Annotated in this window: 38 protein-coding genes (2 of these 38 only partly in view); 14 read left to right on the plus strand and 24 right to left on the minus strand. The window is 52.8% G+C overall.

Going from position 1 to position 57671, the window contains the following annotated elements; genetic code table 11:
• The 4 genes from HYT76_06605 to HYT76_06620 form a co-directional block, all read right to left on the minus strand.
• On the minus strand, positions 1 to 2406 hold the 5' portion of the coding sequence (locus HYT76_06605; GenBank protein MBI2083224.1) for a hypothetical protein. The gene continues 243 nt to the left of window position 1, outside the view; the window shows 2406 of its 2649 coding nt (coding positions 1-2406); its start codon is at positions 2404 to 2406; its stop codon lies off the left edge, out of view.
• A 156-nt stretch (positions 2407 to 2562) separates the two neighbouring features.
• Positions 2563 to 3243 carry a 16S rRNA (cytidine(1402)-2'-O)-methyltransferase gene (rsmI, locus tag HYT76_06610; protein ID MBI2083225.1) on the minus strand — a complete coding sequence of 227 codons (681 nt, stop codon included), beginning with the start codon at positions 3241 to 3243 and terminating at the stop codon, positions 2563 to 2565.
• The gene (locus HYT76_06615) at positions 3240 to 3611 is read right to left on the minus strand and encodes a type II toxin-antitoxin system VapC family toxin (GenBank protein MBI2083226.1); all 372 of its coding nucleotides are present in this window, start codon (positions 3609 to 3611) and stop codon (positions 3240 to 3242) included. The genes rsmI and HYT76_06615 overlap by 4 nt, the downstream gene beginning before the upstream one ends.
• 5 nt (positions 3612 to 3616) lie before the next feature.
• Entirely contained in the window at positions 3617 to 3853 is a 237-nt protein-coding gene (locus HYT76_06620) for a hypothetical protein (GenBank protein MBI2083227.1), read from the minus strand.
• Positions 3854 to 4538: 685 nt separating this feature from the next.
• On the opposite strand from HYT76_06620, the gene HYT76_06625 reads away from it, so the two are divergent.
• Complete coding sequence (locus tag HYT76_06625; protein MBI2083228.1) at positions 4539 to 6284, plus strand: thrombospondin type 3 repeat-containing protein; 1746 nt, start codon at positions 4539 to 4541, stop codon at positions 6282 to 6284.
• Positions 6285 to 6399: 115 nt separating this feature from the next.
• On the opposite strand, the gene HYT76_06630 is transcribed toward HYT76_06625, so the two are convergent.
• From HYT76_06630 to HYT76_06670, 9 genes are all read right to left on the minus strand, one after another.
• A complete protein-coding gene (locus HYT76_06630) occupies positions 6400 to 6693 on the minus strand; it encodes a nucleotidyltransferase domain-containing protein (GenBank protein ID MBI2083229.1) in 294 nt (97 codons plus the stop codon).
• Positions 6690 to 7103, minus strand: a complete 414-nt coding sequence (locus tag HYT76_06635) for a nucleotidyltransferase substrate binding protein (GenBank protein ID MBI2083230.1) — start codon at positions 7101 to 7103, stop codon at positions 6690 to 6692. The genes HYT76_06630 and HYT76_06635 overlap by 4 nt, the downstream gene beginning before the upstream one ends.
• A gap of 79 nt (positions 7104 to 7182) precedes the next feature.
• Positions 7183 to 8829: an NAD+ synthase gene (locus tag HYT76_06640; GenBank protein MBI2083231.1), complete on the minus strand. Its 1647-nt coding sequence runs from the start codon at positions 8827 to 8829 to the stop codon at positions 7183 to 7185.
• Positions 8826 to 9839 (minus strand): CoA transferase, encoded by a 1014-nt coding sequence (locus tag HYT76_06645; GenBank protein ID MBI2083232.1) that lies wholly within the window; start codon positions 9837 to 9839, stop codon positions 8826 to 8828. Before HYT76_06645 ends, HYT76_06640 begins: the two co-directional genes overlap by 4 nt.
• A gap of 1 nt (position 9840) precedes the next feature.
• Positions 9841 to 10161: an SCP2 sterol-binding domain-containing protein gene (locus tag HYT76_06650; protein MBI2083233.1), complete on the minus strand. Its 321-nt coding sequence runs from the start codon at positions 10159 to 10161 to the stop codon at positions 9841 to 9843.
• An 8-nt stretch (positions 10162 to 10169) separates the two neighbouring features.
• A complete protein-coding gene (locus HYT76_06655) occupies positions 10170 to 10391 on the minus strand; it encodes a DUF2752 domain-containing protein (protein MBI2083234.1) in 222 nt (73 codons plus the stop codon).
• A 122-nt stretch (positions 10392 to 10513) separates the two neighbouring features.
• Positions 10514 to 10888, minus strand: coding sequence for a DUF4870 domain-containing protein (locus HYT76_06660; protein MBI2083235.1), 375 nt, complete (start codon positions 10886 to 10888; stop codon positions 10514 to 10516).
• A gap of 10 nt (positions 10889 to 10898) precedes the next feature.
• A complete protein-coding gene (locus tag HYT76_06665; protein MBI2083236.1) occupies positions 10899 to 12668 on the minus strand; it encodes a long-chain fatty acid--CoA ligase in 1770 nt (589 codons plus the stop codon).
• A 21-nt stretch (positions 12669 to 12689) separates the two neighbouring features.
• The gene (locus tag HYT76_06670; GenBank protein ID MBI2083237.1) at positions 12690 to 13070 is read right to left on the minus strand and encodes a YraN family protein; all 381 of its coding nucleotides are present in this window, start codon (positions 13068 to 13070) and stop codon (positions 12690 to 12692) included.
• Positions 13071 to 13104: 34 nt separating this feature from the next.
• On the opposite strand from HYT76_06670, the gene HYT76_06675 reads away from it, so the two are divergent.
• Positions 13105 to 13296 (plus strand): 50S ribosomal protein L28, encoded by a 192-nt coding sequence (locus tag HYT76_06675; protein ID MBI2083238.1) that lies wholly within the window; start codon positions 13105 to 13107, stop codon positions 13294 to 13296.
• On the opposite strand, the gene HYT76_06680 is transcribed toward HYT76_06675, so the two are convergent.
• The 5 genes from HYT76_06680 to HYT76_06700 are packed head-to-tail and all read right to left on the minus strand — an operon-like array spanning position 13297 to position 18096.
• The gene (locus tag HYT76_06680) at positions 13297 to 15450 is read right to left on the minus strand and encodes a bifunctional (p)ppGpp synthetase/guanosine-3',5'-bis(diphosphate) 3'-pyrophosphohydrolase (GenBank protein MBI2083239.1); all 2154 of its coding nucleotides are present in this window, start codon (positions 15448 to 15450) and stop codon (positions 13297 to 13299) included.
• Positions 15447 to 16025: a guanylate kinase gene (gene gmk / locus HYT76_06685; protein MBI2083240.1), complete on the minus strand. Its 579-nt coding sequence runs from the start codon at positions 16023 to 16025 to the stop codon at positions 15447 to 15449. The genes HYT76_06680 and gmk overlap by 4 nt, the downstream gene beginning before the upstream one ends.
• Positions 16026 to 16032: 7 nt before the next feature.
• Positions 16033 to 16881, minus strand: a complete 849-nt coding sequence (locus HYT76_06690; GenBank protein MBI2083241.1) for a YicC family protein — start codon at positions 16879 to 16881, stop codon at positions 16033 to 16035.
• A 12-nt stretch (positions 16882 to 16893) separates the two neighbouring features.
• Complete coding sequence (locus HYT76_06695; protein MBI2083242.1) at positions 16894 to 17556, minus strand: FHA domain-containing protein; 663 nt, start codon at positions 17554 to 17556, stop codon at positions 16894 to 16896.
• Entirely contained in the window at positions 17557 to 18096 is a 540-nt protein-coding gene (locus tag HYT76_06700; GenBank protein MBI2083243.1) for an OmpH family outer membrane protein, read from the minus strand.
• A 115-nt stretch (positions 18097 to 18211) separates the two neighbouring features.
• Here HYT76_06700 and ychF point away from each other — a divergent pair, with 115 nt between their 5' ends.
• The gene (gene ychF, locus HYT76_06705) at positions 18212 to 19279 is read left to right on the plus strand and encodes a redox-regulated ATPase YchF (protein MBI2083244.1); all 1068 of its coding nucleotides are present in this window, start codon (positions 18212 to 18214) and stop codon (positions 19277 to 19279) included.
• A gap of 1 nt (position 19280) precedes the next feature.
• On the opposite strand, the gene HYT76_06710 is transcribed toward ychF, so the two are convergent.
• Positions 19281 to 21383 carry a hypothetical protein gene (locus HYT76_06710; GenBank protein ID MBI2083245.1) on the minus strand — a complete coding sequence of 701 codons (2103 nt, stop codon included), beginning with the start codon at positions 21381 to 21383 and terminating at the stop codon, positions 19281 to 19283.
• A gap of 194 nt (positions 21384 to 21577) precedes the next feature.
• Between HYT76_06710 and HYT76_06715 the strand changes: the two genes are divergently transcribed.
• From HYT76_06715 to HYT76_06725, 3 genes are read left to right on the plus strand one after another with little or no spacing between them, the layout of a single operon-like run.
• Complete coding sequence (locus HYT76_06715; protein MBI2083246.1) at positions 21578 to 22702, plus strand: aminopeptidase P family protein; 1125 nt, start codon at positions 21578 to 21580, stop codon at positions 22700 to 22702.
• A 60-nt stretch (positions 22703 to 22762) separates the two neighbouring features.
• Positions 22763 to 23023, plus strand: coding sequence for a hypothetical protein (locus HYT76_06720; protein MBI2083247.1), 261 nt, complete (start codon positions 22763 to 22765; stop codon positions 23021 to 23023).
• Positions 23008 to 23391: a PIN domain-containing protein gene (locus tag HYT76_06725; GenBank protein ID MBI2083248.1), complete on the plus strand. Its 384-nt coding sequence runs from the start codon at positions 23008 to 23010 to the stop codon at positions 23389 to 23391. Before HYT76_06720 ends, HYT76_06725 begins: the two co-directional genes overlap by 16 nt.
• Positions 23392 to 23399: 8 nt before the next feature.
• Here HYT76_06725 and HYT76_06730 read toward each other — a convergent pair whose 3' ends face one another.
• Positions 23400 to 24164 (minus strand): hypothetical protein, encoded by a 765-nt coding sequence (locus tag HYT76_06730; protein ID MBI2083249.1) that lies wholly within the window; start codon positions 24162 to 24164, stop codon positions 23400 to 23402.
• 114 nt (positions 24165 to 24278) lie between these two features.
• On the opposite strand from HYT76_06730, the gene HYT76_06735 reads away from it, so the two are divergent.
• The 4 genes from HYT76_06735 to HYT76_06750 are packed head-to-tail and all read left to right on the plus strand — an operon-like array spanning position 24279 to position 27147.
• A complete protein-coding gene (locus HYT76_06735; GenBank protein MBI2083250.1) occupies positions 24279 to 24899 on the plus strand; it encodes a hypothetical protein in 621 nt (206 codons plus the stop codon).
• Positions 24900 to 24941: 42 nt separating this feature from the next.
• Positions 24942 to 25484 (plus strand): 16S rRNA (guanine(966)-N(2))-methyltransferase RsmD, encoded by a 543-nt coding sequence (gene rsmD, locus HYT76_06740; GenBank protein MBI2083251.1) that lies wholly within the window; start codon positions 24942 to 24944, stop codon positions 25482 to 25484.
• A gap of 8 nt (positions 25485 to 25492) precedes the next feature.
• Complete coding sequence (gene coaD / locus HYT76_06745) at positions 25493 to 25984, plus strand: pantetheine-phosphate adenylyltransferase (GenBank protein MBI2083252.1); 492 nt, start codon at positions 25493 to 25495, stop codon at positions 25982 to 25984.
• Complete coding sequence (locus HYT76_06750; protein ID MBI2083253.1) at positions 25981 to 27147, plus strand: pyridoxal phosphate-dependent aminotransferase; 1167 nt, start codon at positions 25981 to 25983, stop codon at positions 27145 to 27147. The genes coaD and HYT76_06750 overlap by 4 nt, the downstream gene beginning before the upstream one ends.
• On the opposite strand, the gene HYT76_06755 is transcribed toward HYT76_06750, so the two are convergent.
• Positions 27140 to 27547, minus strand: a complete 408-nt coding sequence (locus tag HYT76_06755; GenBank protein ID MBI2083254.1) for a HEPN domain-containing protein — start codon at positions 27545 to 27547, stop codon at positions 27140 to 27142. The two genes, HYT76_06750 and HYT76_06755, sit on opposite strands and share 8 nt — an antisense overlap.
• Entirely contained in the window at positions 27522 to 28109 is a 588-nt protein-coding gene (locus HYT76_06760; GenBank protein ID MBI2083255.1) for a toxin-antitoxin system HicB family antitoxin, read from the minus strand. Before HYT76_06760 ends, HYT76_06755 begins: the two co-directional genes overlap by 26 nt.
• Before the next feature lie 112 nt (positions 28110 to 28221).
• On the opposite strand from HYT76_06760, the gene HYT76_06765 reads away from it, so the two are divergent.
• Positions 28222 to 29574: a hypothetical protein gene (locus tag HYT76_06765; GenBank protein MBI2083256.1), complete on the plus strand. Its 1353-nt coding sequence runs from the start codon at positions 28222 to 28224 to the stop codon at positions 29572 to 29574.
• Between the two features lie 51 nt (positions 29575 to 29625).
• Positions 29626 to 30645: a tagatose 1,6-diphosphate aldolase gene (locus tag HYT76_06770; protein MBI2083257.1), complete on the plus strand. Its 1020-nt coding sequence runs from the start codon at positions 29626 to 29628 to the stop codon at positions 30643 to 30645.
• Here HYT76_06770 and HYT76_06775 read toward each other — a convergent pair.
• Positions 30590 to 31237, minus strand: a complete 648-nt coding sequence (locus tag HYT76_06775) for a phosphatase PAP2 family protein (GenBank protein MBI2083258.1) — start codon at positions 31235 to 31237, stop codon at positions 30590 to 30592. The two genes, HYT76_06770 and HYT76_06775, sit on opposite strands and share 56 nt — an antisense overlap.
• Positions 31234 to 31791: an AmmeMemoRadiSam system protein A gene (gene amrA, locus HYT76_06780; GenBank protein ID MBI2083259.1), complete on the minus strand. Its 558-nt coding sequence runs from the start codon at positions 31789 to 31791 to the stop codon at positions 31234 to 31236. Before amrA ends, HYT76_06775 begins: the two co-directional genes overlap by 4 nt.
• Before the next feature lie 32 nt (positions 31792 to 31823).
• Here amrA and coaBC point away from each other — a divergent pair, with 32 nt between their 5' ends.
• Positions 31824 to 32390 (plus strand): bifunctional phosphopantothenoylcysteine decarboxylase/phosphopantothenate--cysteine ligase CoaBC, encoded by a 567-nt coding sequence (coaBC, locus tag HYT76_06785; GenBank protein MBI2083260.1) that lies wholly within the window; start codon positions 31824 to 31826, stop codon positions 32388 to 32390.
• Between the two features lie 148 nt (positions 32391 to 32538).
• Positions 32539 to 57671: the 5' portion of a hypothetical protein gene (locus HYT76_06790; protein ID MBI2083261.1), read on the plus strand. It continues 3685 nt past the right edge of the window; the window shows 25133 of its 28818 coding nt (coding positions 1-25133); the start codon lies at positions 32539 to 32541; the stop codon falls past the right edge of the window.

Raw genomic sequence — 57671 nt, forward strand, 5'->3', positions numbered from 1 at the left:
ACCCGAACTCCCACAGTACTCTCCCGTTGCACCTGAACCAGCCCCCGCACAGGTCCCTGGAGAGGTTGAGAGGGATCGGAGCCCACAATAACCAGAGGCGCAGGTGGCATCTGAGGTACACCTGGTTCCGGCAGAGCAATTGCTTGTGCAACTTGTCGCACAGGCGGTAGAGGTCGAACAGAGCGCCGCTGAACAACAAGCACTTCCACATTCGGTATTGGTGACACAACCATCTCCTAATCCCTTCAAACTACTCCCACTTCCGCTACAAGAGGCGGATGTTGAGCATATCCCTCCTGAACAACAGGCACTTCCACACGCGGTGTTCTCCGTACAAGCCTCTCCTAAACCTTTAAGTCCACCTCCTCCACAAGAAGCGGATGTCGCGCAGAGCCCTCCTGAACAGCAGTTACTCCCACACTGGGTATTACTCGCACAGACCTCGGCGAGTGCTTTTAAACCACCACCCCCAGCATCTGAACCCTGACAGGTTCCGTTCGTACAGGTTAATCCCGTACCGCAGGTCGCACTTGAGGAACAGGAGAAACCAGGTCCACTCAGGATTGTCACGGTTGTAGAAACACAAACACCCGCCTGACAAGACGACCCTGCTTCGCAAGCACCACTGGAACAAGAACCTCCCGCTGAACCGCTTGAAGCAACTGTTGGTGCCGCTCCCCCACCACCAAAGGACTGATGCTCACCACCAGTAGCTATAGAACCCATCCCTGTGGTCGCTCCGGCAGTCAACATGCAAATCTTGGCCAAATTGCAAAAGGTAATACCCACATCGCAATCACTATTGGTGCTACAGGCACGTCCTAGCTTTTCAGAAAGGGCAGCGCAAGTCCTTGACCCGCTTGATTGGGTCGTACACTGAGTCCCTGTCGTACAACTCCCTGAGGTACAATCAGCCCCCGGCGGTTTTGGGATCGTCACGAGGTCAGTCCCAAGAATCGTCCCGGGAGCATAATTAATGATACCTGATATGAGATTCGCACACCCCGCTGTTCCGGTCAGGGCACAGGTTTGAACGACATTGCTATCCCTCATCTGAGGGGCACAGCTCTTGGCCAGATCAGCCACTCCATAGGTCGCATACTGCGAGGGATCTATTTTGTTTTTCAGATCCAGACCGATCACATGCGATGCCTGGGCAACAGTCGTCGGCACAAAGCTTGAAAAATCATAGGTCCCATCCGCCGCCGGAGCCGGGATCGCTCCTCCCAAGGCCCCCATCACAAACTTCGCCTCATCGGGATCGTCACAGGCACCAATCTTGATCTGCTCAACGATCGCCTCACGTGCCTTGCTATTATCTCCAAAGGCCTTCGCAACAGATGAATCCATCGCTGTAATATACTTCGCACATTGCCTGAGATCGGTCGGTTTGATCAGCTGATTTGCAAGATCCTCTGGCTTGACCTCAACAATAGGACCAATATAGGCCTTCAGACCAACCGTCCCGAGGGAACCTTTTATTGTCTCCCAGTCGGCAACAACAGCGGCATCACTTTTTTTTGCATAGGCTTCATAAATCGTATCGGTCACCCGGAGGGTAGTGCCAAAAACGTTCGTATCAACCGGAATTCCTCCGCCAACTGTTAGTACCTCGGCAGAGATTGCAGAGATAGCAGAACTCTCACCCTGAATCGCATCCTTCAGAACCTCCACAGGGGGTGTCGGTGGCTCTGCTGTTATCGACGGGGTCCCCCCTTCTGCAATATACTGCTGATGCGCCTGATAGGCTGCCTCAATTCCAACATTGGCTGTATCAATCGTCGTATTCGACGTAATCGTCGTGTCCCCAATAACTGCCTCAACCGATTGTTTAATCGCATCGGGCACGACGACTTCAAGCGCCCCCGTTAGATCCCCCCCCACCTCATAACTTTTGCCTGTCTCGTTTTCCGCAACCGCGAGGAGGACTGCGGTCGAAAAATCGGTTTCGGTATTACAGTTAATTGTTGCCGATGTTGCGGTACTCGGGATGACGTCATAGGAATGGATTTCGGGTTCCGACTTCTTCTGGTCATTTTCGTACACGAGAACGAGCGTCTCACCTTGTACTTGAGAGGCGGGAAGCGAGGTTGTGTAAGTTCCATCACTCTGGACGGTCACGATATCGAGAGTTTTTCCTTCTGAATTCATGAGGGTCACCGTCCCTCCGGTTGCCGGCTTTTCGACAAACTTTGATTGTCGATTAAGGACCATCCCCTGAACGCTCAGGCCTGCGTCTTCAGAGGTAGCGCCCCCGAGTCCCAACGTAGAAACGGTCCCAGAGAGGGTTACTGATGTTGCCCCACGAGTCGCCCCACTACCGCCGAGGCAGCCTATAGCGCCACTTAGCCCGAGTAGGCTGAAGAGACAGAGTATGCTTCGAATCAGTTTTTTATGGGTCATCATAGGCTCCCCCTTCCCATGAATCGGTTAATCCTTGAATTTTACGACCTCAACAAGACTGCAAAGCCAGCGCCAGAAATCGTTACTACCAGCCGCTTGAAAAGACAATGATTTTTTGGAAAAGAAAAGCAAAAGAGGGTTAGAAAGAACCCATTCTTGTCATTCTTCTGACAGCCCATGGAGAAGAACTACCCATTCTCCTTTTGCTGGAATTAATTTTATTTGATCCTCCAGGGAAGAAAGCCCTCCCCGAAATACCTTCTCATGAATCTTGGTCAGCTCATGGACAAGGACAGCAAACCGATCCCCAAAAATCTGATAGAGAAGCCTCACCGTCTTTGTGATACGAAAAGGGGACTCATAAAAAACAACGGTCGCCGACTCCTCGCGAAGAGATTCAAGCAATTTTTTCTTCTTCCCTTCCTTTTGGGGAAGAAAACCGACAAAGTGAAATTGATCGGTCGGCAATCCCGCTACCGATAAGGCAGTCATCACCGCCGACGACCCCGGAATCGGAACAACCGAAATCCCCTTTTCTATTGCCGCCACCACAAGATTGTAACCTGGATCAGAAATCCCCGGTGTTCCAGCATCAGAAATAAGGGCAATATTTTTCCCATCTAAAAGCTGATGAATGAGCATCTCCCCCTTCACTAATTTATTATGTTCAAAATAACTCGTAAGAGGTTTCGAGATCCCATAGTGATTGAGAAGTTTCTGGCTGTGCCGCGTGTCTTCGCAGGCGATGAGGTCGACCTCCTTGAGAGTTCGAATTGCCCGGAGGGTGATGTCTTCCAAATTCCCGATCGGGGTGGCGACTATAAAAAGAGTTCCTGTCATGAAAAGAACTGGATTCCCTCAAACGGGTAGTCTTTTCGATTCCCTGTCAGGAGGGTACAATTTTCCTCTAACGCCGTCGCGGCAATCAGACAATCGGGCAGAAGAACCCGTGAATGCCTTCGCCGTAATGCGCCGGCACGGCGGGCAATCGATTCACTGACAGTGATCAAGGTGAACCCTGAAATGAGATCCTCCGTAACCGCTGCCTCCGAGAGTTTCATCCCCGCAAGAAGTTCCGCCACGGTTACTACCGAGAGATAAAGGTCACCCGTTTGAAGTGCATTCTCCAGCAAACGCTTTGCAGTCTCCTTTTTTCTTAAGAAGTCAATCAAGATATCGGTGTCAATAAGGGTCTTTTGAAGATGCATGGCGCTTAGAAGGAACGTTCCCGACGAAGTTTACGAACGAAAGATCGTGCCGATCGTAAATTCTTATGCCCCCCCCAGGCTCCAAAGCTTGCTTTCAGTGTCGCCTTGAGCTTACGGCGTTTAAGCTCGAGCTTAAGGGCATTGGTCACTACCTGACTCTGTTCACCACGAGGAACGAGCCGCCGGAGGTCGTCAAGCACCTCTTGGGGAATAAGAAAATTAGCCTGCCGCACTGATTCCATAGATATCTTCCTAGGATAAATCATAGGATATTGACTAGACTGATGTCAATGTTCAAAATGAAACCGTCGCACCTTCCTCGCGATCGGATAGCGCCGGCCAATGCCGAAAGCATTTGAGCCAGCTCCCTCTCAAAATGATAATATCAAAATGATAATTTTATCAATTTGAGAATCGTTCGATTGGAATGCTTTTTTCATGACATCAATGATTCCATCAAGTTAACCCACTGGTGACTGGCATGCTAATTGCCCTCACCGTGGCACCATCTATGCAGTAGCTACCCGCATGAAACAAACTATTCTCCTTTTGCTTGTTCTCTTAATATCAGGCCCTGATCTAGTGGCTCAGGAGTCGAGTTTTGAAATGACCCTGGATCCCGTCGCGGGAATCCTCTGTCACAGAGAAACTTCAGGAGAAAATACCTGCACTCAATGTACTGCTGATGGTCTTTGTAAAGGAGCTTTTGGAGTTACTTCATTCAGTTATCAGTTTTTGGCCGGAAACTTTTCGGAATTCACTGTTATCAATAATATGGGCGTCGTTTATCGATTTGATATCTCTTTCGATGCCACTGACAACTTTTATGTCTTTGTCATCAACGGTCTCAACTTTGCGTATTTTCTCTTTGATTCCAGTCTGGGACTCTACGTCATCGATCCTGCCCGAATTTGTCGGGAATGTCTTATCAGCATATCTGTTTGCGGCAATGGAATCGTCGAGGGGGAGGAGCAATGCGATGACGGCAACTCAGTCTCTGGAGACGGCTGCGAATATGGCTGTACCCTCGCTCCACGATGTACCGACCCTGATCTTTTAGAACCCGACGGCGGGGTTTTAGTACAGACCACGGTGGTCGGATTTGACGAGCAGGAGAGATGGAGCCACCTGAACGACACTTGCACCAGTGCGGAAATTCTTTCTGAGGCGCACTGCGAGGGGGGAGACAACTCGTTTGTCACGTCATCTGATATTTCTTGCAGCTACTTCAATACGGCAACCACAATCTACAAATGTTCTGCCGGTGCGTGTGTGCCGGACGGTGATGATGCTGATAACGACGGGATCCTGGATAGTTCGGATAACTGTCGTCTGTTGGCCAACCCGGATCAAATGGATGCCGACGGTAACGGGATTGGCGATGCCTGCTGGGTAACTTTCTTGGCCCAAGAGGAAATTGATAGTGGCCCACCGGATACGCATGGGGCGGTCGGCCCTCGTCACATCGTCTCTCTCTCCAATTCGTTTGGTGATGTTGAGGGATTCTTCCTAGTCCAAGATAAGGAGGGGAATATTATCACACCGGTGATCACCCAGACCAGATTTTGGAACGAGGGGCTCGGCCTGAGTCGAGAAGGTTATGTAGATTCCAGGATCTTTTTTGATGAACTGAGTCAACGCTGGATCGCCCTGGGGATGCCGGATGTTCATGGCATTGCCCTTGCGGTGAGTGAGACGGATGACCCGACAGGAAACTGGTACTTCAGGTATTACACGGATGTAGGGGGCACTGATTTTCCCCGCCTTGGGTTTAACAGGAATTGGATCGTTGTCGTCATTGGAGGTCCAACCCTCCTCGTCTTTAACAAGGGTGAGGTACTCAACAACATCTGGCCAGACTCACCCCTCACCCTGTCGGGTCTTGATTGCGGTAGTCATACACATCCAGTCATGACCTATGACCCTGAGGAACCGGATCTCTATTTAGTGGCTAGTTGTAACAGTTATTATGGGCCAACACCCCGACTTCGCGTTCAAAAGCTATCCGGTCCCGTTGACAGTCCGACCGTAAGCCCCTTGGAGACCCCATCGGGGGGCGAAGGATTTTTTGAAATCGGGGCAAGGTTGAGTTTTGATCGCACTGAAACGGGGGCGACTCAACGTGATTCAGCGACACGGATTAGTACCATCGAATCTAATATTGCGACATCCCCCGTCCTGCGCAACGGGCGTATCTGGGCCACCCTGCGAAGTGTCATGCCGCTCAGCGGGCCGATCGAGCGGACCACCGTCTCCTGGTTCGAGATCGATCCCAACTCAAGCCCGGCGGTCCTCGTCCAGGAGGGACTCATCGAAACACCGGGGATGTACTACTACTTCCCCTCGATCGCCGTCGATGCGGATAACAATGTGGCGATCGGCTTCAGTGGTTCCGGTGTCGATAACTATCCAGGGGCCTATTATGCCATCCATAGGAATACCGATCCCGCCGGTATCGTAAGCACACTCTCCGTCTATAAAGAGGGAGAAATGCCTTACCGAGATTTGTCTGTGGGAAACGCCCCTTGGGGGGACTATAGTGCGACGGTCCCGGACCCTGTTGAACCGAATGTCTTTTGGACTATCCAGGAATACAGCGCCGCAGTGCCAATATGGGACGGAACAATGAGAGGCCGGTGGCACACGCAGTGGCTTAAATTTATGAGCCCGTGATGAACCTTATTCAATCTTCCTCGCGATCGCGTATAATCTGGGAACCTGATGCAATTACGAATCGACCGACTGCTGCAGCACCGACACGTCGTAACCATTTGGGGTTATTTTCTTCTCAGGAAATGATTTCATAATTTTTCTCGATCACCTTGCGAAATTCATCGCTGACCCTGTTCCATTCTACCAGATCGACCCGAATCGGCAGGTCCGATTTCTCAAACGCCTCACGGAGACGACTCAATGTTTTGAGGTCAAGGGGGTGATCGGCAACGACGGCGAGATCAAGGTCGGAGTGGGGTTTTGCGGTGCCGGTGACTCGCGAACCAAAGACCCGAACCTCATATCCAGGAATCACATCGGCAAGGATCCGACGGACTGCTTTGAGGTCATGGGGGGACAGATCAATCATGCAGTCTTTGATTTTAGTCTTTGCAGCAGATCCTGGGCATCCCGCAAGAATCCCTTCGCCCCTTCGTAAACGCGTTCGGCCACGGCACCATCGTAGGTGTGAACCGTCAGATTCCGCTTCTCAAGATAACCAAACCACGCATTAGGATCACGAATCAGGCCCTGTTCAAATCCGACGCGAAAGAGCTGCTTCGTCGTGAACCCATCAACTTTTTCAAGGCTGTAGTTTTCGAGATAACGCTTCAGCAGTTTCCAGGATAATTCAAAACTAAACTCAAAAGCCTGGATCACCGCAGCCCGGAATTGCTCACGCAACTCGTTGTCTTTTTGACTTTCGATGGAGGCAAGATACTGAAGGCCTCTCTCAAGCTGATTCAACGCCTTTTCAAGCGGGGTAAGGATTAATTTCATGGCCCGGTTTTACGAAAAAGATTGGCCCATGTCGAGCTTTTCCGCGAAGACCCACGCCCAGGCAAGCCATCCTCCAAAGTCAAACCTTCCTCGCGATCGGATAGCGCCGACCGATACCGAACGCCTTTGAAGTGACCCGAATTCCAAGGGCTGCTTGACGGCGTTTGTATTCATTGCGGTCGACATTTCGAAGGACCCACCGGACGGTCTTGCGCGGAAATCCCGACGCCACGATCTCGTCCTCCATCCTGTGTTCCTCGATGTAGGCCTTCAAGATCTTGTCGAGGATTTCATAGGGAGGGAGTGTGTCTTGATCGGTCTGATTCGGTCGGAGTTCCGCCGTCGGGGCCTTTGTAAAAACGCGCTCAGGGATAATCTCTCTCTTTCGATTGATCCAACGAGACAGATCATAAACCATCTGTTTCGGGAGATCCGAAATCACCGCAAGTCCGCCGCTCATGTCTCCATAAAGCGTGCAGTAACCGACAGCGAGCTCGGATTTATTCCCCGTGGTGAGAGTCAGGTATCCATCACGATTTGAAAGCGCCATCAGGAGATTGCCACGAATCCTCGCCTGCAGATTTTCATCGGCAACGTCCGGCTGTTTTTTAAGACGACTGAATTGCCGTCGATAGCTGTTATAAATCGAAGTGATTGAGATTGTCTTCATGGAGATTTTGAGTGTGGCGGCCAATCGACGTGCATCCTCCACGCTCTCTCGGCTCGAATACGGGGACGGCATGATAACCCCCAGAAGATTTCGTCTCCCCAACGCCTCAGCAGCGAGCACAGCGGTCAATGAAGAATCGATTCCGCCGGATAAGCCGAGTACTACTTTTTTGAAACCGCACTTTCGGACATAGTCACGAATCCCAAGAACCAGAGCATGGTAGACAGATTCCAGATCATCTTTTTCCTCGAATCCCCCCACCCCCCCTTTGACAAAGGGGGGCAAGGGGGGATTTTTCATATCAACAACAACCAAATCTTCAGCAAACGCCCTTCCTTGCCCGATCACTTTGCCCTCGGCATCCACAGCCAAACTTCGACCATCAAAAACGAGTTCGTCATTCCCTCCGACCAGATTGACGTAAAAGAAAGGGCGGCGGTTCCGAACCGCATGAGCCCGGATCATCTCACGACGGAGTTTCTCTCGACCGATTGAGTAGGGAGAACAGGAAAGATTGAGGCAGAAATCAGCACCGGCTTTCACCTGTTCCGCGATTGGATCCCGCTCATAGAGTGGTCTCTGCCAGAATGATTGGGCATTCCAGGCATCCTCACAAATAGAGATGCCGATTTTGGCACCATGCCATTCCCAAAGCCCAACTTTCTGGCCCGGGGCAAAATAGCGCCCCTCATCAAAGACATCGTAGGTGGGGAGAAGCATTTTGACATAGCGCCCTTTCAACTCGCCGTTCTCAAAAAGGGCACAGAAATTGAGGAGCCCTTTGCCCCCCTCTTTTTTGTTCCGATCGAGATAGCCGACAATCACACCGATCCCCTGCGAAAGACGGGCAATCGACTGAAGCGCCTTCAAGTTCGCATCAATAAAACCGGGGTTCTCAACCAGATCGCGTGGAGGATAACCGGTCGTCGTCATCTCGGGAAAGGCGATGAGCTCGGCTCCCAAGTCCTTTGCCTTTTGAATCTGGCGGGCAACCTTGCGAACGGTTCCCTCAAAATCACCGACTGTCGTATTGATTTGGGCTAGCGCAATTTTCACAGTACCCCCGCCTTCTTTAGCTCTCTCATTCTCTTCTTGCTGTAACCCAACCTTCTCAAGACTTGTCGGTTATCACGCCCCATAGGGGGCAGATGCTCCCCACTCTTCCTCAAACCACAAGCCTCAGTCACGCTCAGAACCGGCGAGAGACAGAAGTCATGACTTTGCGACAAACGCCCCCATTCCCTCGCATTTTTTTGACGAAAGATTCTCTGTAAATCCTCCTGATCCCATCCTTGCGTTATCCCAATCTTCTTTCCCAACAGCCTGGAGAAGTTTCGAATGAACTTCGGCTCTAGCGCCGCAAAGGCGATATGTTTTTTATCCCTCGTTTTATAGACACCGTAATTAGGGAGTCCACGCAGAGGGGCGGATCCCCCTTCCGATTGGTAGAGACTGGCAAGTTCCTCTCCTGCCTCCATCATCGATGTCTGAATCCATCGGCCCCGTTTCCTGAACTCTCTCTCATAAAGCGCGCTAAGAATCAGAAAAGCGGCGCGATAGCCAGCGGCCAAATCCACAACTTGAAAATCCGGAATAACCGGCTCCCCTCGTTGGTCCGTAATCAAAGAAAGAAGACCCGAGAGTGCGAGATAATTCAGGTCATGCCCGGCAAGACGATTTTTTTGCCCGGCCCCGGTGATCGAGCACAAAATGATCTTTCGATTCCATTTTTGAAGAACGGGGAAACCAATCCCCAATCTTTTCAAAGTCCCCGGTCTAAAATTTTCCAGAACGACATCGGCCTTTTGAACAAGTCTCCGAAAGATATTTTTCCCATCCTGCTTGGAAAGATCGAGCGCCATGAACTCCTTGCCTCGATGAAGTTCCGCAAAATGTCCAAGTTCTACAAACTCATGTCCGCCGGTCAAGGCACGATAGTAGTCGCCAACTCCCGGTTGTTCGATTTTGATGACACGCGCCCCCTGTTTGGCCAAGAGGAGTGAAGTAAAGCCTCCGGGAAGGAGGCGGGAGATATCGAGAATGACAATGCCGCGGAGAGGTTTCACCCTACAATATCTTCTGAAGCTTGAGTGCAAGACCCATATTCCCTTGGACCTTTAATTTACCGGTCATAAAGGCCAGTTGGGGATTGAGTTTTCCTTCAAGCAATTTTACAAAATTTTCATCGGACATCTTGACGGTGCAGTTTGCCTTGCCAGAGGCCCCTTTCTTGACCTTGCCACCTGGCACCGTCAGATCGAGTGTCCAGACGCCACCACTATCGCCAGTAATCTCAAATTCATAGACCGCATTAATCCCGGACAATGTTTCCTTTCTCTTCTCCAGATTTTGAGGAACCGTTTTTTCAAAATACTCTTTTGGGGTCATGGAGCCTCCTAACCGAACAACCTGCCAATCCACTGGATAAAAATCAAGGAGAGAAAAAACTTTCCGGCCAGTGGTGAGCGTCTCAAGAAAAGAAAAAAGAAGACGACAAGGGGCCAGATCGGGAATGAAGCGAATGACTCACTCCACTTCATCTGAAGGGCATACCATAAAGCATGCAGGAACCCGCATCCAGGACACGGCAGTTCTAAAAAGAATCTAACGAGACACATATACAAAAAGGACTTTGAGAAAGGTCTCAGCTACAAGGCGGGCTGAGGAGGCCGACTGAGGCGTACTTGAGTGGTACGCCGCAAGGAGTGGCGACGAAGCCAACGAAGTAGATGAGCCTTTATCAAAGTCCAGCTTTTTTTTCAGCAAAATCACCAAGGTACGGAATCTTCCACCGTTCTCCTTGATACGCCTTCACCAGACAAATAAGCCAGAGGATAAAGGCGGCAAGTCCGACGAGGGGAGAAAACCAGTGAACGACCATCCCCAAAAACCCGATCAGCTTCCCCATGATGATGGCGAGGATATTGAGAGCGATGGAAACAACGATGTATCCCACAGAGAGGACAGTCGCCTGCCAGGCATGAAACTGAACATCGCGATTCTCCTTCTCCACCAGCATCATCACAATGCTCGTGATCGGGGCGCAAAGATAACAAATGGCGCTGGCAATATTGGGAGCAAGCCCCGTTCCTTTTGTCGATCCTGACTCTGGCATAGAACCTCCTCTATTCTTGATACAATTTTGCGAGAACCTCTTTATACTTTTCACTGACAAATTTTCTTTTGACCTTCAGGGTTGGGGTTAATTCCCCTGTCTCCTGGGTAAAATCGCTCTCCAATATGACGAACTTTTTGATCGTCTCATAAGAGGCGAGATTTTTGTTTTTGTCTTCAATCGCCTGTTGAATCAGATGATAAATTTTTGGGTGAATCGTAAGCTCTCTGAACTGTTTGAATTGAATCCCCGTATTTCGCGCATATGTCTCGACCACCTCCTGATTCAGCGTAATCAGCGCAGAGAGGTACTTGCGCCGATCTCCATGAACCATCGCCTGACTCACATACGGAATCGTCTTCAGAATATTCTCCAGATTCTGCGGGGCGATATTTTTTCCACCCGCCGTAACAATAATATCTTTCTTCCGATCGGTGATTGTCAAAAAGCCATCCTCGTCAATCACCCCAATATCGCCACTATGAAACCACCCATCTGGCGTGAGAACCTCACGACTTGCCTCGGGGTTCTTGTAATAACCCTGAAAAACCTGATCCCCACGAATCAGGATCTCTCCATCCGGCGCAATTTTTTCTTCCAAGGCATAAACGGGTCGTCCGACCGTCCCGAATTTATAAGAGTCAGGGGTGTTGCAGTTATTGGCGGCGGTCGTCTCTGTCAGACCATACCCTTCAAGCACGAGGATCCCGGCAGCGTGGAGAAATTCCGCAATCTCCTTCGAAAGCGGGGCCCCTCCCGAAATGGCGTAACGAAGCCGCCCCCCCAATCGTTTCTTCATCTTCTGAAAAACAAGCAGCGTCGCCAGCTCACGCTTCAAGAAAAGCGATGGGCCGATCCTCTTTTTTGCCTGAAGTCTTCGGCTGGCTTGCTGACCAACCGCTACAGCCCAGGCAAAGATCGCCTTTTTCAGAGGTGAACCTGCCTGAACCTGGGCTTGCACCCTCTCATAAACCTTTTCGAAGATCCTGGGAACACTGACAAAGAAATGCGGCCGTGTCTCTCCCAGATTATCAATCAACTTGTCGACGCTCTCGGCATAGGCATGAACAAAACCCTGGTAAATCTGATAGAACTGGATCACACGCCCGAGGATGTGCGCCAACGGAAGAAAGAGCAGCCCGACATCATCGGTCCCCATCGAGACGAGTCGACAACAGGCCTCACTGGAAGCGACAAAATTCCGATGGGCCAGCATCGCCCCTTTTGGCGGACCTGTCGTCCCGGAGGTATAGACAAGACTGCAGAGATCTTTTGAACGAATCGTATTGATTCCCTTTTCCCAATCATCCCGGGTAAGACTCCCCTTCTTCTCGATCTCGGTCAAGGTTGTGATTTTTTCTCCCCGTTTTTGGCCAGTTATCAAGATCACCTTCTGAATCTTCGAGAGGCCGGAGAGCCTCTGTTCTATCTTCTCAAGTTGATTCAGATCTTCCACAATCACGATGACCGCATCGGAATCTCCGAGGATATAGGCGGCCTGTTCCCCGGTATTCGATTGGTAGATCGGAACAGTCACCGCTCCGACGGAAAGAATCGCGAGATCACAGAGGGTCCACTCAGCCCTCGTCTTGGAAAAAATAGCGATCTTGTCTCCTTTCTTGACCCCAAGGGATAAGAGTCCACGAGCGACGGCAAAAACCCTCTCTCCCGCTTGTTGCCAAGAAATATCCTTCCAGATCCCTTCTTCCTTATATCGAAAGCAAGGTTTCTTCCCAAGGCGTTCTGCATTTTTTAGGAAGGCTTGGAGAATATTTTCCATGAACAAAATGACGCTATAAAATTAATAACCCCAATTCAATTCAAAAATGTCGTTAATCAACTCGCACCTCACAGGACCAGAGCTGGCATCGATCACGACCAAGGCGAAGCGTCCCGTCTGACTCCAAATCTTTTTCTTAGAAACATAGTGCTGCGCGACACGCGAGATGTGGCGCTGTTTTGAATAGGAAATGAGCTCTTCGGGGGCTACCTCCTGAAAGGAATGACGGCTCTTCACCTCGATGAAGAAAAATTCGTTGTCACGAGAGGCGATCAGATCGATCTCGCCTAGCCGACAGCGGTAGTTACGTTCAAGGATTGTAAATCCTTGTTCTTTCAGGAACTTCGCAGCAGTCTCCTCCCCCTCTCGCCCAAACTTTTTCTTGTAGAAATCGACTTGCATTGAGACCCAGTTCTTGTTACCCCATGGACCCATTATGGCAAGAGCTTGCTTTTATTGTTCAAAGGGGAGGATGGTTGGCCACAACGTCAGCCATGCCAATAACAAAACCCCGAAGATCTCGCTGCCCAACGTCCATCGGGTTCATGCAATCATCAAGGGGACCGTCCGCCATGTGCTTGCCTGTACCCGCTGCATCCGCTCCGGCGCCGTTCAAAAGGCTGCCTGATCACTCCCTGACACGATCAACAGAGATCACCCCACGAACTTTTTGAAGGGATTTCATCAGTTGGTGAAGGTGATTCAAGTCCTTGATCCCCACCTCAAAAGTATTGATCGCCTTTTGATCCTCAATGCTGTGGCAAGAGGCACGCGAAATATTCACGCCAACAGCGGAAATCGATTGGCTGATATCAGCCAGGATCCCAGGTTTGTCGACACAGACCACACGGATCCGTGTCGTAATCGGCGTCTTCTCCTTGAGGTTCCAGGAAACGGTAATCCGCCGCGCCGGATCCGAGGCCAAGACCCGACTGCAGGTCGCCGAATGAACCTTGACCCCCTGACCACGCGTAATGAATCCGACAATGCTGTCTCCGGGGATAGGATTACAGCACTTTCCTAAAGAGACGAGGATGTCATCGTACCCATCGACATTCACAAGGGCCCGTGGCTTTTCAAAGGCCCTCTTGAAGAATTTTCCAATCCCAAACCCCTTCTCGGCCTTTTCTTTTTCTTCCAATTTTTCCGGAGGGAGCAGCGCCGACAAGACCTGATGAGCGGTGATTCGACCGTAGCCGATCATTGTTAACAGGTGATCAAGATTTTTTAATCCTTTCTCCTCCATGAATTTTTTGATCTCACTCCCCTTCGAGACAGTCGGGTAATCAAGACTGAATCGTTCAAGCTCCCTCATCAGGATTTCATGCCCGAGCGACGTGGCCCGCTCCCGCTGCTCCTCACGAATGAACTGACGGATCTTCGCCTTCGCACGAGAGGTTCGAACAAACTTGAGCCAATCCTTGGACGGCTTGTGTCCCTGGCTCGTCCGAACGTCGACAGAGTCACCACTCTTTAATTGATAACGGAGCGGAACCATCCGCCCATTCACACGCGCCCCGACGCATTGATGCCCAACATCGGTATGAACCGCATAGGCAAAATCGACAGGGGTCGAACCCCGCGGGAGCTCCTTCAGATCCCCTTTGGGGGTGAAGACATAAACGTCCGACGCAAAGAGATCGAGCTTGACGGTATCCAGATATTCTGCCGGATCCGACAACTCCTTCTGCCACTCCATAAAACGACGGATCCAACGAAACTTGACCTCATCTTTGATGTCGATTTCGCCCCCTTCTTTATAATTCCAGTGAGAGGCGATCCCCATTTCGGCAATCTCATCCATTTCTTTGGTGCGGATCTGAAACTCCACCCGCTGCCCTTGGGGTCCAACGACTGTTGTGTGAAGAGACTGATAATTATTCGTTTTGGGCATCCCGATATAATCCTTGAAACGACCTGGAACCGGACGCCACAGGGAATGGATAATACCGAGCGCCTCATAGCACTGAGAAATTGTGGGAACGACAAGCCGGAAGGCGATAAGATCGTAGACCTGGTCGAATTCGATCTGCTGTTCCTGCATCTTCTGATAAATACTGTAGGGTTGTTTGAGCCGTGTCCTGATTTCCAGTTTCAGATTGTATTCTGCCATTTTTTCTAAAACGATTTTCTCGATCTGTTCGATAAAAGAGCCGCTCTTTTCCTTGAGTTCTTGGACCTTGCTGTTCAAGTCTTTCCAGACATCCGGTTTGAGATGCTTCAGACAAAGATTGTCGAGCTCACCCTTGATCCCCTCCATCCCCAAGCGACCGGCAATCGGCGCGTAGATCTCAAGAGTCTCTTCCGCAATCCGGATCTGTTTTTCCTCCGGAAGATGCTCCAGGGTCCTCATATTATGGAGGCGATCGGCCAGCTTCACGAGAATCACACGAATATCCTCTGCCATCGCCATAAACATTTTTCTGAAATTTTCTGCCTGACGCTGTTCTTTGGAGACAAAGTTAATTTTGGAAAGCTTCGTGACGCCATCAACAAGTCTTGCGATCGCAGGACCGAAAAGATCACGGACCTCTTCGATCGTTGCCAGAGTATCCTCTACGGTATCGTGCAAGAGCCCTGTCGCGATCGAAGGGGCATCCAGATGCATCTTGGAGAGAATATCAGCGACCTCCAGCGGGTGAACGAGATAAGGCTCCCCTGAACGACGAAGCTGTCCATGATGAACCTTCGCCGAGTAGACATACGCCTTTCGAATCAGATCGAGGTCGGCTTGGGGATTGTAGCGGTGAATATCATCGAGAATATTTTCAAGGCGAATCATTGAGTGCTCTCCGCCCGCCGCTCCTGAATAATCCGCTTCACCTCGGCTACGGCGTGGTCAAGATCATCATTTATGATAACATAATCAAATTGGTCTTGCTGCTTTAGTTCTTCCTCGGCCGCCGTGAGCCTTCGACGCAAGGATTCGTCTTTTTCTGATTTTCGCCCTTTAAGTCGCTGTTCGAGAATATCATGGGAAGGAGGCCTTAGAAAGATGAGACAACTCTCAGGAAAATCACGCTTGATCGTCAGGGCTCCACGCGTATCAATGTCAAAAAGGAGATCCTTGCCGGCACGGATCGCCTCTTCAAGGAGCCGTCTCTGGGTTCCATAAAAAAAACCATGGAGCTCCTGCCATTCATACAGCTCACCCTGTTCACGCATTTTAAGAAATGTTTCCTGATCAACAAAATGATAATCGATTCCTTCCCTCTCTCCCGCTCTTTTTGGCCGAGTTGTTACGGAAATAGATCCGACGATCCCTACAAGTTCGGAGAGAATCCTCTTACAGATGGTGGTCTTACCCGTCCCCGAAGGGGCCGAGATCGCAAAGAAAATCCCTTTTTTGGAAACCATGCCTCATTCACTCAACGTTTTGAATCTGTTCGCGTATCTTTTCGACTTCCGCCTTGAATTCAATCACCCGATGAACTGCTGTCGCCCCCTGGATCTTGGACCCGATGGTGTTAATCTCCCGAAAGATCTCCTGAGCCAGAAAATCCAGCTTTCTCCCGATCGGTTCTGTCGTCCGAAGCGTCTCATGAAACTGGTGGAGATGGCTTCGGAGCCTCACAATCTCCTCGGTGACATCCGACCTCTGGGCAATAGAAGCAGCCTCCCCCACCACTCTTTCGCTTGGGACAGTCCCCATCTGCTTCATCCGGACCGCCAAACGTTTTTCCTGCTCACCCTGGGAACGACGGGCATCGCGCTCGAGTTGATTCACCAAAAAATTTAACCGGCTCAGACGATGACGAAACCACTGGATCAGATTTTTCCCCTCTCGAGCCCGCATCTTCTCAAGTCCTTCCAGGGCCTGCTGAACAACCTGCAAAAGTTTTTTCCGTGCCTCTCCATGATCCTCTTGAGCAAGGGGCTGCTGGGCGTAGAGGCTACGAAAGGCTAGGACCTCGGAGAGTCCGATCTTCCCTGAAAGACCGAGCTCCTTTTGGATCTGACTCAGCAGTTGATAACAACGTTTGGCCAGCTCCTTCTCCAGGCGATCACGATCGACAGACTCTTCCTTGATAAAAACATCAAACTTCCCACGCGAGCATCGACGGCGAATGGCGGTCGCCACATCCTGCTCAAGCAACGCAAAACGCCCCGGCAATCGGATATTCGTCTCCAGATAACGATGATTGACGGAGCGGATCTCGGCCTTGATATGGGAAAGACCAACCCGCCCTTTCGCCGAACCATGTCCAGTCATTGATAACATAATTTATTCCTCGAGACGTAATTTGGTCGAACCAAGTGCGACGATATCCCCTTTTTTCAGAAGCTTCGATTCAATCTCCACCCCGGCAACGAAGGTCCCATTCTTGCTCACAAGATCGAGGATACCGACTCCCGATTCTCCGTAAAAAATCATCGCGTGCAAACGTGAAATCGCATCGTCCTTGAGATAGATATCTTTTTTCCTCCGAAAAGTCCCGAGGGTCTCTCCCTGTGCCTCCCTCGTTTTCCCCTCTGTCGAAGCTCCTTTTTTGTATTGACGGGCAATATAATTCATCACCAGCTTTTTGGAAAAATCATCGAGGGTCACGGCGGATTCAACACTCATGACCTTCGTCTTTTCAGCATCATCCAAAGAACGCCCGACCGCTCGGCAGGTCCCGTAGTCAACCTCTATCACTTCTCCCTTGTTGCTCCCCTCCACAATAGTAAACCTGCGGGGCGGGTAACCTTCCGAAATCTCCTCTCCAACCCCTCCCCTCTCAGAGTCCGAGTCCGCCTCTTCAGGCAAGAGAATAGGAACCCCTTTACGAATCGGATAGGTCAGATGACATGAGGAACAGACAAGCCCCTTTCCACCTGCCCCGGACACTAATCCTCCTTTGCATCGAGGACAGGCCAAAATAGAAAGAAGCTCTTGGGAAATCATTTAATTCGTCTTTAGCGGACCTTTAAAGCGTTTGTTGTAGAGATCTACCACACGGCCCGTCAGGTCTTCCTGACTTTCGGCATAGAGAACGGCATTCTGGGAGGTTTCGACAATGAGGGCATACCCCTCTTTTTTCCCGATCTCGCCGCAAATCTCCCTCAGATTTTTAATAATAGCCCCGGTAAACTGGGCCTCTCGCTGGGCAATTTCATTTCTGTAATCCATGAAACTTTTTTGGAGCTCCATATATTTCTGTGAAAAACTCTCCTCCTTCGATCTCATATCCGCCTCAGAGGAGACGAGTCGCTGTTTGTCGAGCTCTTCGCGAAGTTTCTTGAGCTGGTCCTGTTGGAGATCGAGCTTTTTCTGCTTCGCCTCAAAATCCTTCTTGAGCTCGTCCTTCGCCTTCTTCGCCTGATCGACCTCATTAATGGCCCTTTGAAAATCAACAACGGCGATCTTCAGCGCCGCTTCAGCAAAGGCGTTCTGAAAGAGAAGTGAGAAGACAAGCAGTGATCCAATAAGGATTGGTTTGCGCATGACTAGTTCCTCCTAAAGTTGGGTTACACCTTTTATATAGTGCGCAGGTCTTTGAAAAAACAAGGAGAATATTGTTCTTGATTCCCCCCTCACAAGATGAATTTATGCTGAAATCATGACTTTCCGTTGTGGCATTGTTGGGCTTCCAAACGTCGGGAAATCGACAATCTTTAATGCGTTGACCGCTGCGGGGGTTGCAGCGGAGAATTTTCCCTTCTGCACGATTGAACCGAACATCGGTGTCGTCCCCCTCCCTGATGAACGACTCGAAAAAATAGCGGCCCTTTTCAAGCCTCAGAAGGTGACACCGACAGCGGTCAACTTCGTCGACATTGCCGGCCTTGTCGAGGGGGCCTCAAAAGGGGAAGGCCTTGGGAATCAGTTCCTCGCCCATATCCGCGAAGTTGACGCGATCGTTCATGTCGTTCGTTGTTTTGAAGACCCAAACGTCATCCATGTCCATGGCAAGGTCGATCCGGTTCGGGATGTGAGCGTGATCGAAACAGAGCTGATGCTCGCCGACCTCGATGCAATGACCAAGAGGATTCAGAAGATTGAGAAACAGGCGAAGACAGGAAACAAAGAAGCGGCGGAGCTTCTCCCTCTCTATCAAAAAATTGAAAAGGAACTGGGCGAAGGGAAAGCCCCCCGAACGGCCCCAAAAAATCTTTTTCTGCTCTCATCAAAACCGGTCCTGTATGCCGCGAACGTTTCTGAAACGGAAATCCTGACGCCGCCTCCCGCCGTGAAGGAGCTTCAAGCAATTGCCGCCAAGGAGGGAGCGGAGGTGGTGATCATCAGCGGCAAGATCGAGGCGGAGATCTCGGAACTTTCCGGTGATGAGAAGCTCACTTTTTTAAAAGAGGTAGGGCTTAAGGAGTCTGGACTCAACCAACTGGCGCGCGCCGGCTACAAACTCCTCAAACTGATCACCTTCTTCACCGCAGGGCCGACAGAGGTGCGGGCCTGGACAATCCCTCAAGGGACAAAGGCCCCTCAAGCGGCCGGCACGATCCACTCTGATTTTGAGAAGGGGTTTATCCGGGCAGAGTGTTACCACTACCACGATCTCATCTCACTCGGTTCCGAGGTCAAGGTGCGTGAGGCGGGAAAGATGCGACTCGAGGGGAAGGATTACACGATCCAGGATGGAGATATTCTGTTTTTCAGGTTTAATGTGTAGGTTAAGATTTCTTTCGAAAAATCTCTTTCAAACTGATCAGGAACAGTGGAATTGAGGCGAGGAAAATGAAAAGGATGTCTTGAGAGCTTGCAGCGACTCCCGGCACAAAGCTGCACCCTCCGCCGCTTCCCTCTCCCCCTGCAGCGGGATCATCGGCAATATCAAACGATCGGCGTTGACGATGTTCATCGGGAGGTGGGGGGGAACCGTCACCATCAGGATCATCTGCAGGATCATCGTCAGGATCATCGGCGGGAGGGTCATCGGGGTCGTCATCAGGAACATCCACGTCATCGATCGTGACCGATTTCGTTTTGGTACTATTGATCAGATTAATATCAAAGCTGCTGCTTCTTGCCGTAGCGCTACAGGTTAATGTCCCGGAAGCGGGCGACTTCACCACCAAATCCAGTTTGATCTCCGGATCACCGACCCGGATATTCGGCAGTGGACAGGTGATGACCGTTTCGCTCCCTTCTTGGGCAGAGATGCAACCACTCACATTAGAAGAGACAAACTCCACCGTCATCGAGAAACGACTTGTAACCCTTACATTCTGTGCGAGGTCACCGGATTGATTGACATGGGAAGTTGTGAAGGTCAGATCTTTTCCTTTCACGACACGTTCGAAATTCGATGTGAGAGCGGTCATGTCCAGATCCGAAGAATCCTGGGCCCAAACCCTCGCCACGGCAAACCGATCCTCATTCACGGCATGAGAAAAGCCTCCAACGACAATCCGACCATCCGGCTGAAGAACAGCATCATGATAGCCTTGCAAGAAAAGATAGACAGCATCTTCTTCCTCTTCGAACTGGTTTGTAGTCCCCAAAGGAATCGTGACCACCCCATCAGTATCAAAAGTGGTATCAATAGCCCCAGTGTCTCCATGAAATCTCGTGACGATAAACTCCAAGGGACGGGTCTCGACAGCCCCACTCGTCAGTGAATAGCCGGTCACGACAATCTTTCCATCGGACGGCTGGACCGCAAGACCGCCTCCAATAATCCATTTGTTGGTCAAACTCCTGAAGATCACCCCATCTTGTGTGGTGCTCCCGTTATCAAATGTCGGATCCGGATCGCCCTCAGTATCATACCGAGCGACAAACAGATCCATCGTGATTGGAGAACTCCCCCCTCCACCGAGGGCTGTCCCACTCACGAGGATCTTTCCATCCGATTGAAAGGCGATCGATTGGGCACTCCCCCCATGATCCTCAAAAGGGATTGCGACCTTTCCTTGCTCTCCGAAACCCTGGTCCAAGGATCGACAGTCAAGGTCGTTGCATCGGGCAAGAACCGGGTTAAAGTTGAGAAGTGTACCAGCATCTCCTCCCACAATGACCTTCCCATCCCGGATCGCTATCGAATGGGCCCGCGCACCAACGCCTGTGCTGCTACCAAAATCAACGAAAAAATAGCCGGAGGTACCGAAGCTGGTGTCCAGGACTCCCCCTGTCGTAAAGCGGGCAAGGGCAAACCGATTCGCTGAGATAATAACATTCTCACTTGGGACACCACCCGCTGCCCCCACCGGTGTCGTAAAACCGGCGACGAGAATTTTATCATCGGACTGGAGCGTCAGGGCATTGATACGCCAATAAGAAAGCTCCCCTGGATCAACGATCTCTTTTCCGTCTCCGGAAAATGTCTCATCGAGCGTCCCACCTATTTTGTAACGAGCGACAACAAATCTGTCCCGGCTCGTATCCGTATGGCGACAATAACCCCCCACAACAATCTTTCCGTCCGTCTGCAGCACCATCCCCTGAATTCGTTCATCACTACATTCCTCCAGATTCGTGATCACAGCGCCGTTGGAACCGCTCGGTCCGAACGAAGAGTCGAGGGCCCCATTGACCGTAAATCGGGCCAACGCAAACTGATCGCCGCCATTCTCTCGGGCATAACCGGCAGTCACAATTTTTCCATCCGATTGAACAGCAACAGAAGTAACGTGGGAATTTCCTGAGTTTACGTTGCTCCGAATCCGTGTCGTCATCAAACCATCACCGCTAAAGGTCGTATCGAGGGCCCCAGCGACCGCAAAAACGGTAACCGGGAGCAGGAGCAAAATGAATAAAAGATAGATCTTCCTCATCAATCAGATGAAATCTGCAACCGGTGTGCCATAACAAGGGGTGCCCGACATGATTTTATCTCTATGAAATTGCTTTGTTTTATTTAAAGACCTATTGGTCACATCGGATTGGTTTGGGATCTCATTGGCAGAAAATGGGGGGCTAAGTCTCCATTTAACTTTACTTAAAAATTTATCGCTATAATCAAACAAAAATGTCTAAAAAGGCCAAACTCATCATCGCGAACTCCGAAAATTGCTCTGATCTCTACTGGGCCACCCGTTTTTTTGTCCCTGACCCGATCATCTTTTTTGAAATCGGGGGGAAGAAGAGACTCATCGCCTCGGATCTCGAATACGGCCGCGCAAAAAAAGAGGCCTCTGTGGATCAAGTGATTTCTTATTCACAATATCAGAAAAAACTTCGGAGAAACGGGGCGAACAAGATCCAGGAACTCGACATCCTCGATGCCCTTCTAAAAGAGGAAAGGGTGCGCGAGATCGAGGTCCCTTCTTATTTTCCGATTCGTTATGCCGAGGCATTGAGGCAGAGGAAATACCGACTTCGGCCGTTGCCTGATCCATTTTTTCCCGAAAGACAATTCAAGACAAAGGCGGAAAAAAACGAGATTGTGAAGAGCCTGCGGGCGACAGAAAGGGCAATTCAATTCGCCATCGAAACGATCCAGAAGACACGAGTTCGATCCAAAAAACTTTATCTCGGCGGTACCGTTCTCACGAGTGAGCTTCTTCGGAAGATGATGGAACTCAAGATGATGGAGGAGGGGTATCTCGGTCGCCACACCATCGTCGCCTGTGGCCGTCAGGCGGCGGATCCACACTGCATCGGTACCGGACCTCTTTACGCCAATCAATCGATCGTCCTCGATGTCTTTCCGAAATCGACTAAAAGCGGTTTCTACGGTGACATCTCACGCACCGTCATCAAAGGGAGGGCCTCTGACCGACTCAAAGAGATGTATCACGCGGTCCAGTCAGCACAGAAAAAGGGGATCTCCATGATCCGTCACAGAATCGACGGATCGAAGGTCCACCAGGCGGTTCAGCAAACAATGGAATCAAAAGGATTCAGGACAGGTTATCGAAATGGCAGACCGGAAGGTTTCATCCACAGCACCGGTCATGGCCTTGGGCTTGATATCCACGAGCCTCCCCGCATCAGTCGGTTGCCGGAAATCTTGAAAAAAGGGACTGTCGTAACGGTCGAACCGGGTCTATATTACGAAAAAATCGGGGGGATCAGGATCGAAGATGTCGTTTATGTCACTGAGAAAGGATGCGAAGTCTTGACGAAATTACCGAGACAGTTTGAGGTTTAATAGCGGCTCCTGTAATAGCGGCTCCTTGACAGGCCTCTCAGGAATACGTATTCTATACGTATGCCAAGGATGCCCCTCAAAAAAGAACGCTGGACAATCACTTTTGATCACGCCCTGAAAAGTCGTGTCCAGGAGGAGGCTGACAAGCTGCGCATTTATCCTGTTCAGCTCCTGGAATCACTCGTTCGCGAAAAATTAAATCCTTACGGATTCCAGTCGATCCGCGACAGCATTCATTACGTCCATTCCATTCGTGAAATGAGCGCCGCCAGAACCGACAAAACCTTCCTCGCTGAACTGCGCAAATGGCAAAAAAACTGAACCTGCTCGTTGATACCGATATTTTTATCGACTATTTTAATCACCAGCTTTTTCGGGATCTGTTTGAGTCAGGACAGTTCCGCGTTTATTACTCCGTCGTCACCAAAAAAGAGCTCCTCTCCAAGGAAGGTCTCCAGGAATCAGAAAGAGAGGCGATTCAAACCTTCCTGAAAGGCTGCCGACTCATTCTTTTGGATCAAGCGATCCTCCAAAAATATTCCGACTTGAGAAGAGAATACCCTCAAGCGGCCAAGGAGGACACCCTCATCGCCGCCACCGCCATCGTGAAGAAATTTTCTCTGGTAACGAGAAACAACCGGCATTATCGGATTTTCCCCGATATCATTCTTTGGTTTGGAACCGATTAGAAAAACTTTTAAAGCTCCCTCAAAAGCTCCTTCCGCTTCTTTTGATACTCCTTCTCTGTAATCAATTCCTCCTCCTTCATCCGTTCCAATTCCTTCAAACGCTCACGAACCGTCTTGATCTTCACCTTCGTCTTCTGAACCTCTTCATCATCCTCGTGATCACCCTTCGTTTCCTTTTGGGTTTTCGGCCTGGAGTCCAGATGAATCACCAACTCCTCAGGATCCCACGAAATACGATCTTGCCCTGGTTGGACCTCCAGTGAGACACGCATCCCACGTGCCTCATGAATGACACGCTCCGTCCCTTTCGTCGTCCGATCCCCGAGCATCTTCGCATACAGTTTCTCGAACCTCAGATGAAACCCGTCTTCCTTCAGATAGGCGCGAAAGATCGTCAGACGATCATCGGTAAGCCCCCATTTGCGGCGTTGCGTAAAATAGGAGGCGACGACCACTTGATCGGCTGTTGCCTTCTGAAACGCCTCGATCAGATAGGGGGTCAGAAACTCAATATGTCTTTCTTCAAAAAGGTGTTCTTCCATCACCTCTCTCTGGATCAGTGCCTTTTTGTTGAAACGAATCGAACGAAGCACCTCTCGTATCTTGTCCGGTTCAAACCTGTGCGGATGACGTAGCCCCTCTTTTTCAGCCCCTTTGGCTTTGGCAAGCCTGACATAGTCAAGCCGGTTCGGGGAGCGATAGATATATTGGGAACTGGAGCAGGAAAAAGAGGCAAACAGCCCCAAGACAATAAGCATCCGGTGAGTCTTCATCGAAATCTCCTGTAAAATTAAGCCGATACCGAGTCAACAAAAAATGACCTGCCAAGACAACTGAACGATCCCCTGACACGATAATATAACTGTAGGGGGTATAAGGAGCGAACTATGGCTGCAGATCCAGTAACAGGAACCACAACCGGTAACGTCACTGTCATCCTTGAGGGTGGCCCACAAGAATTTGGCGAAAAACAACTAAGAGACGAGGCAGGGCTTATCTTTTATTTTCATGAACCTTCTACAATCACTGCCGGTGGTCAAGAAATCGAAATGATTTCCAGAAACGCCCTGACCGATGACGAACATCATATTCTTTTCGTGGCCGGTTATGATCCGGTGTTCATTCCCGGAAAGGGAGAGTGCTTTGTCCGACAAGAAAGCAGGACTGCCGTTGACGCTTATGTCGCCAATGAATTAGCCGCACAGTCAAGGGCGTTTTCCGACCTCATCGATCCGTTTCCACCGAGCACCGACCATCTCCCTCACGATGATGCCCATGCAAGAGCCGTTGCAGAAAAACTCTGGCCTCGTCTCCCTCAGTCTACTCTCCGAAGCAAAGACGGCGAAATTGAGCTGACGGTCGTCAAGAATTCAGATCTCAAACCCGGGCAAACAGACCTCCTGCTTATTGCCAACTACGAACAGTGGAAGGCATCGGATATAGCCATCGCCCTCGAGATCCCCTGTGATTTCGCCAAACCGGACGAGACCATCTGGGTTCATCCATAATCCCCTTTGGAAAATTTCATAAACAATGATACGTAAAGAACCATGCGTGTCATCAGTGGAAGCGCGAAGGGTCATCGCCTCAAAAGCCCGAAGGGATCGGCGATCCGTCCCGCATTGGACAAAATCAAAGGGGCGATCTTCAATATCCTGGGCGACCTCGAGGGGATGAAGGTCCTCGACCTCTTCGCCGGAACCGGATCGATCGGTATCGAGGCGCTCTCGCGTGGCGCGAAGTTAGCGACCTTCATCGACAACTCACGGCCCGCGCTTCAATTGGTCCACCACAATCTTGAAAAATGTCGTCTGGCAGACCGCGGCCATATTGTAAAACTCAAACTCCCCCTGGAACTCGGACATCTCCCACGAACTTATTCCCCTTTCGATATCGTTTTTGTCGATCCTCCTTATGATCAAAAGCTGATCAATCCGACACTCCGGCGACTCGTGCGGGAGAAAATCCTTGCCCCATCCGGAATCGTCGTCATAGAACATTCACCACGTGAAAAGATTGCTGAAGACGTGGGGCTCACAATCATTGACGAGAGGAAATACGGCCAGACCATCATCAGTTTTTTGAAAATGTAGGATCAGAAATGCCAACTATCGCCATCTACCCCGGCTCCTTTGATCCCCCGACCGAGGGTCACAAAAATATCATTGAGCGGGCCTCGAAACTCTTTGATCAGGTCATTGTTGCGATCGCCGTTAACTCAGCCAAACAAGAAACCCTTTCACCGGAAGAGCGTGTCACCTTGTTGAAGGGGCTTTTTCAAGAATACCCGAACATCCAGATCGAAAGCTTCCAGGATCAACTCCTGATCCATTATGTCCAGAAGAAAAAGGCCCAGGTGATTGTGCGGGGACTTCGGACCTTTCAGGATTACGAATATGAGTTTCAAATGGCGCTGGCCAATAAACAGCTCGCTCCTGAGATCGAAACGGTTTTTATCATGGCGGATGCACGCTATGCCTTCCTGAGTTCGACACTGATTAAGGAGATTGTGCGGCTGGGAGGTTCTTGTGAGGGGATGTTGTCATTATCGGTTGAAAAGAAATTAAAAGAGAAATTGAAGAAATCCAGATGAAACTTTCAGAACGATCACAAAAGATTAAGCCGTCACCGACACTCGCAATCGACGCGAAAGCAAAAGAAATGAAGGCACGGGGAATTGATGTGATCAACTTCGGCGCCGGTGAACCGGATTTCGACACGCCGGATCATATCAAAGAAGCGGCGATCAAGGCGCTCAAGGAAGGAAAAACAAAATACACCGCTGTCGGCGGAATCCCGGAGCTTAAAACAGCGATCGTCCAAAAACTGAAAAGAGATAATGGCCTCGCTTATTCACCCGATGAGGTCATCGTCTCCGTCGGTGGGAAACATGCCCTGTATAACGCCTTCCAAGCCCTTTTGGATCCTGGTGATGAGGTGATTATCCCCTCACCCTATTGGGTCAGCTACCCGGATCAGGTCCTCCTCTGCGACGGAACACCGGTCATTCTCGAGACGAAGGAAAAAGATGGTTTTTTGGTCCGACCCGAAGAATTGGAGAAAAAGATTACCCGAAAGACAAAGATATTTGTCCTCAACACCCCTTCGAATCCAACAGGAGCGGCTTATCCGAGAAAGAGACTTGAGGAGATCGCTGAAATTCTGGTGAATCGTAATATTTATTGCCTCTCCGATGAAATTTACGAAAAAATTATCTACGATAATTTCCCTTTCACGAGCATCGCGTCGCTCAACGAAAAAATGAAAAGTCTGACGATCACCGTCAATGGCGCCTCGAAGGTCTACTCAATGACCGGCTGGAGAATGGGCTACGCCGTGGGACCGAAGGAGATCATCCAGGCGATGACAAAGATCCAGGGACAAGTGACGACGAATATCAACTCCGCGACCCAGTGGGCCTGTGTCACCGCCTTGAACGATTCGCAAAACTTCCTGAAAGAGTGGGTTGCCGAATTTCAGAAACGACGGGATTTTATGGTGAAGGAGCTGAATTGCATCCCGGGGATCCGTTGCTTCAAGCCCCAAGGGGCTTTTTACGTCTTCCCGAACATCTCGAGCTTCCGCAAAACCTCCGAGGAACTTTCTCGTTATCTCCTGGAAGAAGCGCATGTCGCCGTCGTCGCGGGAAGCGGATTTGGTGCGGAGGGTTTCATCCGGCTTTCGTACGCGACATCCATGAAAAATATTGAAGAGGGTTTGAAAAGGACCAAGGCGGCACTCCAAAAGCTCACTTGATAACTGCTTCGCAGGTCGCATAAACCCACCGTGCATCATGGATCGCCTCTTGAGAATCTTCCAAACTGTAAAACGTAGAAGGGGTCAGATCTTCGGATCCATAAAAGGAAAGTTCCCGGTCTCGCCTCATTTTTTTTGAAATCTTCGCCAAGGTTTCTGCATGCAACTGGATTTGAGATGGAAGCCGAATCTTATTTTCGATCAAGATATCACTGACATCATGGGATCGAGGCGGCTCGATCCCGGACACCCGAAGAAGCGCCTTGAGACAAAGCTCGACGACCTCCTGCCCCTCACGAACCACGTCGGCATGGCTCTGTCTCTCGAAAAGAACTTCGAGGGCAGCCAATCGATGCCCTGCACGCTGAATATAATCAGTTGCCAGATCTTTGTTCTTCATTTTGTCTCACCCAATAAGGTTGCCCTTGAGACCAATACCGTCTGACACGGTCAGAGGCAATGAACTCCCTCAACTGATCCAGGCAATCTGTGATGACCCTCCCCTGCTCCCACATTACATGAGAGGCGCACGCCGTTTCGAACCAAAGACCACCGGCCTCTTCCAACGAGGCAGGAAGATGAACGAACTGAGGATTGACAATGATCGTTCCTAATAAAGTGGCCTCTTCATCCCACCAACGGTATAGAGAACGAGTTAAAGCTATCTCATTCGAGAGAATGATTAAGAGATCCCAATCAGAGGATTCCGTTGCCTCCCCTGTCACCTGCGATCCAAAGACAAGGACCCCCAGCAAATTTTTTCCAAAATGATCCTTTAGCTGATCGACAGTCGGCTTCAAAAAGGCGAACTTCTCAGCAACTGGCTCCCCCTTTTCCAATCCCTTCTTGAGCAGAGAGGCGCATAAATTGTTGAGTGACGTCTTATTCCGTTTAGCCTCCTGAGACAATAATCGATGAAATTTAGGCTCTATTCTGAGGACAAATTTACCTGAAGGAATCATGCCTTATATAATAGTATCATAGTACTATATCTGTCAACTCTTTCCCCCCTGATCTGGTCACTGCAAATCTGCTCGCAACCTCTGATAGCAATAAGGCGATCATACCTTCAGAATGAAACAACTCTTTTTGGCATTCTGTGCCCTGATCATTTTGGTCGGTTGTGGAAGGGATCAGGCAGAGATCGAACCGGTTTCTCTGGAAGAATTACGCTCCTACGATATTCAATCCCTCCTCTTTGAAGAAAATCTTGAAGAATCCGGAACGGCAGAAATCGAAGTCCATATCGTCGATACCACAACAAACAAATCGGTTCTTTGCTCAGGACAGGAGCATGGAACCCAAATTGTTCAAAGACCAGCAACGACCTATGACGATATCGATGCCAATTTTATCCAAACCACGGGTCATCAAATAACAGAGGTGCGTGAATTCAAGTTTGTCGTTGTCGAAAGGGATTCAAGACATTGCCCGCAAGCCCTTGGCGAATACGGCATGAAAACTCTGGGCGAGACAGAAATCCTGACCCCAGAGGATCTTGGCACATTGGAATTAAAACTTAAAAAACAAAACGAAGGCCATATCTTTCTTAAAAAACGGGATGCGAGTCCCTCAACCGCCAAGGTTTCCGATCTCGCCAATCTTCGCCTGAAATATGTTCGTTTTCAAAACCTCACCTCCGGTGAAGTCAGTCAACCCGAGGTCGAAATTCACCTTATTGATGTTCAAACCAACACCATTCTTGCCTGCATGGGAGATGAACAGGGGATGGATGGGATCGATGAGGAGCTGGTCGATTATGACAATCTCTTCTTCTCCTTCGTTCCAACGGAAGGGGTCGACTCAAACCTCAATCTCGGATGGCTGCGCGTCGTCTTTGTGGAAAGGGATGACGGACGCTGTCCCTTGCCCTTTAATGTTCATGATGACCGTGTCATGAGTAGCTCCCGGCTGATTGATTACGACACACTAAAAAAGGGGGAAACCTTATCGTTGTCACAGAATGTTGCACAGTTTCAAATCGCCGACTTGAGTTTCTTCGAACAACTGTTCAGTCTGATCCCGCCAGCTTCTTTTGGGAGTCTCAAGGTTATCTCACTCCGTCCTCTCGGGATCCTGCCTGAATTGCCACTCGAATTCCTGGATCCCGAAATCGAGGTCCATCTTATCGATGCCTTCACACAAAAAACGATCGCCTGTGCCGTCAATGGTTTACAGGGAGTCGATCAAAACGATCGGCTTTATGAGGGATTGTCAGCGCCCTTCGAAGTGACATGGCAGGAAGCGAAAGATCCGTTCGGACCGATTCGTGTGGTGATTGTCGATCGGGATGACGGAAAAACCTGCCCAACCTCTACCGATCTGACCCATGATGACATTGCCGCTGAAAAAACACTCACTTATGAAGAGATGCTACAAGGAACGATCACCTTTCCAAACAGCAGCGAATTGCTTCTCGGTTTCTAAAATCCCCTCCTTGATTTCTCGCCGGAGATCCTCTAATCAGACAACATCGCAATGAAAAAAATAAAAGGGAGGGTCTCGACAATGACAAAAGGAAAATTGGAAAATCTCAAAAAACTCTCGAGCAAAAAAGGGATCATTGCCGCGGCGGCGATGGATCAGAGAGGGTCGCTTCAGAAATCGATCGCGAAGGAAAAAGGGATCGATCCGTCACAGGTGACTCCCCAGATGATGTCTGAATTCAAGACAGCGGTCACAAAGGTCCTGACCCCCTATGCCACGGCGGTCTTGCTTGATCCCGAGTTTGGTCTTGAGGCGGCAAAACAGCGCTCCTCAAACGCCGGCCTCCTCTTGGCCTATGAATCGACCGGTTATGAGCAAAACACACCGGGACGTGTCCCTCGGTTGGTCCCTGATTGGACAGTCTCTAAATCAATTGCCACCGGTGCGAATGCGATCAAGATCCTTCTTTACTATTCCCCTTTTGAAGATTCGAAGATCAACGAGATCAAGCATGCCTGGGTGGAACGAATCGGCGTGGAGTGTGCCCATCATGACATCCCGTTCTTCCTCGAGTTTGTCGGATACTCGACCATTGCCGGCGAGGATGAGAAAGGAATCGAATATGCGCGCAAAAAACCGGAGGTGGTCCGAAAAAGCATGGAGGAGTTTTCAAAAGATCGTTACCTGGTCGATGTCTTGAAGGTCGAGGTCCCGGTCAATATGAAATTTGTGGAAGGGGCCAATGCCTGCAAAGGCAACCATGCCTATACAAAGGATGAGGCGAAGGATCTTTTCCGAAAAACCGCCGCTGTCACAAAGAAACCGTTCATCTATCTCTCTGCCGGTGTCAGTGATGACGAGTTTCGTGAGAGCCTTGAGCTCGCCGGTGAGGCGGGGGTTCGATTCAACGGTGTTCTCTGTGGTCGCGCTACATGGAAAGAGGGGATCCCGGTCTATGCGAAGTCCGGCGTCGCCGCCCTCGAGCGGTGGCTCTCGGATCGCGGCATCCAGAATATCAAGGCGCTGAACGCGGTGCTTGAAAAATACGCACACCCTTGGTCAGAGAGATAGGCTTAAAGACGATCCGGTAACACAGCCATCCCACAAAAATCCCACTGACGACATCGAGAATGTAGTGTTGCTTCACAAAAACCACGGATACGGCGACGAGCCAGGCGAAGGGGAAAAAGATTTTCCCCAAACCTTTTCGATACCGTTCGAAGAAAAAAGAGACCAGAAAGACATTTGAGACATGTAGAGAGGGGAAACAATTATAAACAGGATCCAACCAATAGTAGAAAACGATCAACTTGTTGAGCCAGCTTCCCCCATAATCAAGTGAAGGGCGCAGTGTATACTCAACAGGAAAAACAAGAAAAAAAATGAAATGGAAGCTCACACAAAGAAAAAAAGATTTAACGACCTTTTTGAAGAAGGCGAGATCATCAATCCCTACGTAGGCGCTCGCTGTGAAGGCATAGATCAAGAGGTAGGCAAAGATCATTTCCGGCACAAAAGGAATCTGGCTCTCATAAGGAAGCGCAATGCGATGGATGCCAGATCGATGAGCGGTGGCAAAACCGATCAAAAAATAACCCCCGACATAGTAGATCAGGATGGCGAGGAACAGGAGTCCCTTGATAATTCTATCCCGAGTGCTCATAGGCCTTCGTGAAAGACCTCTGCAGAGAAAAGTGAAATCACAACCTCCTTTGATCGCCAATCTCCGGAAGAAAGTCCAGCCTTGAGACAGGTATAATCCAAAAAAGTCTCCCGATCCCAGCCTTCCCGCTCAGCGACTTGCGGCAAAAGCAGTCCCCTTTTCCACCCTTTTTCGATCAACAATCCATGCTCCCCAATCCGGATCTCGGAAATATCATGCATCACCTGAAATGGAGACAGGATCGAGATCTCAATACGGACATTCCCAAGTTCTTCAAGAGTCATTGGAGAAAACCGGGGATCACCGGTCGCTGCCTGAATCGCCATCTCTTGAACGACACGGATGAGCGGCTTGTCGGCAGGAAGATGACCGATACACCCCCTCAATTGGAATTTTTCAGCAGATAGTTTCTTTTCCAACGTGACAAAAGCGCCGCGCTTCTCACCTAGCATCGGAGAGCGAGAACTCATGACAGGAATTTTTTCCCCCTTCAGATACAGCTCAAGGGTCTGACGCGCGATTTGAAGAAGTTCTTTTTTGTCTTCGGCTTGCATTTGAGTTGATTTTTTTAGTATGACTCCACACCATGCTCAAGGGCAAAACGATAGTTTTAGGAGTCACTGGCGGTATCGCCGCCTACAAGTCGTGTGAACTCGTGCGGCAATTGAGAGAGGCCGGTGCCGAGGTCCATGTCATGATGACCAAGGCAGCACAGGAGTTTGTGACCTCGCTTACCTTCCAAACTCTTTCCGGTCACCCTGTCCAAACGAATCTCTTTAATCTGACAGAAGGAATGGAGATAGGACACATTTCACTCGCGGATAAGGCGGATCTGGTCGTCATCGCACCGGCGACTGCCGACATACTCGCAAAAATCGCCCATGGACTCTGTGATGATATCGTCACGACAGTCATCTGCGCCACAAAATCCCCCGTTCTCCTCGCCCCCTCCATGAATGTTCATATGTGGGAGAACCCGATCACTCAGGAAAATGTAAAAAAACTGGAAGCAGCTGGTTACATGATCCTCGAACCGACTGAAGGATCACTCGCCTGTGGTTATGAAGGAAAGGGACGCCTGCCGGAACCCGAAACGATCCTCGAAGAGATCGAGAAAATGCTGACCACCTCTAAAAAACTTGCCTTGAGATAATTCTCATTCTGATAATTTTTATCAGATTGATAACGGTTTTGGGTTAACCAAAATAAAAAAATTATATTTATCAATGGATTAGCCAGTCAAAATAATCTTGCCTCGGCATACGAATTGCAGGTATCACAGGGCAGCAGGTTATCTATCTATGAAGAGACGACTGGTCATCGTAATTTTTCTCGCCCTGTTTGGTCTCACGCTCACTCTCTTTGCCCAAGAACAGACAAAACCTGAAGGACGCGTCGGCGGAGGACAGGGATCGGCCGGCGGATGTTCCTGCCCACTCGCGAAAAAATCAAAACGGGATGGACTTGTACCGACCGGTGGTGAAATCCAGCAACCTGCCACCCCTCCAGATACTGACAAGGACGGCAAACCGGATGAAGACGACAAGGATGATGACAATGACGGCATTCCCGATAAGGAGGATTCCTGTCCACTCAATGCCGCAAACAGCTGCGTTCAAGGGGAAACGGGGTCGCGATGCAGCTCGGATGGGGATTGCAGCCCCGGTTTTGCCTGTAATGAATCAGGGGACGTCGGTCTCTGCGAACAGGATAGCGATCGAGATGGAACTCCTGATTCTCAAGATAATGACGACGACGGTGATGGGATCGATGACGGCAATGATGGCTGCCCTCTTGATAGCACCAACTCCTGCACGGAAGGCCGATTAGGTTCTCGCTGTGCGACAAATGCCGACTGCACCGCCGGTTTCGCCTGCGATCCGACAAACAACACCTGCCAGACTGATTCGGATGGGGATGGGACGGTTGATCAGCTCGATATCTGTCCCAATGACAGCACGAACCAATGCCTTCCCGGCGGCGGTCCGTGCACTCCTCCCCGTTTCTTTGATGGGGCGACCTGTTCCTGCCCGGCGGGAGAGACCTGGAATGGAACCACTTGCGTTGAAGAACCGGAACCGCTTCCCGGAGAGGGAGTCGAGGGGGCGCTGCTTCGATTCGATCTTGATCCAACCACCTTCGGTCGTTGGACAGGAACGTTCACCGATGAAGGAGACGGTAACTACAGCGCCTCTGTCTACGATTTGAATACCGCTGGCGCTGCAAATCTCGAGGCAGAGATCCTCGCTGGTCCATCAGTCGACGAAAGGATATCGGCAACTTCAACCCCCTTTGAGATCCGTACAGCAGTCGTTCGTGAGACAACAATCTATCTCGCTGAGAACCAGCTTCAGGCCTTTGCGCAAGTCGTGGGGGCGAATGGAGAACCGGTCGCCCCAACTACCGTTGTCAATTTTGAGATCATTTCTCAAGGGGCAACACCAACTGTTATTGTAGGACCAGTCCGAGGAACCTCTGAAGGGGGCGGGATCTTCAGTGCAGACCTCACGATTCCCCCATCGGAATTTGATGGGACCGGCAATATCCGTGACCTACGCGTGAGTGTTGATGGGATCACATCTTCCTTTGTCCGGGATATCCGGTTTCAACAGCGTCAGCGGTCGCTTGACCTCTCAACAGCCGGAGAGGTTGGGATCGTCCTGCCGGCAGCGAATCAATACACACCGGCCAGTGGAGATGCCTGGTTCATCGTACCGGTCACACTTCAGGCAGGAACTGAAAATATCAATTTCTATCAGATTGAGATTCAATATAACGCCAATCGTCTCCGGATTATTGATGCCGCTAATGATGTCGGCCCTGGCAATGATGCCGGATCATTTGGAGATCCCGGAGCCGATGATTTCGCTCGAGGGGCTTCTGGATGTTCAGCCCCTGTCGATTACCGTTGTCTGCGATTTAACACCTCAAGTCCTACCGGCGAGAGGGCCGATGCCAGCGGAAGGATGGAGATTGCGGAAGTCAGATTTCATATTGTTGACTCAACCGAAGAGCGGGCGGAGATTTTGGGATCTGTCCAAAGTATCCTCCGACGATGCGAGGCAGCTGACCTCACCTGCGACCCGAATATCGTCTCTACCGAAACACCAATCCAGGTAGTCGACTTCGACAGTCAAGGAACCGTCGGCGAGGTCCTGACCCCTGTCACTCGGGTGGTTAGTTATTTTGCCTGGCCAACAGAGATCGACCTCTACAGGGCTGGGACTATCCTGCCGGGAACAGGGTCGATTCAGGTTCGTCAACTCCGTAACCGTCTCGGTGATAATCTCAGTACCCCAACCGGTGTCACAGGGAGAATTGTGGCAGGGAGCGGACTCTTTTTTGCTGCGGACCTTTCCTACAGAGTCACTGCCGATGGTGAATCAGAGATCGAGATCACACTTCCCGATGGTTCGACCCAGCGCGGAATGAGGGTCAGAGGTGAAATAGCAGATGACAATGAAATCACTCTCCAGCTTGCCGATTCGACACTGAACCAGATCTCCGGAACTACTCCGGCTGTCTGTCAGAGGACTCAGGCAACTGTTGGATGGGTTGTTCCCGAACGCAATGCAAGCACGACATTTCCTGCGCGTCCTTCGTTTAACATCGATCTTTCACCCTGGACCACATGGTCGGCCACGGGACCGTTCGTCGTGAATGACATGGATGACAATCTGCCCCGTGGACTTGTCGAAACCGTCGGCTGCCCGGAAACAGGAGCAGTCTCAGGAACCATCACCGCCAACGGTTTCGGGCTCGGTCCACAAACATCCCCGATAACAGCCAATGGCGACCAGGAGGTGACCGTTTCCAGCCTCCAGGTTGGGGTCCCCGCAACCATTGGGTTCCGTGCCGTCGATGGCAACACGATCACTCCAAATCCGACAGCAACACTGCCGGGAACGGCGACCGGTTTTGTGCGTGTGACGAATGCGCTAACCGCGCTCGACTCACAGGCCCCGATTGTCGTCTGGGCCACGACCACCGATCCCGATCTCCCCGGCGGGACATCAAGATATCTCGCCTCACCGGACACCACCTTTTCGATCGATCCGGCCGATCCACAAGATATTATCTGTCTGACCACACCCCTCGAGCCTCGGCTATGCCTGGATACCGGCGGGACCCTCGTCAATGCGATCGGAGGAACAGAGGATGGCGCCAGGGCGGCCGTCACAGCAACTTACGGTGGAGCGACGTCGAAGGGTTCGGTTCTTGTTCGAGTCGATTCCGCAACAGGGCTTGAAATCACTGCCGATCGGACGACACTCGCGATCGACGATGAAGACCCCGCAGCGATCATTCGATCTCTGCCAACAACAGCACAGCTCACCGTTGCCGCGACCTGGGGGGATAACGGCGCCCGCTACGAGGCGACATGGGATCAGCAACGGACCACCTATGAGGTCACCGAGGCGGTCACCACGAGGGTCAGACCGGGTGGGCTTGTTGAAATCGATCCCGCGACCGGCATTGTGCGTGCAACCGGGAATGGAACCGGACGCGTGAGCATTACGGCGATCGTGAATGGACTCGGTCTCGAAGATAATTCAGAATCGATCGATCTTTGGGTCGTCAGCCTGGAACGAATTCGGATCGAGAGTTTTGAAGATTTCGCCATTCCATCGGATTGCTCCAGCTTCACACCACGAACGATGAACTGCGGAACACGGATGCCGGATGACACCGCCTCACTCATCGAGGGGACGACGGAACGTCAGAATCTGCAGATTGAGGTTCGTGGGGAATGGACCGATGGGGCTGAATTAACCGACCTGATCTCTCCAGCATCGGCGGCGGCTGCGTATATTCAAACAATCTTTAATGATGAAAGCCTGCTAGCGGGTCGGTGCGATGACCTTTTTGATCCGGATACGGGAAACCCGAAGAGGCTCCTGACCGGTGATACTGCAGATGATTGTACACTCGCGGCAACACTGAATTGGACCACCGATGCCGGGACACCCGATGAAAGGGTCGTGTCGATCTCGCGAGATTACGACCTCCATGTCGCGACCACCACAGCGCAGATCCGCACGCTGTATGTCCGAGGCACCGAAGGAATCAGTGCTGGCGCAACATACACCGATGTCACTTGTGACGACACCTTCTCCGGCGTGAGTCGGAGACGGGTGGCGGGTGGTGTGGGTGATCTCACGAACCTCCGGGTCATTGCGGAGTTTGATGATAACTCACGCCAGCTCCTCGCGAGTGGCAGTAATCAAGTCATCACCGGACTCCTCACATTCACCCCAAGCATCCCTACCGGAATCTTTGAGTCAGCGACCGACGATCCCTTCCGCCTTGTCGCCGGGGAAGATGGGCAGGTCGAGATCTTGAGAAATGGTGTCGGACGGGTCACAATCGATGTCGCCTCGGATGACACGACAACGCCCTTCGGCTCACAGCCTTACACCCTCTGCACGAACCTCACCCCCGCTGTTGGAGATATCGATGTCGGCAATGGATCGGGTCGAATGGTCTTTGAAGACTTGAACGTCAGTGTGCGTGTGAATGCCGGGACCAATACCCTCTCCGGCTTCGAAATCCGACTCTTCTATAACCCCGCCGTCCTCCGGACATCGGATGGCCAGATTACTATTGGCTCAGCGCCGACACTTAGTCTCACACCAAACGATCAACCGAACAGCGCCAGAACCTCAGCCGATACTGATCAAGAGATTGTACTGATCGGCAACTTTGGAACACCCCAATCAGGTTCACTCGAGATTGCACGAATCAACTTCTCAAAAGTACCGGGAGGGCCCACGGTCACACACCTGACAGGGACCATCGCTTCACTCATCGCTGTTGTTGATGAGAATGATGACGTGGGATATGCGGTCGTGCCGGCGGGTAGCTTGATCACGGCAGGTGATGGCTGGATCGACCCACCGCTCGGGAACTATAATAGTAGTGGCGCCTTCGATCCCCAAGATGTCTTTAGACTTCAACAAGTCTTCCGCGGTGATTTGTCACCTCCTTATACTATTGATGGCGACTACAATCAGGATGGAACCATTAGTGTCGAGGATGCCCCTCGTGGCCGCGAGATCCTCGCGGATCTTTTCTACTGGGTCGCCGAGGCGACCACGGATCCCGCCAATCCGATCAGGGCCTCACTGATCGTCACGGAGCCTTCACCTGGCACCGCCCGTATCGCCGCACGTGTTCGAAAGGCTAATGATATTGCCTGTCCCCTCGCCGCCTTTACCCAACTCGATCTTGATGTCAGTTTTGCCGTCCGATCCGGCGGAAACAGCACCTTGAGCCGATCGTATCGGGCCGCTCCCACGACTGTTGCTGCTGATGGGACCAGTTGTGACTACTTTGTTGAAATTCCCGGAATCGAATTTGATAGCACGATCACGGTCAGGCCGCGCTTGACAGTCCTCCCCTCTTCCGCGGGTGACGTTGCGAATGCCGATTGGATTATTGCGAGGGATTTCCCGGTGACTGGCACAGCAGGAGGAGCCTGCACTCCGGGAAGCTGTCCGCCGGATCAGGAATGCGACACCGTCACCGGCATCTGTCGGGATCCCGGCTCTGCAGGTGAGGGGTGCTCGACATGTGAAGATTGCGATCCAGGTCTTGCCTGCGACGACTCAGGGGTTTGCGAAATCGACACCAACGGGGATTGCGAATCGGATAGCGACGACGGTGACGATGACGGAGACGGAACTGATGATGGCGCCGATAACTGTCCGCTCATCAGTAATGATCAAACCGATACCGACAGCGACGGACGTGGCGATGCCTGTGACAGTTGCCCAAGCGACCCGACCCCAGACTGTAGCACCGTCGTCAATACCCCCCCCTCGCTGACGATCACACCATCGATCGATTCTGTTCCAGAAGGTTCACCGATTCCGGAGCTGACCATTCGGGCGACTGATCTTGATGCGGGTGATACTGTGGAGATCAGCATGACACAGCCGGCTGGTCAGGTTGTGCTCAATGAGCCGGTCTTGACGCCGCCAACTCCGTCGGGAAATCCGGCAACAGCAACATTTAATTGGACACACGATGAAAATGATGTCGGGGCGAGCTTCACATTCACCTTCACCGCAACCGACGGTCGTGGCGCAACCTCTACCGAAACAGTAACCGTCGCGGTCGATTCACCGATTGAATCCGAGGACACGGTCCTCTATGCCCCGATCCAGTTTGAACTCTCGGAAGGGACAACAGATCCACTCAATCTCTGGAATCGGAACTGGCGGGATATCGGTAACCCGGATGGAAGCTACGATGGTCAGTTCTTCAAGCTCTCGACGACCGGTGAAAAATCGCTAACGGTTCGTATCCCGAATTCTACGGCAAGCCTGACCGAGGAGTTCGATGTCACAAGCCCGGTCGCCCGGATCCATGTCGTCACGAATCTCACTGATCTCTTCCTGCCTCCCGATGATGATGAAGAGGGGGTCGATCTCGGCTTCTTCACCTTCTTTGTTGATAGTGATGGACGTCCTGTCGATCCCGATCCCGGTTCTGTCCGATACAGTCGTGACGATGGAGTCCCCCTGTTACCCTCCAGCGAACCGACTCCACTTGAGACGGGGATCTACTATCAGACCATCCGTGTCCCGGATGAGGGATTTGATGACGCCTCTCATACGCTCACAGTCAGCGTCGTTGGACCCGGAGTGACCCCCGGTTCGGATACATTTAATGCCGCCTTGCCGGCGACCCCTCTTGCAGTTTCTTTTGGCTCCGCCGGTCTCCAGCTCCCACAACGGATGCCTCGGCCGGGAGAAACGGTCGATGTCGATGTCTATATCAATCCGCCGGAAGAGGAAGAGCATCGGAACCTCTTCAGCTTTAATTTCAGTGTCGGTTACGACACAGCAGCACTGCGCTATGAGCGGGTGATCCAGCCTGCAAGTGCGAGTGACTTCAATGGATATGCCCCTGTGAATCCCGAAAACGGCACGGTGACCATTATCAGTTCCACCACCGAAGAGGTGCCTGTCCCCGACACCTCGCGGGGCCTCCATGTCGCAACGATCCAATTCACGGTGCTCGGTTCAGCTGATACCACTGTCACCGGCCACAGCAATCGACTCGCCTACTATGATCAGGGGGGACAGGGGTTTGGTGAGGATACCGACATGACCGTCGCCGATCATGCGAGACGCGACAACACAGGAAGCGGAATCCTCCGTTTAAGACCGATTACGACAGAGGGATTCTTCGCTTGGATACCAGAGAGTTTCCTGATCGAGGCGCCAGCGATAAACGACAGCCTTACTGGTGTCTCCCAGGTCAGTGTCAGGACTGTTCAGACAGCGGCGACCGACATCACCGATTACAGTGGGAGTATGACATTAAGCACCGTCTCCGGCGGAGGGGATGGTGTCCTCATTATCGGTGGTGGTGCTGAGGGTCGGTTTGGGGTCTCAGGCACACCCGGAACGGCGGAACTCAAGGTCGAGCTGCCGGGGCTCCCGGCCACAACCGCGATCGAGGATATCAAGGTTCGAACCGCACGGTATGAACCGACACTCCCTGCTGTCACCCGTGTTGTTCCCGACGATCTGAATTTGTCCTTAAGCTGGCTCGGGGAGGAGAACGGTTTCCAGCGGACCCGTATCCGTACGATCTGGGATATCCCGGATAATAGCGCGAACGTTGAACTGACCGACCGGATGACCTGCAGTATCCCTCCCACTGTCACGGATGGACGTGAGATCAGTGAATGTTATGTCACAGCGGTTGCCAATGTCTTCGAAGGAGATGTCCTGGATGACACCTTCGATGTTGCGGTCAGCGGTGCTGGGGTCAGTCAGACCGCGTCGGTCAGGTATACTAATGACCCTCAAGGGATCAACTCGCTCTATATCTCGATTCCGGCCGAGATTGCGTCACTCACAACAAACGACATCGCGCTGTTGCCCGTTTCCTCAGGTTCTTTGGGAACCGGCTCGCAGACCGCAGTCGTCTCAAATGTCATGCGACAGTACCGGCAAACTGTGCCGCTTACGATCTGGGCGATCGACACCGAGGAAAACCGGATCGATGTGACCGATGTCGATGTCGCCCGCACAAGTCTCACAAGTGACAACGATTTACAGGTGGAGATTGATCAAGACTGCGATGATAATCCGGACACTGTCGACCCGTGCGCCCGCGCGCTCGCCTCGACCGATGCCGATGGGATCCTCCTCCATGCGGAGTGGGGAGGACAAATAGCCAACAACCCTGTCATCGTTGATATCCCGCCACAAACGGTCCGTGTGACCGGTTGCGATCAGGACCTGGCAGCAAGTGCAACAGACATCGCGGCCCGTGTTTTAGGACTGATCCCCTCAACAACCCTCGGTGTTGAGCGGTGCACGGCACAGGATGCACAAGGGACCTGTATCAGTTGGTCCCCGGTCGAAGTCACATGCTCCATCGTTGGGGATGGAACTGACTTCGTCAATCTCGATGCCGGGCCCTGCGTTGTCACTGTTAACGAAACGCTGCCGGCGTTTGGACGTTTCCAGGTTGCCCTCGATACCAACAACTTTTTGGGAATCCTGAATCAGACCTGTAAACGGGATGTTGTGACGCTCTCTGGACTCAACTACCTGCTCTACGAAGATTTCGATAGCGAGTTTGAGACCGCCGTTCGGGAGACTGGGAACCTGCTCTCGCAGATCGAGGGAAGGGTCGGAACCTATCAACGAGCACGCCTTGTAATGCAGGCGGTCTGGTCCGATGGTGAGTCGCGCGGGATGGACGACTACGTAGCCGCCGACCAGATCGACGGGATTACTATCCTCGCGAATGCAACTCCCTTCGGCGTCGCGGCGAATCCAACCTTGGGATGGCCCGAGTCGCTGAGGCTCACACCGTTTGATGATGACATCGGGACGATCACGAAAACCTTTGAACCACCGGTCGTTGTTTCCGGTTTCACCTCAGAGATGACCCTGACTATAGAAGATACACCGATCGATATCACCGAGATTGTTCTTTCCGGCCGGGGTGCTGAAATCAATAACGGAGATATCTCACGCGGCGACGAGTTCTTTGATGGGACCTTCAGTGGGCCGATCGATCAACGGGCCATTTTACGCGCCGTCGCGACCTTCCGGGATAGGACACGTTATGAGCTCCTGGACACCAATGGCGATCAGGTCTTTAGCACCCCGGATCCCTTCCTCAATTTCACAGCGGCAGAAAGGTGGTTCACAGGCATCACGCCACCGAGCCCCCTCCCACGCGCGATCGATTTTGTGACCCCTGATTCCGATGACTCCAGCCAATCGAGTCGTGGGGAGCTCGAACTGAAATTAAACGGCGCCACCGATATCGGTGTACAGATCCTTCAAGATGCCACCGCGACATTCGATCAGACCGATGACCCATTCAATCTCGCCGCGAATTTGACACCGGCGATTTGGCATGTCGATCTCGGTTTTGAAGATGGAAGATTCATCGCACCACAGACAGACGCCTTTAACGTCGACGTCCGCGCGAATCTGCCAAGGGATCTGAAGGTCTTTCAACTGACCCTGACTTACGACCCCTCGGTCATCCAGATCGATTCCCCCTCCTTCACACCGAGCGTGAGTGTCCCGAGCTCTTCCTCGACCTCTACCGCCGGCGGAAGGGAGACACTCTCACTCACAGCGAGCTACGACGGTGCGATTGCTGCAGGAACCAACCAGCCTCTGGGTCAACTTCATTTCAATGTCCTAAACAAGACGACTGGGACCCGTTGGACGGAGTTGACCGGTGCCTCCGTTTTGACCGTCGATGAACCGGGGTGTGGTCCGGCTGCCCCCTCACTTTGCAACGTTGAGCATCGAGAAGATCTCGTCGCGGGGCGTGGGTATGTCGATCCGCACAACGCAAAGAACCTCGATGGGGTCTTCGGTGGCACTGACACCAATGGCGATGGGGTAATCAACGCAGATGATACGGGTGTCGTCTACTTCAGTGGTGGTGATATCGGTGTGATCCTTGATTGTCTCAGCTTCGGAGTCGGTACCGGTCAATGCACGGCGACCCAAGGGCTCGGGGCCGACCTCGAAGGGATCGGAAACAGACTCAATGCCGACGATATCGGCTATGGTCTCCAGGCGACTGTCGGACGATTCCAGTTCTTTGATATCGACCTCGATCCAGATCTCGTTGGTGGCACCGGACACTATGTCCTCTCGACCCACATGCAGGATATCCGAAACCAGGATGTGGTCTCCGGAGTTGACGTCCAGTTTTCTGTCTCCGGCTCAGCCAGAAACGATCTGACACTCGAGGTGGCTGACTTGATCGAAAACTCCCCAAATACAGGTATCGTTCCAACGTTGGATTCAAATTATTACCGTACACCTCTTGAGACAGAGTTTAGCGACACGATCACCGCAACAGTCCTCTACCGTTTTCATTACATGGTTGGTAGCACCCCGGGGGTCAATGAACTCCAGGTCACACGATCCTTTGAGGTTATCGGATCAGGTGGCGATCTCCCTTGTGATGTTGCCGGTGACACCTGTCCTTCAGGCCGTGCCTGTATCGCAGGACGTTGTGCCGATGTGGAGTGTACTGCTGACGACCAGTGTTCCGGTGCCACACCGCGATGCGATCTCTCGACCAACAGCTGCGTCGCTGCCTGCACGGGAACCGATCTGTGGGATGGATCGCGATGCATCGCCGCGACAGAGTGTCAGACACCACCTCGTAGTGCTGCAGCCGGTCTCTGCAGCTGCACAAACGCCGGTGAGGTTTGGGATGGAAGGCGCTGCATCCCCGCTGACGATTGCGACTCACCACCCCGCACACTGATTGGAACGATCTGTAGTTGCCCCGGTGATAGTTTCTATGATGGGACCGCCTGCGTCCCGACCACTGAATGTCGAGGTGGCGAGGTGCTCGGCGACGCTTGCGTCTGTCCCGGCGGGATGGAGTTTTCCGGAGACGTTTGCACCGTTTCGAACAACCCTCCGACCCTTGAGATTACCCCGGTCGTGATTGAGGCGCGTGCCGGTCAGCTCACAGAATTTTCCGTGATCGGTTCCGACCTCGATGAAGACCCCGTTTTGGTCACGATGGTCACAACGAATGAAAGTGGAATCCTTCTCCCCGATGATGTCGGTGCCACGCGGATACTCGATGAGGGTGCAACAGCCCCCAACACCTACACCTTCCGCTGGACACCAGACGTTGATCACCAAGGGAACACCTATCGGTTTGAGTTCACCGGGTCCGATGGTCGAGGAGGCAGTTCAGACCCTGCCGTCGCCACAATCGAGGTTGGTGTCCCAGCCGCAGGAGAATTGGTTAGCTTGGCACCGATCCAGTTTGCGTTGACGGAAGGGACGCCACCGACCCAAGTCAATCTCTGGGATCAGAATTGGTGGGAGAGTGATCATCCCACAGACCCCCTCGCAGCCGATGGGACCTACAATGGAGAGTTCTTCAAGGTCAGCTCGACCGGCGACAAGACAGTCACGGTCAGCATCCCGAATTCGACCGCGACACGCGCCGGAGAGGTGAATGTCACCGGGACTGTTTCCAGAGTCTATGTCGTCACGAATGTCCCCGATCTCTTCCTCCCTCCCGGTGAGGATAAGGTCGATCTCGGCTTCTTCACCTTCTTTGTCGATAGTGACGGACGTCCTGTTGATCCAACTCCCGGCTCTGTCCGATATAGTCACGGTGGTATACCGATCCCATCCCCCTTCAGCGGACCGACGCCACTTGAGACGGGGATCTACTACCAGACCATCCGTGTCCCGGATGAGGGATTCGATGGCGCCTCTCATACACTCGAAGTCACCGTCGTTGGACCCGGAGTGACCCCCGGTTCGGATACATTTAATGCCATTCGACCTGCTGATCCCCTCGTTGTCTCACCTGGCTCCGCCGGCATTCAACTCCCGCAAGAGACAATCGTCCCCGGAGAAAATTTTGATGTCGACGTCTATGTGAATATCTCCGATCAGCCGAATCTCTTTGGTATTGATCTGACAGTCACCTATGAAGCCCCCGCCATTCAGTGTGCCGGTGTCGATCTCGGTTCTGACATCTCAAGCTTCAACCCCTACCGCGCCTGTGACCGAACGAGTGGGACTATCAATCTGATTACCTCGGGAATGACTGCAGAAACCGATGAGGATGGTGACGGCATCATGCATGTCGCCAGGATTCATTTTGAGTCAGACGACAACTGGCCAGAAACGGGTCGAACAGCCTTTGACATTTCCGGAACCATTAATCGTCTCGAATCCAACGTCAGTGGGAGCGCCACGACCTTTGCCAGTAGTCAACCGATGGTGGTCGCTGATCATGATGGTCAGTCTGACGATGGAAGGGGAGAGATCCGATTCGATCCGATCCAATCGCTCGGTTTCTTCGCCTGGGCTGGGGAGAGTTTCTTGATCAAGGCGACCGAAATCTCCCCAGAGCTCGACGGAAACTCCCAGCTCGAGGTTCGAGTGATCGAAACAGAAAGGACAGACGTCGTCACCTATAATCGTCCACGACACAACCCCTCCTCCACACCGATCCTCACCCCGATAGGCGGCTCAGGGATTGACGTGATGAATGCGGCGCTGGGAACTTATGAGGTCAGCGCGAATGGTACCAGACTATTCAACGCAACACTTCCCGGTTTTTCCACAATCGGACCGATCGGGATCAAGGGGGCAGTGTATAGTCCTGCAGCGGTATTCAACCCGGCAACCCCTGCAGCTGGTGGTATCCGAATCGCAGCGGATGATCCGGTACTCCAGCCCCTCGTCTCTCCAAGAGGGGGCTATCAGAGGACACGCATCCGGACCTTCTGGAGGATCCCGGGAAGCGATTCAGAAATTGAATTGACAGAGAGGATGAATTGCACCGTCGCAGCGGGAAGCACAGGTCAGACCCTTCCGGCGCTTGGCCCCTGTTGGGTTGGCCCCACACCGGCCGGCGGTGGTGGCCTGATCCTCCCGACAGACCGTTCTTTTAACGTCGCTGTCAAAAATACGTCGCTTGGGGTCGATGGAATCTTCAGAATCTCATCGCCCGCTGATGCACGGCCTGTCAGTATCACCGATCTGGTCCTTTCAGTCCCGGCCGAGATTACCTCGACAAACGATCCGACCACCCCTCTCGCGGCGATGAGCAGCACTGCCTTGGGAGTCACCTCTTTGAACGCAGAGGTTGGAAATGTGCTGCGGCAATACCAGCAGAGGGTTCCGATCACCGCATGGGCGATCACCACGGAGGAAGGCGGCGTTCATAAGAAAATGATGATCACCGATATCATTGCCCGTGACCTCTCTGTCACTGGAGATACCGATGCGATCGGAATTATCGCAGACTGTGATCCTGGGGCACCCGATTATCTCTGTATCGAGGCGGTTCAAAATGGCACCGCCTATCTCGAAACGACCTTCGGCGGCGTCCCTGTCCGTCAAGAGGTGATCGTCGATATCCCGACACCGGCATTTAGTGTGACCGGTTGTAACGATCTCGCGGCAAGTGCAGTAGATATCGCAAGAGAGGCGCTCGAACTATCGACCGTAACGACCCTTGAGATCACACGCGACAATGGCACACCGGTCGATGTCACCTGTACAGTTGAAGAGGGGGGAGACTTCGTCGGGCTCGTCAGTGATGCTGGAAGTTTTGTCACGACAGGCGAAGAGGGCCCCTGCAATCTGAAAGTGAAATCCCCTCTCGCTTCATTCGGTTCATTCAAGGTCAAGATCGATCCCGACGGGTTCCTTGGGATCCCTGTCCAGTATTGTGAGCGGGATGTTGTCACCCTCTCCGACCTGAACTTCCTGCTCTATGAAGATTTTGATGGCCCGTTTGCCTCCGCGATGATGGAGATCGGCAACAAACTCTCGCAGGTCGAGGCGAGGGCAGACACCTATCAACAGGGACGTTTGATCGCCCACGCGATCTGGTCAGATGGTGAATCACGCGGGATGAGGGACTACCTGACGCTCGACAGGTTCACATCAGCCCCTGCCGTGGCTGATATCGCAACAACGTCGTTTACCGGTAGCAGCGGGTGGCCAAACGGTTATCGGCTTGTCCCACAGAATCCCGGTGACTACCGCTATGAGAGGAGTTTCGAGGAAGGAGAAGTGGTCACCCCCTTCACCTCATCGATCGATGTCGTCGTCGAGGAGAGACCGATTGATATCACCGAGATCGTTCTTTCCGGCCGGGGTGCTGAAATCAATAACGGAGATATCTCACGCGGCGGCGAGTTCTTTGATGGGACCTTCAGCGGATTAGCAGGTCAAGGAGCCAGGTTGAGGGCTGTCGCTACATTCAAAGACCGGACCCGATTTGACCTGATGAACGAGAGTGGGGTCCAGATTTTCAGTGACTTTCTCGAATTGACCGCGGCCGAGAAATGGTTCCCCGGTCTCGATGACAGCCGACCCACCCCACTTCCGAGGGCAATCGACTTTGTCACGCCGATCGATGGAGATTTCGGTCGATCAACACGTGGCGAACTCCAGCTAAACCTGAACGGCGCCACCGATATCGGGGTTCTGATCCCGGATCAGGATGCCATCTCTGGTCAGGATTCCGATGGAAATACACTTGTAGCCTTCAGTCAAACCGATGTGGAAAAGTTCAACCTCGCCGCAAACCTTTTGGCTGACGAGTGGCAGGTCGACCTCGGTGACGCGAACGGACGATTTATTGCGGTCCAGAGTGGCAGCAGCTTTATGGTCCCGGTCCGTGTGAACATCCCCGCCGGAAACGACCTGAGGGTCATGCAATTGACCCTCTACTATGACACGCGTGTCATCCGCGTAACAGATCCGGTCTTTACCTCATCTGTGACCGATCCCTCTTCCTATTCAACGATTCCGCCGGCATCCGGAAGTTTCATCGAAACATTACTGGTCACGGCAAACTACAGACTCGGCGCCGGCAATGATCTATCGTTGGGGACACTGCATTTCACCCCGGTGAAAGATGCGGTTGGTCCCCGATGGACAACGCTGACCGGCCAAGCGATCCTGACCGACTCCTCCCGGACAGAACATACCGATGCTGATCTCCCCGCAGGGAGGGGATTTGTCGATCCGCATAGTGCCCCGAATCTCGATGGAGGACCACCCAGCGGTGACGGCACCGTCTTCAGTGGCCCCGATATTGTCGTGATCCTCGATTGTCTCGATCCGACAACACCTGCTGAACGATGCACGTCAGCTCAACGAACCGACGCGAACTTGAATCAGGACGACGGACTGAAGGCCTCCGATCTCGGATATGGATTGCAAGCGACCGTGGGACGATTCCACTTCCCCGAAATCGATCTCGATCCAAATCCCGATGACGACCCGACTACCGACGACACCGGTCACTACACCCTGAGCACCCATCTCAAAGATGTACGCAATAGTGATGTCACAAGCGGTGTCGATATCGCCTTCACCGCCCGCGCCGGACACCCGGAAAACAGTGTAAGTCTTGGGAGCTCTGAGATCTCGACCCCCAATAGACTCACTAATTTCTACGAAACTACCTTTTCGACAGACTATAATGATACCATCACCGTCGACGTCGCCTACACCTTCCACTACCGTGTGGGTCCCGAGACACGCGATAACCTCGTCACCTTCACAAAGAGCTTCGAGGTGGAAGGCCCCAGGGGTGATCTCCCTTGTGATGAGGCCGGGGATACCTGCCCCTCAGGTCGCGCCTGTATCGCAGGTCGTTGTGCCGATGTTGCATGCACCGCTGACGACCAATGTTCCGCAGAAACACCGCGATGCGATCTCTCGACCAACAGCTGCGTCGCCGCTTGCAGTGGAACTAATTTGTGGGATGGAAGTCAATGTATCGCCGCAACAGAGTGTCAGACACCACCTCGTACCGCTGCGGGAGGTCTTTGCAGATGTACCGACACCGGTGAGGTCTGGGATGGGACAAATTGTATTGCCACTGATGCCTGTGATGCACCTCGTTCTGTCGTCGGGACTCTCTGTGTCTGCCCTAGTGACCAGTTCTGGGATGGAACGAGTGGCTGCGTATCCGAAACAAGTTGTACCGATGACGGTGGAACAGTCGTCGGGGATCATTGCGACTGCCCCGGCGATCAGGTTTGGGATCGAACGGAATGTGTGCTGCCGAACATCTCACCAACCTTCATGGAACCGACACAACTCCGTTACGACGTCTCCTTGCAAGACGCGGTCACCTTCACCGTTCGGGCGACCGATTCGAATGGGGACAGGGTAAGTCTCTCGCGCATCGACACCGACCTGCTGATCCCCGCAGGCCCCGAAGACGCCTTTAGACTGATCGATCCGGATCCTGAGGGTCGTTCGGATCATGGAACATTCTCCTGGACACCGACCGATGCCGCCACTCATGTGGGACCGCACACCGTCCGATTCTCGGCCCAAGACCTGCGTGCCGATGGCTCGGCTCGAGGAACGCCGACAACACTCGAGGTCACGATCGATGTCGATAATGGCGTGATCCCCGGTGAAGGGGTCACTGGCGCGCATATCGTTTTTACCCCGACAAGGACACCCGCCGATCCCAATCTGAACCCCAGCCTCTGGGAGGGGATCTGGTGGGAAGAGACAGGGGAAGGAGACCCTGTCGGAATCTATTCCGGAAAAATCTTTGACCTGGGCTTCCCGGGAACGGAGTCGATCTCAGCCAAGGCAAACGGTGGGACGACGTTCGAGTCTAATTCACTGAATGTTACCGTCGCCACGGAGGCCAAACGAGGAAAGCTGATCCTCGCACGTCCCGAGGTCTATCCTGAGAATCCCCCGGCAACTTCCTCGGTCCAGGCGTTCGCGCTGGTAACCGATGACTTTGGGAGACCGTATCGAGGAACAAGGGTCATCAGCGCGGGTGCCGACGGTGGCCATGGCTCTGTCACCCTCACCGCAACAGACTACCCCGGCATCTTCTCCGGTACCCTGACACTGACAGGATTTCCGGAGGCGGGCGAGGACGACGAAACGATATCGGTCCGACTGCTCGACGGCACAACAAAACTGACGAGTATCACCAACCCCGCCACGACCGAAAGCCAGTCTCTTGTTTTGAAACAAATCGTCTCACCACTGACACTCGACTCCGGTCAGATCGGGATGGAGCTCCCGACCCGTTCGTACGCCGCGGGAGAGAGTTTCAATGTCCCGATCACCGTCGATACCGCCGGTCATGGGGTGATCTCTGCAACGATCGATTTTACCTATAACTCCAATGCGCTGGAGCTTGTCCCTGCCGCGGATGGTTATATGATCAGTGTCGCCTCGGGATTTGACCCGATTGCAAACCCGGCACCCCCTCCTCTCTCTGACTCTGCCTCGGTGGCGCTCGTCGCCGCATCGGCAGCGAACCAACTGACCACTGGTGGCACCCTCATGACGCTCCACTTCCGCGTGAAATCGGGAGAACTCCCACCTTCGATCGCCTTCTCCGCCAATGCGAGGAGGGGATTCAAATACTTGGATCCGTCATCAGGAGAGGAGATCGATATTTCAACGGGGGCTGGGGCTGATCTCCGAGTCGCCGATCGGACCGGTTATGTCACTGGCCAGACCTCAGGGACGATGAGTCTCATCAACACCGAACTTCGTGAGATCTTCGCCTATGCCAGGGATTCTGAACTGACCAGTTCCTCGATTAGCTCCCTCATGGCCGCCCTCCCGAACAGCATGAAGCGGACCTCCGTGGCGATCTACAAGGTCCAGAACAATGGGCTTCTCAGCACAGTCCCGACGAGCTCTGCAACCTGCACCAGTGCGAATGGAGGAGTGAACGCAACAAACTGCGGCACCATCACCGCCAATAATGTCAGCGGACGGACCGATACACTGACGGTCAGTTACAGCGAGGGCGGAATCACCAAAACGAACTCGAACCTCCAGATCCGAAACGAGCGTATTTCAAACTCCTCTGATCTGAGTGATCAAGAAATCACCCTCGATGCAGATCTCGATCTCACGCTGAACCCTGCGACCCGTATCTACGAAGCGACTCTGAATAAACTCAACCCACTCGGGATCTACCCGAAGGTCCACCTCTATGTCTCCTGGCAGGAAGATACGGGCGACCCACGACTCGATCTGACCGAGTATGCCAAAACCCAATTTGTCTCCAGAAGCCCGACAATCTGCTCGGTCAGCGGTGGGATTGTTCGGATCATCGCGGACAGAGGGACCTGCGTGATCAGGGTCTTCGGAAGGGCGGTGCCCGATGTCGTGCTGACTGTCTCCGGAATGCCAGATTCATCACCATTCACACCACAGTTAAGCGTCCCGGCCCATGTCACGATGCAATCGGTTGCCTCGCCAGTCACGCTCGGAACCCCTGATAACATCGATCAGACCACAACAGCTCAGGCCCAGGTCTTGAATACCTTTACGCATCTCTCCGATCGGGCACCCGTCACCGTCACGGCGGTCACGAGCAGTGGACGGTTTGATATCACCGAAGAACTTCGCTCCAGCAGAAGTCTCACGGTCGAGAATCCAAATATCGCAGACTTTACCTCAGCCACATCGACCCTGCTCACCCCGCGAACAACAGGGGTCTATACGGATCAACATGTCAGAGCGATAATCGGCGGGACGCTATACACGGCCAATTTCAATCTCGATATCAATGCCCCACCAACAACACTGACCGGTTGCGTCCCGATTGCGCGAAGTGAAGAAGACGCCGCCCATACGATCCGGGGATTGAATCCCTCGACAAGCCTCAGTGTCACCTATTCCGGGGGGACTGTTCCGACAGCCAATATCCGGTTCATCGTTCAAGAAGGGGCCGACCTGATCAAGACAAGGACGGTCACAAATCCGGATGGGACGACGACAACCCTTCTTCAGGATTCCAATGTCGTCGAATCTGCCGGTGGTGACAGTGGTGGTCCGGTCACGATCCTGCTCGATGTCGCTTACCTCGGCCTGCCGGATCAGACCTGTCACCTCTTTGTGACGACACTGACCGAGCTCTCACTACAAACCTACGAGGACTATGACCCGGCGATTGATCTCCCCCATTATACAGCAGCCGATGGACTCTTCCCGACCGATGCGGTCTCCTCCTCTACAATCTCCTTTATCGAAGGGCAGACGAATCAGCGGCAGAGACTCCGAGTCGTTGTCGAGGGGAGCTGGACTGATGGGACGAGAAGTTATCTCGGACCAAACGAACTAACGCTCCTTGAGACCTCATTAGCCCCACCAAGCGCCGCGACATACACCGTCTCCTCTCCCCCGCCAGTCCCTGCGGATCACCCATCTCATTGGCCCGATAGTTTCAGACTGACCGCGGGAACAGGATCGGAGAGCGGTGATCTCTCAGTCCAGATCAATCCCCCAGCGGTCGGATCGAGACTCGAGTCATCACGACTGATCACAATCAATCCGGCTCCCATCTTGTTTAACCCGGCAGGAACGATTGTGCGTGGGAGCCACAGCTCGATCGGTAACGATCTGGAACAAGGGATTAACAATGATGAGATCGAAATTCTCAATGGCGACTCCCCCTTCGACGCCACACTGATGACCTACAGGGGTGATTCCCATTTCGTGACCGTTATCGGCCAGTTCACCGACGGGACGCGCATGAAACTGACAGGTCCGGGTGGTAATGTCGCCGAGCGATCTCTGCTCGACTTCGGCACCACAGACAACCCGATAGACGAGATCGAGATGCCGCGAATGTCCGGAAGAACAACCTTGAGTCCCGTTATTGAGGCCTACAGCAACCGCTTTGGAGAGATCAGTGCCAGTGGCAATGGCGCCGTCTCGATCCCACTCCTGGTCAAGAACACCGGCTCTTCACTGCTTAAAAATCCGGACGGCACGGACCGAGGGTATCGGCTCGCGGTCAACCTCCAGCCTCGTGAGGGGGATCTTGATATCGGCCCGACCACGGGGCGATTCATCCCGGTCCTCGTACCCGGAGAAACAAATCCCCCACTCACCTTAAGACTCAACGCCGGCTCAGCCGAATTAAACACATTCGGGATTTCGTTGACCTACGACCCGCGTGTCCTGAAATTCAACCTCGCAGGGGCTTCATGGGCCGCCAGCATGAACGGCACCATCAACTCTGTCAGAACAGCGGACGTTAATACGGAGTGCAATCAAGCGACCGACAGCTCCTGCAATCTCCTCATCAGCGGCTCTGCAGGACCGGGTAAAACCGGGTTCGTTGAGATCATCACAGTCCCGATCCTTTCCGCCTCGAAGGGTGCTGAAAATCCCTGGTTTGAAATGACGGGAAGGGTCACAATTGTCGGCCGATCCGGAGGCTCAAACATCTACGTCAGTAACAATGCCGAGGTCATGGCTGCGAGGGGGCATGTGGACCCGGGTGGGATCAAAAATTACGCGAATGGACCGGGAGAGACAGCAGCTGTCTTCAACCCCTATGATATTGCGGCCCTCAAGGTGGATGCCGGCCTGAATCCGATCACCGAGATCACGATACCTCTGGCCGATCGCTATCCGGGGGCGCCGATCTCAGAATCTCTCGGTGATTATAATGGTAACGGGACGAACGGCTTTGACGTGAGCCTGGCCCTGCAGATCGACGCCCGCGCCTTCCATTTCACCTACCTGACACTGGAACCGACAACGACATTGGGTCAATACACCTTCAAGGCACGTCTCTTTAATAAGGATGGACTCCCCGTCTGTGTCCGGGAGGTCGGATTCTCCGTCGCCGATCCTGGCCCCGACGGGAATGAGATTACATTTGCCCAACCAACACCAACCACCTGCACACCGACAGCAGAGGTCTACGAGTCATCTGTGACTTTCAAGTACGACTCCACGCCGACCCTGCAGGCACGCGTCACGACAGGAACCGCAACTGGCGATAATGTCGTTGCGGTCACGGGGCAATTCAATGTGCGCGGAACCGACGGCCGGCCGCTATGTACCGCTGATACTCAATGCAGCACCGGTGAAACCTGCCAGTCGGGCCAGTGTGCGCCGGAGGAATGCCGGGACATCACCTGTCTCGGAACCGAATGTGCGTTGATAGGAGGAATTGGAGCTTGTGTGCCAGACTGCACCGATCCGACGAGGCCGGTTTATGATCCAACCACCGGTAGCTGCTGCAATGCCTTACTGGCCGCTTGTCAGCCTGTCACCTGTCCGAACGAATCCCTTCCACTCGCCGATGGGAGCTGCGCCGCTGCCCGCCGATGCGATAGCAATGCCGACTGCAGACCCCCTGCCGATCAAATCTGTCTCTCCGGTGTCTGCACCGCAGGAACGACGGGCGGGACTTGTAACAACGACGCTGAATGCGCTGCCGGGGAAGATTGTGGAGACGACCGGATCTGCAGACCTGCCGTTCTTACCTGTACTACTCCTGCCTGCGCCGAGGGCCAGACCTGTGTGACCTCCACAGGGCGTTGCTCCGCCGATAGCGATGGTGATGGAATCCTGAATGATGGTGATGGAAGCGGCACTGTCGGTGATAACAAATGCACCGGTGGAGAGGTTGATAACTGTGATGACAACTGTGTCAACGAGCCGAATCCTGGCCAGAATGATGCGAATGACAATGGGATCGGAGACGATTGCGATCCTTCTCCTTTCCCTCTCAGTCTGGTCGTGGAGGGGGCGGATGTCGAATTCGCACCGGCCGATGGATCACCCGGTCGCGCCAGCGGAATTGTTGATCAGACAGAGGTACGCGATGGTCTCTACGAATCAACGATCCATTCGCTGTTGTCTGCGATCTCGGATGGCTCGATCATTGCGCGGGCGATGGTCGATGGGACTGCCGCATCGGAAGATTCGCATTCGTTTGCCGTCACTGCCGGCAGTGGGAACCGACTTGACCTCTTCCTGAACAAGCAGCGTGTCGCCTTGAATACAAAGCCTGTTGATACAAGCCCCGTCGTCGAAGCGTACGCCATGGTAACTAATAGTCGTGGCAGCACCGTCCCGACCGGAAATGTCTCATTCCGACTCTTCTACGGAGCTACGGCGATCGGCCCCTTGTCCACCGTTGCTATTGATGCGACCGGTGTTGCGCATGCAACGATCACGGTTCCTCCCGATCAGTTTGTCCTTGGAGCGACACGTCTGCTGACGGTTCGTGCCTCATCCGATCAGACAAGCGATGCCGATGAGAAAAACTTTATCACAATGCCGGGCCCCGCCTCCTTCTCTCCTGTCGCCGGAATGGTCTGGGCCGAGGTCCCGAATCGCGAGATGGTCGAGGGAGAGACATTGACCGTGATTGTGAAGACGAATGTTCCTGCAGCGCTGGAGAGATACGATGTCCGTCTGAATTACGATGCGGCAAAACTAACCGCCTCCAACGCAGCACTGCCGCCAACAGCGACCGGTTCCGCCGTGATTAATGCGGCCAGCGCGACACCGAATGTCTACTTCCTCGCCTCGAATGCAAGCGGTACCGAGGTCGAGATCGGCCGGGTCGATTTTACCGTCGGCCCGATTACCGGGGATCACGATAGTGATGGTCAACCAAGCGCGAGCTCTGCATTCTCCATCACATTAGCACCGAATGTCGGTTACGCCGGCGGAACGATCTCATCGGCTGGTTCAACCTACGTCTGGGACGGTGATTCATCCGCCGTCGCAAGCACCGGTCAGGTCACACTGATCTCCCGCAGGATCGAAGGGGCGTTTGCGACGGTGACTCCGCAACAGCTCCTGAACAAATCGAGGCTGCTCGGAGCTTCTGGGTATGAATCAGGCGAGGTCAGGATCCGACGCCTCTGGAATATCACCGAATCACCGCTCGATCCGACCGTCACAACACTCGCCCCCTCCGACGGATTGACGCTGAATATCTCCGGTGTCGCAGGATTGACGGTACCGGCGGCCACAGCAGCCACAAACCCGGGGAGATTTACGATCAGCACCTTCGACGCCTCCGGTGAGGCAACATTGACGGTCCGACGAGGGACAACATCCTTAAGTAACCCGGTCAAGGTCAACGTCCTGAGGCTTGAATCGATCGAGCTTGCGCTGGAGGATGCAAATCTCGAAACCCTCCCTGCCGAATTGGGTGGTGGCTCACAATCGACCGCTGCCAACGTTATCGGCATCTTTACGGGGGGGGTCAGGCATGACCTGACCACGGATGTTTTGGCACGCACCGGCGTATCCTCACATTTCGTCTTCAGCAGTGCCGGTTTTGAAAACGTCGCCGGGGGACGAATCCGAGGGACCGGCTCCGTTAACATATCAGGGGCACTCGTCTCCATCGCAGGTCTGCCGGCCGGTTCGAGTCTGATCCAGGATACGACCCATACCTTGAGCTACACCCCGACCTCCCTTTTGGACCTGAATCATGACGATCCCTTTGAGATCGTGATCCCGGCCCGAACCATCCTGTCTTCCTTGACACCAGAGACGATCAACTCCTCAAACCTGACAGAGGCGAACAACATGAACGCCCAGGCACAGGTCGCAAGTATCTTCACGAGGGTCGGCCAGACGACGACAGCAAAGGTCTATGCGAACTTAAATGACGGCGAACGATTCGACATCACCTCGAGATTCGATTCCAACGCCCCGGACGGTAATAATAGCCTCTGGTCCGAGGATAGCTCGATCGTTTCTGCCGGTGGAACGACTCAGACAACAATCACGGCAGCCGGGAGCGGAGAGACAAAGGTCAAGGCAAAATGGTCAGGTCTGACTGACGAACAGGATGTCCGTGTCGAATTTGCACCGCCAAGCCAGACGCAGATCTGGATCCAGCAGCAGGCAGGTCAGCCGTATATCCTCGCAGGTTCAGAGACCACCGTAGCACTTCGAGGAGACGAGATCACAACGACACTACGGGGTCTCCCACAGACAGTGCCTTACAGGGTTGTTGGGAACATGGGGAGCGGCACCTGTTCCGTCGATGCGACGACCGGATCTGTCAGTGGTGCCGATTGCATCGACCTCGTCTCGAATGGCGCAACGACCAGCTGGACACTGGTCGGCGGGAATGATGTCGCGAACTTTGACACCGCGGCACAGGTATTAAGTTCGAGGAGAACCGCGGCCGACGGACTTGAAGGGGCCGGATCGGGACAATATAATCTGACCGTCTCGCTCTGGCCGGATCAGACAACGCCGTTCACTGTTCGTGTCATAACTTACGATGAAGTAACTTTAAGAAGCCTCGAGACCTACACACCGGAAGGCGAGGAACCGGTGACTGAAACAGAACTCTCGAAGATCGAGAATAGCACGCACCACCAGCAGGCGAACCTCTCGATCCTGGTTGGATTCACCGATACCTCACCCGCGGTCGAGGCCTCGCAATACATTGTGGCCAGTCGCCCAACCGATCCCTCTCTCCGTACAACGCCGCAGGTCCTGATCCGCCGTCTCGATGCGACAGGATCACCGGACGTCTCTGACCTCGGCACGCTGCTCGAAGTAGGCGGGACTAGTGGATTCACACCGGTCAACCGACTCAGGACGACCTCTTCCTCCAACGGGACGGTTGAACTGCAGGCGCATGTCGGCCGACTCGCAAGCGCCGGTTTGCAAATCGAAATCTCAACAACACCGGTCGAATTGAATCAGCTCATGATCGACTGGAAGCGGACCTGTAATTCCAATAGCAACAAGATCACACTCGGTGGAGACTGTAACGGCGATGTCACTCAACCGACGTTCCGTGTCCAAAAGGCTCGCGCCGGTGAGGATGGAGACATCCCGCTGACACAGGCAAATCTGGTCTCATATGCGACATTTACCGGGGATGATACCCGCTCCCTGCTGACCGAAAACGGCGATGATGCGTATGACGGGCTTATTTCCTTCAATGCCCCGGCCAATACCACCCGTATCCCGACAAATTTCTCAAGTCTGGGTCATTCTCAATTTGTCACCGTCGTGACCGGACAGGAAAACAAGGGAACCATTCAGGCAACAGAAAATGGAGCTGGGGTCCTCCAACTCAGACCTGCCTCTGGGGTCGATGATGGTGACTTTGTCGTCGTCAACCAAGACCTCCCAGTGAATTTCATCCCTCGAGCACTCGACATCGATCTCGGAAATAATTTTGGGGATCCGTTCGGCCGATCAGCCCTCCCGGAAAACGGACCGACCTCATTCCGTCTTCCGATCTGGTACAACGCCGCGGCCTCAACCGGCGGAATTGACCTCAGGATCTTCTTCGATCCGTTAATTATTGATACACCGTCGCACCTGCCCGACTGCGACGGGAGCTACGTCTTCCCGCAAATCACAGGAGCCAATGTTACCTGTCAGTACTGGGCACCGACCGATGCCGGAAATCCGGCGGTTCCATCCGGTCTTGCCACGATCAAGATGGACATCATCTTTCCGCCGGCAACCCCCTTGTCAGGAGGGGTGCGCAAGATCGCCGAGATCCAATTTAGTAAAGCGGCGGGGGCCGGTTGGAGTCCACTCCGGGGCAGAGTCAGGCCAAAGGGACCGGCGACTGACACAGGCACCGGAATTGTTGTGCCCGATCTCTTGCCCAGTGT

It is taken from the genome of Deltaproteobacteria bacterium, assembly GCA_016180845.1.
Taxonomy (GTDB): domain Bacteria; phylum UBA10199; class UBA10199; order JACPAL01; family JACPAL01; genus JACPAK01.

Excerpts from the sequence above, each read along its gene's own strand:
- rsmI (MBI2083225.1), bottom strand. The coding sequence starts at position 3,243 with ATGACAGGAACTCTTTTTATAGTCGCCACCCCGATCGGGAATTTGGAA.
- HYT76_06615 (MBI2083226.1), bottom strand. The coding sequence starts at position 3,611 with ATGCATCTTCAAAAGACCCTTATTGACACCGATATCTTGATTGACTTC.
- HYT76_06620 (MBI2083227.1), bottom strand. The coding sequence starts at position 3,853 with ATGGAATCAGTGCGGCAGGCTAATTTTCTTATTCCCCAAGAGGTGCTT.
- HYT76_06630 (MBI2083229.1), bottom strand. The coding sequence starts at position 6,693 with ATGATTGATCTGTCCCCCCATGACCTCAAAGCAGTCCGTCGGATCCTT.
- HYT76_06635 (MBI2083230.1), bottom strand. The coding sequence starts at position 7,103 with ATGAAATTAATCCTTACCCCGCTTGAAAAGGCGTTGAATCAGCTTGAG.
- HYT76_06650 (MBI2083233.1), bottom strand. The coding sequence starts at position 10,161 with ATGACCCCAAAAGAGTATTTTGAAAAAACGGTTCCTCAAAATCTGGAG.
- HYT76_06655 (MBI2083234.1), bottom strand. The coding sequence starts at position 10,391 with ATGTGTCTCGTTAGATTCTTTTTAGAACTGCCGTGTCCTGGATGCGGG.
- HYT76_06660 (MBI2083235.1), bottom strand. The coding sequence starts at position 10,888 with ATGCCAGAGTCAGGATCGACAAAAGGAACGGGGCTTGCTCCCAATATT.
- HYT76_06665 (MBI2083236.1), bottom strand. The coding sequence starts at position 12,668 with ATGGAAAATATTCTCCAAGCCTTCCTAAAAAATGCAGAACGCCTTGGG.
- HYT76_06670 (MBI2083237.1), bottom strand. The coding sequence starts at position 13,070 with ATGCAAGTCGATTTCTACAAGAAAAAGTTTGGGCGAGAGGGGGAGGAG.
- HYT76_06675 (MBI2083238.1), top strand. The coding sequence starts at position 13,105 with ATGGCAAGAGCTTGCTTTTATTGTTCAAAGGGGAGGATGGTTGGCCAC.
- HYT76_06680 (MBI2083239.1), bottom strand. The coding sequence starts at position 15,450 with ATGATTCGCCTTGAAAATATTCTCGATGATATTCACCGCTACAATCCC.
- gmk (MBI2083240.1), bottom strand. The coding sequence starts at position 16,025 with ATGGTTTCCAAAAAAGGGATTTTCTTTGCGATCTCGGCCCCTTCGGGG.
- HYT76_06690 (MBI2083241.1), bottom strand. The coding sequence starts at position 16,881 with ATGACTGGACATGGTTCGGCGAAAGGGCGGGTTGGTCTTTCCCATATC.
- HYT76_06695 (MBI2083242.1), bottom strand. The coding sequence starts at position 17,556 with ATGATTTCCCAAGAGCTTCTTTCTATTTTGGCCTGTCCTCGATGCAAA.
- HYT76_06700 (MBI2083243.1), bottom strand. The coding sequence starts at position 18,096 with ATGCGCAAACCAATCCTTATTGGATCACTGCTTGTCTTCTCACTTCTC.
- ychF (MBI2083244.1), top strand. The coding sequence starts at position 18,212 with ATGACTTTCCGTTGTGGCATTGTTGGGCTTCCAAACGTCGGGAAATCG.
- HYT76_06710 (MBI2083245.1), bottom strand. The coding sequence starts at position 21,383 with ATGAGGAAGATCTATCTTTTATTCATTTTGCTCCTGCTCCCGGTTACC.
- HYT76_06715 (MBI2083246.1), top strand. The coding sequence starts at position 21,578 with ATGTCTAAAAAGGCCAAACTCATCATCGCGAACTCCGAAAATTGCTCT.
- HYT76_06720 (MBI2083247.1), top strand. The coding sequence starts at position 22,763 with ATGCCAAGGATGCCCCTCAAAAAAGAACGCTGGACAATCACTTTTGAT.
- HYT76_06725 (MBI2083248.1), top strand. The coding sequence starts at position 23,008 with ATGGCAAAAAAACTGAACCTGCTCGTTGATACCGATATTTTTATCGAC.
- HYT76_06730 (MBI2083249.1), bottom strand. The coding sequence starts at position 24,164 with ATGAAGACTCACCGGATGCTTATTGTCTTGGGGCTGTTTGCCTCTTTT.
- HYT76_06735 (MBI2083250.1), top strand. The coding sequence starts at position 24,279 with ATGGCTGCAGATCCAGTAACAGGAACCACAACCGGTAACGTCACTGTC.
- rsmD (MBI2083251.1), top strand. The coding sequence starts at position 24,942 with ATGCGTGTCATCAGTGGAAGCGCGAAGGGTCATCGCCTCAAAAGCCCG.
- coaD (MBI2083252.1), top strand. The coding sequence starts at position 25,493 with ATGCCAACTATCGCCATCTACCCCGGCTCCTTTGATCCCCCGACCGAG.
- HYT76_06750 (MBI2083253.1), top strand. The coding sequence starts at position 25,981 with ATGAAACTTTCAGAACGATCACAAAAGATTAAGCCGTCACCGACACTC.
- HYT76_06755 (MBI2083254.1), bottom strand. The coding sequence starts at position 27,547 with ATGAAGAACAAAGATCTGGCAACTGATTATATTCAGCGTGCAGGGCAT.
- HYT76_06760 (MBI2083255.1), bottom strand. The coding sequence starts at position 28,109 with ATGATTCCTTCAGGTAAATTTGTCCTCAGAATAGAGCCTAAATTTCAT.
- HYT76_06765 (MBI2083256.1), top strand. The coding sequence starts at position 28,222 with ATGAAACAACTCTTTTTGGCATTCTGTGCCCTGATCATTTTGGTCGGT.
- HYT76_06770 (MBI2083257.1), top strand. The coding sequence starts at position 29,626 with ATGAAAAAAATAAAAGGGAGGGTCTCGACAATGACAAAAGGAAAATTG.
- HYT76_06775 (MBI2083258.1), bottom strand. The coding sequence starts at position 31,237 with ATGAGCACTCGGGATAGAATTATCAAGGGACTCCTGTTCCTCGCCATC.
- amrA (MBI2083259.1), bottom strand. The coding sequence starts at position 31,791 with ATGCAAGCCGAAGACAAAAAAGAACTTCTTCAAATCGCGCGTCAGACC.
- coaBC (MBI2083260.1), top strand. The coding sequence starts at position 31,824 with ATGCTCAAGGGCAAAACGATAGTTTTAGGAGTCACTGGCGGTATCGCC.